The 55,615-nt window shown below is 66.5% G+C and carries 55 protein-coding genes and 3 pseudogenes; 40 read left to right on the top strand and 18 right to left on the bottom strand.

Going from position 1 to position 55,615, the window contains the following annotated elements:
- The 3 genes and pseudogenes from WS75_RS07760 to map form a co-directional block, all read right to left on the bottom strand.
- Positions 1-706: pseudogene (locus tag WS75_RS07760) on the bottom strand (pseudouridine synthase); the annotation flags it as partial.
- A 16-nt stretch (positions 707-722) separates the two neighbouring features.
- Positions 723-3,299: a [protein-PII] uridylyltransferase gene (locus WS75_RS07765; protein ID WP_059679978.1), complete on the bottom strand. Its 2,577-nt coding sequence runs from the start codon at positions 3,297-3,299 to the stop codon at positions 723-725.
- A gap of 60 nt (positions 3,300-3,359) precedes the next feature.
- Entirely contained in the window at positions 3,360-4,175 is an 816-nt protein-coding gene (gene map / locus WS75_RS07770; protein WP_059679979.1) for a type I methionyl aminopeptidase, read from the bottom strand.
- Between the two features lie 410 nt (positions 4,176-4,585).
- On the opposite strand from map, the gene rpsB reads away from it, so the two are divergent.
- The 16 genes from rpsB to WS75_RS07850 all read left to right on the top strand — a co-directional run bounded on the left by rpsB (position 4,586) and on the right by WS75_RS07850 (position 20,221).
- Positions 4,586-5,326: a 30S ribosomal protein S2 gene (rpsB, locus tag WS75_RS07775; RefSeq protein WP_006483818.1), complete on the top strand. Its 741-nt coding sequence runs from the start codon at positions 4,586-4,588 to the stop codon at positions 5,324-5,326.
- A gap of 162 nt (positions 5,327-5,488) precedes the next feature.
- Positions 5,489-6,370, top strand: a complete 882-nt coding sequence (gene tsf / locus WS75_RS07780) for a translation elongation factor Ts (RefSeq protein ID WP_059680139.1) — start codon at positions 5,489-5,491, stop codon at positions 6,368-6,370.
- 156 nt (positions 6,371-6,526) lie between these two features.
- Positions 6,527-7,240, top strand: coding sequence for a UMP kinase (pyrH, locus tag WS75_RS07785; protein ID WP_011885142.1), 714 nt, complete (start codon positions 6,527-6,529; stop codon positions 7,238-7,240).
- 102 nt (positions 7,241-7,342) lie between these two features.
- Positions 7,343-7,903, top strand: coding sequence for a ribosome recycling factor (gene frr, locus WS75_RS07790; protein ID WP_006483822.1), 561 nt, complete (start codon positions 7,343-7,345; stop codon positions 7,901-7,903).
- Between the two features lie 47 nt (positions 7,904-7,950).
- Positions 7,951-8,733, top strand: a complete 783-nt coding sequence (gene uppS, locus WS75_RS07795; RefSeq protein WP_006758563.1) for a polyprenyl diphosphate synthase — start codon at positions 7,951-7,953, stop codon at positions 8,731-8,733.
- On the top strand, positions 8,727-9,548 hold the full coding sequence (locus WS75_RS07800) for a phosphatidate cytidylyltransferase (RefSeq protein WP_059679980.1): 822 nt from the start codon (positions 8,727-8,729) through the stop codon (positions 9,546-9,548). Before uppS ends, WS75_RS07800 begins: the two co-directional genes overlap by 7 nt.
- A gap of 15 nt (positions 9,549-9,563) precedes the next feature.
- The gene (locus WS75_RS07805; protein WP_059679981.1) at positions 9,564-10,760 is read left to right on the top strand and encodes a 1-deoxy-D-xylulose-5-phosphate reductoisomerase; all 1,197 of its coding nucleotides are present in this window, start codon (positions 9,564-9,566) and stop codon (positions 10,758-10,760) included.
- Between the two features lie 11 nt (positions 10,761-10,771).
- Positions 10,772-12,145, top strand: coding sequence for an RIP metalloprotease RseP (rseP, locus tag WS75_RS07810; protein ID WP_059679982.1), 1,374 nt, complete (start codon positions 10,772-10,774; stop codon positions 12,143-12,145).
- Positions 12,146-12,209: 64 nt separating this feature from the next.
- Positions 12,210-14,516, top strand: a complete 2,307-nt coding sequence (bamA, locus tag WS75_RS07815; RefSeq protein WP_059679983.1) for an outer membrane protein assembly factor BamA — start codon at positions 12,210-12,212, stop codon at positions 14,514-14,516.
- A gap of 64 nt (positions 14,517-14,580) precedes the next feature.
- Positions 14,581-15,078, top strand: a complete 498-nt coding sequence (locus WS75_RS07820) for an OmpH family outer membrane protein (protein WP_040144479.1) — start codon at positions 14,581-14,583, stop codon at positions 15,076-15,078.
- A gap of 16 nt (positions 15,079-15,094) precedes the next feature.
- Complete coding sequence (gene lpxD / locus WS75_RS07825; protein WP_059679984.1) at positions 15,095-16,174, top strand: UDP-3-O-(3-hydroxymyristoyl)glucosamine N-acyltransferase; 1,080 nt, start codon at positions 15,095-15,097, stop codon at positions 16,172-16,174.
- Between the two features lie 130 nt (positions 16,175-16,304).
- Positions 16,305-16,772, top strand: coding sequence for a 3-hydroxyacyl-ACP dehydratase FabZ (gene fabZ, locus WS75_RS07830; protein WP_006495559.1), 468 nt, complete (start codon positions 16,305-16,307; stop codon positions 16,770-16,772).
- 67 nt (positions 16,773-16,839) lie between these two features.
- On the top strand, positions 16,840-17,628 hold the full coding sequence (lpxA, locus tag WS75_RS07835) for an acyl-ACP--UDP-N-acetylglucosamine O-acyltransferase (protein ID WP_059679985.1): 789 nt from the start codon (positions 16,840-16,842) through the stop codon (positions 17,626-17,628).
- A gap of 3 nt (positions 17,629-17,631) precedes the next feature.
- Positions 17,632-18,801, top strand: coding sequence for a lipid-A-disaccharide synthase (gene lpxB / locus WS75_RS07840; RefSeq protein ID WP_059679986.1), 1,170 nt, complete (start codon positions 17,632-17,634; stop codon positions 18,799-18,801).
- The gene (gene rnhB, locus WS75_RS07845) at positions 18,798-19,442 is read left to right on the top strand and encodes a ribonuclease HII (RefSeq protein WP_059679987.1); all 645 of its coding nucleotides are present in this window, start codon (positions 18,798-18,800) and stop codon (positions 19,440-19,442) included. Before lpxB ends, rnhB begins: the two co-directional genes overlap by 4 nt.
- Positions 19,439-20,221 carry a TrmH family RNA methyltransferase gene (locus WS75_RS07850; RefSeq protein ID WP_059679988.1) on the top strand — a complete coding sequence of 261 codons (783 nt, stop codon included), beginning with the start codon at positions 19,439-19,441 and terminating at the stop codon, positions 20,219-20,221. Before rnhB ends, WS75_RS07850 begins: the two co-directional genes overlap by 4 nt.
- Before the next feature lie 119 nt (positions 20,222-20,340).
- Here the strand turns inward: WS75_RS07850 and ppsR are convergent, their stop codons facing one another.
- On the bottom strand, positions 20,341-21,156 hold the full coding sequence (gene ppsR / locus WS75_RS07855; RefSeq protein ID WP_059450011.1) for a posphoenolpyruvate synthetase regulatory kinase/phosphorylase PpsR: 816 nt from the start codon (positions 21,154-21,156) through the stop codon (positions 20,341-20,343).
- Between the two features lie 376 nt (positions 21,157-21,532).
- Between ppsR and ppsA the strand changes: the two genes are divergently transcribed.
- The 3 genes from ppsA (at position 21,533) to WS75_RS07870 (ending at position 25,542) form a co-directional block, all read left to right on the top strand.
- Positions 21,533-23,932, top strand: a complete 2,400-nt coding sequence (gene ppsA / locus WS75_RS07860; protein WP_059679989.1) for a phosphoenolpyruvate synthase — start codon at positions 21,533-21,535, stop codon at positions 23,930-23,932.
- Positions 23,933-24,138: 206 nt separating this feature from the next.
- Positions 24,139-24,573: an NfeD family protein gene (locus WS75_RS07865; protein ID WP_059599935.1), complete on the top strand. Its 435-nt coding sequence runs from the start codon at positions 24,139-24,141 to the stop codon at positions 24,571-24,573.
- Between the two features lie 33 nt (positions 24,574-24,606).
- Entirely contained in the window at positions 24,607-25,542 is a 936-nt protein-coding gene (locus WS75_RS07870) for an SPFH domain-containing protein (RefSeq protein WP_059679990.1), read from the top strand.
- A gap of 225 nt (positions 25,543-25,767) precedes the next feature.
- Here the strand turns inward: WS75_RS07870 and smpB are convergent, their stop codons facing one another.
- Positions 25,768-26,214, bottom strand: coding sequence for an SsrA-binding protein SmpB (smpB, locus tag WS75_RS07875; RefSeq protein ID WP_059464267.1), 447 nt, complete (start codon positions 26,212-26,214; stop codon positions 25,768-25,770).
- Positions 26,215-26,311: 97 nt separating this feature from the next.
- Here smpB and WS75_RS07880 point away from each other — a divergent pair, with 97 nt between their 5' ends.
- Both WS75_RS07880 and WS75_RS07885 read left to right on the top strand, forming a co-directional pair.
- The gene (locus WS75_RS07880; protein WP_059529356.1) at positions 26,312-26,749 is read left to right on the top strand and encodes a type II toxin-antitoxin system RatA family toxin; all 438 of its coding nucleotides are present in this window, start codon (positions 26,312-26,314) and stop codon (positions 26,747-26,749) included.
- 4 nt (positions 26,750-26,753) lie between these two features.
- On the top strand, positions 26,754-27,077 hold the full coding sequence (locus tag WS75_RS07885) for an RnfH family protein (RefSeq protein WP_059679991.1): 324 nt from the start codon (positions 26,754-26,756) through the stop codon (positions 27,075-27,077).
- Between the two features lie 64 nt (positions 27,078-27,141).
- On the opposite strand, the gene WS75_RS07890 is transcribed toward WS75_RS07885, so the two are convergent.
- The 3 genes from WS75_RS07890 to WS75_RS07900 form a co-directional block, all read right to left on the bottom strand.
- Entirely contained in the window at positions 27,142-28,125 is a 984-nt protein-coding gene (locus tag WS75_RS07890) for a DMT family transporter (RefSeq protein WP_059679992.1), read from the bottom strand.
- Between the two features lie 181 nt (positions 28,126-28,306).
- Positions 28,307-28,990 (bottom strand): Vgb family protein, encoded by a 684-nt coding sequence (locus tag WS75_RS07895; protein WP_059679993.1) that lies wholly within the window; start codon positions 28,988-28,990, stop codon positions 28,307-28,309.
- Between the two features lie 30 nt (positions 28,991-29,020).
- Positions 29,021-30,241 (bottom strand): hypothetical protein, encoded by a 1,221-nt coding sequence (locus WS75_RS07900; RefSeq protein WP_059679994.1) that lies wholly within the window; start codon positions 30,239-30,241, stop codon positions 29,021-29,023.
- A gap of 113 nt (positions 30,242-30,354) precedes the next feature.
- On the opposite strand from WS75_RS07900, the gene WS75_RS07905 reads away from it, so the two are divergent.
- From WS75_RS07905 to guaA, 6 genes are all read left to right on the top strand, one after another.
- A complete protein-coding gene (locus tag WS75_RS07905) occupies positions 30,355-31,119 on the top strand; it encodes a DUF899 domain-containing protein (RefSeq protein ID WP_059679995.1) in 765 nt (254 codons plus the stop codon).
- 30 nt (positions 31,120-31,149) lie between these two features.
- Positions 31,150-31,977 (top strand): DUF2182 domain-containing protein, encoded by an 828-nt coding sequence (locus WS75_RS07910; protein ID WP_059679996.1) that lies wholly within the window; start codon positions 31,150-31,152, stop codon positions 31,975-31,977.
- Between the two features lie 79 nt (positions 31,978-32,056).
- Complete coding sequence (locus WS75_RS33405) at positions 32,057-32,212, top strand: hypothetical protein (RefSeq protein WP_156429736.1); 156 nt, start codon at positions 32,057-32,059, stop codon at positions 32,210-32,212.
- 51 nt (positions 32,213-32,263) lie between these two features.
- A complete protein-coding gene (gene guaB / locus WS75_RS07915; protein WP_059679997.1) occupies positions 32,264-33,724 on the top strand; it encodes an IMP dehydrogenase in 1,461 nt (486 codons plus the stop codon).
- Between the two features lie 6 nt (positions 33,725-33,730).
- Entirely contained in the window at positions 33,731-34,330 is a 600-nt protein-coding gene (locus tag WS75_RS07920; RefSeq protein ID WP_059679998.1) for a hypothetical protein, read from the top strand.
- 107 nt (positions 34,331-34,437) lie between these two features.
- Entirely contained in the window at positions 34,438-36,057 is a 1,620-nt protein-coding gene (gene guaA, locus WS75_RS07925) for a glutamine-hydrolyzing GMP synthase (protein ID WP_059679999.1), read from the top strand.
- Positions 36,058-36,248: 191 nt separating this feature from the next.
- Here guaA and WS75_RS07930 read toward each other — a convergent pair whose 3' ends face one another.
- From WS75_RS07930 to WS75_RS07950, 6 genes and pseudogenes are all read right to left on the bottom strand, one after another.
- Positions 36,249-36,608 (bottom strand): gamma-butyrobetaine hydroxylase-like domain-containing protein, encoded by a 360-nt coding sequence (locus WS75_RS07930; RefSeq protein WP_059680000.1) that lies wholly within the window; start codon positions 36,606-36,608, stop codon positions 36,249-36,251.
- Positions 36,605-37,600: a HEAT repeat domain-containing protein gene (locus WS75_RS07935; RefSeq protein WP_059680140.1), complete on the bottom strand. Its 996-nt coding sequence runs from the start codon at positions 37,598-37,600 to the stop codon at positions 36,605-36,607. The genes WS75_RS07930 and WS75_RS07935 overlap by 4 nt, the downstream gene beginning before the upstream one ends.
- A gap of 38 nt (positions 37,601-37,638) precedes the next feature.
- A pseudogene (locus WS75_RS33410) lies at positions 37,639-37,794 on the bottom strand (ABC transporter ATP-binding protein); the annotation flags it as partial.
- A gap of 10 nt (positions 37,795-37,804) precedes the next feature.
- Positions 37,805-38,050 carry a 4Fe-4S dicluster domain-containing protein gene (locus WS75_RS07940; RefSeq protein WP_006755644.1) on the bottom strand — a complete coding sequence of 82 codons (246 nt, stop codon included), beginning with the start codon at positions 38,048-38,050 and terminating at the stop codon, positions 37,805-37,807.
- 17 nt (positions 38,051-38,067) lie between these two features.
- The gene (locus WS75_RS07945) at positions 38,068-39,807 is read right to left on the bottom strand and encodes a fumarate reductase/succinate dehydrogenase flavoprotein subunit (RefSeq protein ID WP_059680001.1); all 1,740 of its coding nucleotides are present in this window, start codon (positions 39,805-39,807) and stop codon (positions 38,068-38,070) included.
- Positions 39,804-40,574 (bottom strand): GntR family transcriptional regulator, encoded by a 771-nt coding sequence (locus WS75_RS07950; RefSeq protein WP_059680002.1) that lies wholly within the window; start codon positions 40,572-40,574, stop codon positions 39,804-39,806. Before WS75_RS07950 ends, WS75_RS07945 begins: the two co-directional genes overlap by 4 nt.
- A gap of 100 nt (positions 40,575-40,674) precedes the next feature.
- Here WS75_RS07950 and WS75_RS31675 point away from each other — a divergent pair.
- From WS75_RS31675 to WS75_RS08005, 12 genes and pseudogenes are all read left to right on the top strand, one after another.
- Positions 40,675-40,863: pseudogene (locus WS75_RS31675) on the top strand (MFS transporter); the annotation flags it as partial.
- Positions 40,864-41,147: 284 nt separating this feature from the next.
- Complete coding sequence (locus tag WS75_RS07955) at positions 41,148-41,549, top strand: DnaJ family domain-containing protein (RefSeq protein WP_044843744.1); 402 nt, start codon at positions 41,148-41,150, stop codon at positions 41,547-41,549.
- On the top strand, positions 41,546-42,127 hold the full coding sequence (tadA, locus tag WS75_RS07960; RefSeq protein ID WP_059680003.1) for a tRNA adenosine(34) deaminase TadA: 582 nt from the start codon (positions 41,546-41,548) through the stop codon (positions 42,125-42,127). The genes WS75_RS07955 and tadA overlap by 4 nt, the downstream gene beginning before the upstream one ends.
- 113 nt (positions 42,128-42,240) lie before the next feature.
- Entirely contained in the window at positions 42,241-43,179 is a 939-nt protein-coding gene (ldcA, locus tag WS75_RS07965) for a muramoyltetrapeptide carboxypeptidase (RefSeq protein ID WP_059680004.1), read from the top strand.
- A gap of 307 nt (positions 43,180-43,486) precedes the next feature.
- On the top strand, positions 43,487-44,191 hold the full coding sequence (locus tag WS75_RS07970; protein WP_059680005.1) for a GntR family transcriptional regulator: 705 nt from the start codon (positions 43,487-43,489) through the stop codon (positions 44,189-44,191).
- A gap of 149 nt (positions 44,192-44,340) precedes the next feature.
- A complete protein-coding gene (locus tag WS75_RS07975; RefSeq protein ID WP_059680006.1) occupies positions 44,341-45,825 on the top strand; it encodes an NCS1 family nucleobase:cation symporter-1 in 1,485 nt (494 codons plus the stop codon).
- 10 nt (positions 45,826-45,835) lie between these two features.
- Positions 45,836-46,666: an aspartate/glutamate racemase family protein gene (locus WS75_RS07980; protein ID WP_059680007.1), complete on the top strand. Its 831-nt coding sequence runs from the start codon at positions 45,836-45,838 to the stop codon at positions 46,664-46,666.
- Positions 46,667-46,816: 150 nt separating this feature from the next.
- The gene (gene puuE, locus WS75_RS07985) at positions 46,817-47,770 is read left to right on the top strand and encodes an allantoinase PuuE (protein ID WP_059680008.1); all 954 of its coding nucleotides are present in this window, start codon (positions 46,817-46,819) and stop codon (positions 47,768-47,770) included.
- Positions 47,767-48,288 carry a 2-oxo-4-hydroxy-4-carboxy-5-ureidoimidazoline decarboxylase gene (uraD, locus tag WS75_RS07990; RefSeq protein ID WP_059680009.1) on the top strand — a complete coding sequence of 174 codons (522 nt, stop codon included), beginning with the start codon at positions 47,767-47,769 and terminating at the stop codon, positions 48,286-48,288. The genes puuE and uraD overlap by 4 nt, the downstream gene beginning before the upstream one ends.
- Positions 48,289-48,350: 62 nt before the next feature.
- Positions 48,351-49,364, top strand: coding sequence for an allantoicase (gene alc, locus WS75_RS07995; RefSeq protein WP_059680010.1), 1,014 nt, complete (start codon positions 48,351-48,353; stop codon positions 49,362-49,364).
- On the top strand, positions 49,361-49,873 hold the full coding sequence (locus tag WS75_RS08000) for an ureidoglycolate lyase (protein WP_059680011.1): 513 nt from the start codon (positions 49,361-49,363) through the stop codon (positions 49,871-49,873). Before alc ends, WS75_RS08000 begins: the two co-directional genes overlap by 4 nt.
- A gap of 175 nt (positions 49,874-50,048) precedes the next feature.
- Positions 50,049-50,459: an ACT domain-containing protein gene (locus tag WS75_RS08005; protein ID WP_059680012.1), complete on the top strand. Its 411-nt coding sequence runs from the start codon at positions 50,049-50,051 to the stop codon at positions 50,457-50,459.
- 98 nt (positions 50,460-50,557) lie between these two features.
- Here the strand turns inward: WS75_RS08005 and WS75_RS08010 are convergent, their stop codons facing one another.
- Together WS75_RS08010 and uraH are read right to left on the bottom strand one after the other, a co-directional pair.
- The gene (locus WS75_RS08010; RefSeq protein WP_059680013.1) at positions 50,558-51,751 is read right to left on the bottom strand and encodes a urate hydroxylase PuuD; all 1,194 of its coding nucleotides are present in this window, start codon (positions 51,749-51,751) and stop codon (positions 50,558-50,560) included.
- Between the two features lie 82 nt (positions 51,752-51,833).
- The gene (gene uraH / locus WS75_RS08015; protein WP_011657188.1) at positions 51,834-52,187 is read right to left on the bottom strand and encodes a hydroxyisourate hydrolase; all 354 of its coding nucleotides are present in this window, start codon (positions 52,185-52,187) and stop codon (positions 51,834-51,836) included.
- A 510-nt stretch (positions 52,188-52,697) separates the two neighbouring features.
- Between uraH and WS75_RS08020 the strand changes: the two genes are divergently transcribed.
- The gene (locus WS75_RS08020) at positions 52,698-54,110 is read left to right on the top strand and encodes an 8-oxoguanine deaminase (protein ID WP_059680014.1); all 1,413 of its coding nucleotides are present in this window, start codon (positions 52,698-52,700) and stop codon (positions 54,108-54,110) included.
- Positions 54,111-54,228: 118 nt separating this feature from the next.
- On the opposite strand, the gene WS75_RS08025 is transcribed toward WS75_RS08020, so the two are convergent.
- Together WS75_RS08025 and WS75_RS08030 are read right to left on the bottom strand one after the other, a co-directional pair.
- Entirely contained in the window at positions 54,229-55,158 is a 930-nt protein-coding gene (locus WS75_RS08025) for a LysR substrate-binding domain-containing protein (RefSeq protein WP_059599960.1), read from the bottom strand.
- Between the two features lie 221 nt (positions 55,159-55,379).
- The gene (locus WS75_RS08030) at positions 55,380-55,589 is read right to left on the bottom strand and encodes a dodecin (protein ID WP_006755984.1); all 210 of its coding nucleotides are present in this window, start codon (positions 55,587-55,589) and stop codon (positions 55,380-55,382) included.
- Positions 55,590-55,615 lie beyond the last annotated feature (26 nt).

The following is a 55,615-nucleotide window of genomic DNA, read 5'->3' on the forward strand; positions in this document are numbered from 1 at the left end:
CGCCTTCGGCGCCTGCGCGGCGCGGACGCGCATCGTCGTCGCTGCGACGCGCCGGGCGGTCGGACGACGTGCGGCGTTCGCCGAAGCTGCGCTTTTCGCCTGCGCCGGCTGCCTTGTCGCGATAGGGCGCACGTGCAGCGCCTTCGGCGCCTGCGCGGCGCGGACGCGCATCGTCGTCGCTGCGACGCGCCGGGCGGTCGGACGACGTACGGCGTTCGCCGAAGCTGCGCTTTTCGCCTGCGCCTGCTGCCTTGTCGCGATAGGGCGCACGTGCAGCGCCTTCGGCGCCTGCGCGGCGCGGGCGTGTATCGTCGTCGCTGCGACGCGCCGGGCGGTCGGACGACGTGCGGCGTTCGCCGAAGCTGCGCTTTTCGCCTGCGCCGGCTGCCTTGTCGCGGTAGGGCGCACGTTCGCCGCGCTCGGCGCGGCCGCCAGGCTTCGCATCGCTGCGATAGCCGCGCTCGGCGCCGCCGTCACGCGGCGCGCGCTTTGCCGGAGCGCGATCCGCACCCTCCGCGCCGCGCGGCTTGAACGCGCGTTCGCCGGCGGCGGCCGGTGCGGCGGCCTTCTTCGGACGCGGCGGCTTATCGGCCGCGGGCGGCGCGGCGGGGCGCACCGCCTTGCGGGCGACGAGGCTGCCGGAGCGGACGGGTGCGCGGGTCGGCGACGCCGGCCGCGGATTCTTGACGGTCAATTTGGTGCGCATAAACGCTGGGATTCATTCAGACTGCGATCGCGCGCAGCAATTCGGTTTCGAGCTGGATCTGCAAGCGGTTGTCGGACAGGCCGGCACCGTCGAGCAGGAAGATGTCTTCGACACGTTCGCCGAGCGTATTGATCCGCGCCGCGTGGACGCCGACCCGATGCTCGGCCAGGACGCGCGCGATCGAATAGAGAAGGCCCGGCCGGTCGTTGGCGGACACGGACAGGATGTAGTACTGGCCGCGCTCGTCAGCCCGGAGGTCGACGCGCGGCGTGATCGGAAACGTCCGGGACAGCCGCGACAGGCGGCCCTTGGACGGCTCAGGCAGCGACGCGGTTTCGGCAAGGCGCGTCGCGAGTTGCTGTTCGACGAGATTCGCGATGTCGCGATAGTGCACGTCGAGCTCGGTCTGCGTGACGATGAAGTTGTCGAGCGCATAGCCGTGCCGCGTCGTGCTGACGCGCGCATCGAGCACCGACAGCCCATTGCGGTCGAAGTACGCGCAAATGCCCGCGAACAGGTCGGGGCGGTCCTTCACGTACACGAGCACTTGCAGCGCATCGCCGATCGGCGACGGCCGCGCGCGGACGATCGCGGTTTCGGCGTTCACGTGCCGGTACAGCACGCGCGTCTGCCATGCGATGTCGGCCGCGTCGTGGCGCAGGAAAAAGCCGATGTCGAGCTGATCCCACAGCGCGCGGTGCGCGTCCTCGGGTACGGTCTCGAGGCGCAGCAGCGCGAGCGCCTGCTCCTGTCGCGACTTCAGTTCCGAATGCGCGTCGGGATTCGCGCCGCCGAGCACCGCCAGCGTGATCCGGTAGAGGTCCTCGAGGAGCTTGCCCTTCCACGTGTTCCACACCTTCGGGCTCGTGCCGCGGATATCGGCGACGGTCAGCAGGTAAAGCGCGGTGAGGTAGCGCTCGTTGCCGACGACCTCGGCGAAGCGCTTGATGACCTCGGGGTCGCTCGTGTCCTGCTTCTGCGCGACCTGGCTCATCGTCAGGTGATGCTGGACGAGCCACACGATCAGCGCCGCGTCGTCGCTGGCGATCCCGTGCTCGCGGCAGAAACGCCGCGCGTCGGCCATCCCGAGCGTCGAGTGGTCGCCGCCGCGGCCCTTCGCGATGTCGTGGAACAGCGCCGCGACATACAGCACCCACGGGCGCTCGAAATTGCCGATCAGCTGGCTGCAGAACGGGTACTCGTGCGCATGCTCGGCCACCGCGAAACGGCGAATGTTGCGCAACACCATCAGGATGTGCTGGTCGACCGTGTACACGTGGTACAGGTCGTGCTGCATCTGGCCGACGATGCGGCGGAAATTCAGCAGATAGCGGCCGAGCACGCTCGTCTGGTTCATCAGCCGGAACGCATGCGTGATGCCTTCGGGCTGCTGCAGGATCTGCATGAACGTGCTGCGGTTCTGCGGATCGCGCCGCCACGTGTTGTTCATGATCTCGCGCGAGTTGTACAGCGCGCGCAGCGTGCGGGCGGACAGGCCCTTCACGCCGCGGGTCGCCTCGTACAGCAGGAACGCTTCGAGGATCGCGTCCGGATGGCGTTCGAACACGCCGTCGTCGACGATCTCGAGCATGCCCTGCTTCTCGACGAAGCGATCGGGCGACAGCACGCGCGTGATGCCGCTCGTCGCGGGAAACAGCTGCGCCTCGATATTCTGGATCAGGATCGTCGCCAGCTGCGTGACCGCTTTCGCGGCCCAGTAGTAACGGCGCATCAGCTGCTCGCTCGCGCGTTTGGCCTGCGTCGGCTGGTAGCCGAAGCTCTCGGCGGCCTGCGTCTGAAGGTCGAACACGAGCATGTCCTGGCGGCGGCCGGCGATCACGTGCAGCCGCGCCCGCAACGTCTTCAGGAATCCTTCGTTGCGGCGCAGCTCGCGTGCCTCGCGATCGGTGATGAGGCCGCGCGTGTCGAGCTCGCGCCAGCTGCTGCCGAAGCCGGCCGCGCGTGCGATCCACAGGATCGTCTGCAGGTCGCGCAACCCGCCCGGGCTTTCCTTCACGTTCGGCTCGAGGCTGTACGGCGTGTCCTGGCACTTCGCGTGGCGCTGGCGCATCTCGAGCACCTTCGCGGTGAAGAACGCGCGCGCGTCGAGCGCCTCGTGGTACCGCACGGTGAAGCGCTCGAACAGCGCGGTGCTGCCGACGATGCGGCGCGCTTCCAGCAGCGAGGTCTGCACGGTGACGTCGTGCGACGCTTCCTCGATGCATTGGGCGACCGTGCGCACGCTGCTGCCGATCTCGAGGCCGAGATCCCATGCCATCCCGATGAAGCGCTCGATGCGCGCGTCGAGCGCCGGGTCGTGCGCATCGGGCAGCAGCACGAGGATGTCGACGTCGGAGTAGGGCGCGAGTTCGCCGCGCCCGTAGCCGCCGACGGCGACGAGTGCGAGCGTCGCGGGCAGCCCGCAGTCGTCCCACACGCGCTTGAGCACGTCGTCGGTGAGTTTCGATAGCGCGTGCATCAGCGACGCGACGTTCGCCGCGCTGCGAAAGCGCTCGAGCATGTCGGCCTTGGCGGCCTTGAATTCGGCGCGCCGCGACAGCGCTTCGGGCGAGGGGGCGGCGTGAGCGCTCATGGGCGGGCCGTTCAGGTCAGCAGGTCAGGGGGCGGGCGGGGCAGGCTGGCGCGGCGGCGCTCAAACCGCGGCGGCTGGTTGCGCGAACACCGGGCGCGCCGGCGTGCCGGCGGACACGGTCAGCACCTCGTAGCCCGTCTCGGTGACGAGCACCGTGTGCTCCCACTGCGCGGACAAGCTGCGGTCGCGCGTCTTGACCGTCCACTGGTCGGGCATCGTGCGGATGTCGCGCTTGCCGGCGTTGATCATCGGCTCGATCGTGAAGATCATCCCGGCCTTCAGCTCGATGCCGGTGCCCGGACGGCCGTAGTGTACGACCTGCGGATCCTCGTGGAACACCGTGCCGATGCCGTGGCCGCAGTATTCGCGCACGACGCTGTAGCCCTGCGCTTCCGCATGCTTCTGGATCGCATGGCCGATGTCGCCGAGGTGAGCGCCGGGCTTGACCTGGTCGATGCCGAGCCACATGCACTCATAGGTGGTCTGGACGAGGCGCTTCGCGAGGATCGAGCCCTCGCCGACGATGAACATCCGGCTGGTGTCGCCGAAGTAGCCGTTCTTGATCACGGTGATGTCGATGTTCAGCGCGTCGCCGTTCTTGATCACCTTCTCGCCCGGAATGCCGTGGCAGATGACGTCGTTGACCGAGATGCAGGTTGCCTTCGGGTACGGTGGATAGCCGGGCGGCTGATAATTCAGCGGCGCGGGGATCGTGCCCTGCTCGTTGAGCATGAATTCGTGACAAAGCCGGTCGAGTTCGGCGGTCGTGATGCCCGCGACGACGTGCGGCGTGATGAAGTCGAGCACTTCGCTCGCGAGACGGCAGGCGACGCGCATCTCGGCGATATCGTGTTCGTTTTTGAGCGTAATAGCCATCGAGGTATGCCTGGAATGCGGTGAATTGACGGATTATCGCACCTTATGGCGGGCCTCGCAGCCCCTGCCGGCGGTACCGGTGCGGGTTTTCGCGGATTGTCCGGCCGGCTGCCGCGCGGCAAGCGAAAGTGCCGGGCGACTTGAGAGCCGACAAATCGGCGTGCTATACTCTCTGGCTAAGTCGACATCCAAATGCCGAACATGCCCCATCATGGGGCAGTACAGGCGCCCAAGGCGGACGTACAGGGCGGCATGGAAATGAAAGGCTTGCGGCACGGGCATTTTCGCACGTGCCGAATCGCAAGCCGGCGCAACCAGGGTGCCGACGCGCGGAACGAGGCGTCCTTCGGGGCGCGTTCGCGCGGCGGTACGGCAGCCGGCTTAAGACCCAACCCTCGTGGAGAATTTACATGGCAGTCACGATGCGCCAAATGCTGGAAGCGGGTGTCCACTTCGGTCACCAGACCCGTTTCTGGAACCCGAAGATGGCTCCGTTCATTTTCGGTCACCGCAACAAGATTCACATCATCAACCTCGAAAAGACGCTGCCGATGTTCACGGACGCACAGAAGTACGTGCGCCAGCTGGCAGCGAACCGCGGCACGATCCTGTTCGTCGGCACGAAGCGTCAGTCGCGTGACACGATCGCTCAGGAAGCGCAGCGCGCGGGCATGCCGTACGTCAACGCACGCTGGCTCGGCGGCATGATGACCAACTTCAAGACGCTGAAGGTTTCGATCAAGCGTCTGAAGGACATGGAAGCGGCAGTCGAGGCAGGCGAGCTCGAGAAGATGAGCAAGAAGGAAGCGCTGCTGTTCGAACGCGAAATCGCCAAGCTGCAGAAGTCGATCGGTGGCGTGAAGGACATGGGCGGCATTCCGGACGCAATCTTCGTCGTCGACGTCGGCTACCACAAGATTGCCGTGACGGAAGCGAACAAGCTGGGCGTGCCGGTCATCGCCGTGGTCGATACGAACCACTCGCCGGAAGGTGTGGATTACGTGATCCCGGGTAACGACGACTCGAGCAAGGCAGTCGCGCTGTACGCTGAAGGCGTGGCCGACGCGATCCTGGAAGGCCGTGCGAACGCGGTCAACGAAGTGGTCCAGGCAGCGCGTGGCGACGACGAGTACGTCGAGGAAAACGCGTAACTGGCCCGGAGCCGGCGCAAAAAGGGGGCTCTCAACAGGCCCCCTTTTTTTAAGCTTGTGCGCCGGACCTGATCGCGCCGAATCGGCGCGGGTCCGGAAACGATTTTCGGCCGTTCGCGTCCAAGCGGGCGGCGTTGTGAATACAGACTCAAGGAGCGAATGATGGCGGCAATTACCGCAAGCATGGTGGCAGAACTGCGCGCAAAGACCGACGCACCGATGATGGAGTGCAAGAAGGCGCTGACGGAAGCCGACGGCGATCTGGCCAAGGCTGAAGAACTGCTGCGCGTGAAGCTCGGCAACAAGGCGAGCAAGGCGGCATCGCGCGTGACGGCCGAAGGCGTCGTCGCATCGTTCGTCGGCGGCAACGCGGGCGCGCTGGTCGAACTGAACTGCGAAACCGACTTCGTCGCGAAGAACGACGACTTCCTCGCATTCTCGAAGACGGTTGCAGAACTCGTCGCGACGCAAAACCCGGCCGACGTGGCAGCGCTGTCGGCACTGCCGCTCGACGGCTCGACGGTCGACGCAGTCCGTCTGGCCCTGATCGGCAAGATCGGCGAAAACGTGTCGATCCGCCGTTTCGTCCGTTTCGAAACCGCGAACAAGATCGCAACGTACCTGCACGGCGCGCGTATCGGCGTGATCGTCGAGTACACGGGTGCGGAAGAGCAGGTCGGCAAGGACGTCGCGATGCACATCGCCGCGATGAAGCCGGTCGCGCTGTCGTCGGCAGACGTGCCGGCGGAACTGATCGAGACGGAGCGCCGTGTCGCCGAGCAGAAGGCTGCCGAATCGGGCAAGCCGGCTGAAATCGTCGCGAAGATGGTCGACGGCAGCGTCCAGAAGTACCTGAAGGAAGTGTCGCTGCTGAACCAGACGTTCGTGAAGAACGACAAGCAGACGATCGAGCAGATGCTGAAGGCAGCGGATGCGGCAGTGCAGAAGTTCGCGCTGTTCGTCGTCGGCGAAGGCATCGAGAAGCGCCAGGACGACTTTGCCGCCGAAGTGGCCGCACAAGTCGCAGCAGCAAAGCAGCAGTAAGCAGTCAGGCAGTATCCGCGGCGGGCGTCCGCTCCGCCGCGGCCGGCGGCGCCGCCGGCCGGCCGGGAACCCCCGTCCGACCGTCGGCGCTTGCCCGAATCAGTATTTCGCCCCTACAGTTCGTGGTTGTCATCCTCTCGTCGCTCGGAAGCCCCTATGTCCAATGCCTATAAACGCGTCCTCCTCAAACTCTCCGGCGAAGCGCTGATGGGCGACGATGCCTTCGGCATCAATCGCGCGACGATCGAGCGGATGGTGGCGGATATCGCCGAAGTCGTGGGTCTCGGCACGCAGCTCGCGGTCGTGATCGGCGGCGGTAACATTTTCCGCGGTGTCGCGGGCGGTGCGGCCGGCATGGACCGCGCGACGGCCGACTACATGGGGATGCTGGCCACGATGATGAACGCACTGGCGCTGCAGGATGCGATGCGCCACGCCGGCATCGTCGCGCGCGTGCAGTCCGCGCTGCGCATGGACCAGGTCGTCGAGCCGTACATCCGGCCCCGTGCGATCCGCCAGCTCGAGGAAGGCAAGGTCGTGATCTTCGCGGCCGGCACGGGCAACCCGTTCTTCACGACGGACACGGCCGCCGCGCTGCGCGGCTCGGAAGTGGGCGCCGAGGTCGTACTGAAGGCGACCAAGGTCGATGGCGTATATTCTGCCGATCCGAAGAAGGATCCGTCGGCCACGCGCTACACGACGATCAGCTTCGACGAGGCGATCAGCCGCAATCTGCAGGTGATGGACGCGACGGCCTTCGCGCTGTGCCGCGACCAGAAGCTGCCGATTCGCGTGTTTTCGATCAACAAGCCGGGCGCGCTCAAGCGTATCGTGCTGGGCGAGGACGAAGGTACGCTCGTCCACGTGTAAACTCCCGCGGATGCGGGCAAGCGGCGTGGGTCGTCGGCCGCGGTGCGAGGCGCGCCGGGCGGGGCCCGCGTTCTTTGAAGGTTGGAAGGTTTGGAGGTTGAAATGAGTGTCGCTGATGTCAAGAAGGGCGTAGAGCAGAAGATGCAGCGCTCGATCGAAGCGTTCAAGAACGATCTGGCGAAGATCCGTACGGGCCGTGCGCACACCGGTCTGCTCGATCACGTGCAGGTCGACTACTACGGTTCGATGGTGCCGATCTCGCAGGTTGCGAACCTGACGCTCGTCGACGCACGCACGATCGGCGTGCAGCCGTGGGAAAAGAACATGGTCGCGAAGGTCGAGAAGGCCATCCGCGAAGCCGATCTCGGCCTGAACCCGGCGACGGCCGGCGACCTGATCCGCGTGCCGATGCCCGCGCTGACGGAAGAGCGCCGCCGCGAACTGACCAAGGTGGTCAAGAGCGAAGGCGAAACGGCCAAGGTCGCGATCCGCAACCTGCGCCGCGACGCGAACGAAGCGCTCAAGAAGCTCGTGAAGGACAAGGAAATCTCGGAAGACGACGAGCGCCGTGCGAGCGACGACGTGCAGAAGCTGACCGACAAGCACGTTGCCGAAGTCGACAAGCTCGTGCAGACCAAGGAAGCCGAGATCATGACGGTCTGACGACCGTCCTCGCGCGCCGCCTTCTTCCCGCAACTGTCTCAACGGCCATGACCTATACCAGCTCTACCGTTCGCGTGCCTGACGTCGGCGCCGTGCCGCGTCATATCGCGATCATCATGGACGGCAATGGCCGTTGGGCGACCGAACGCCGCTTGCCGCGCGTCGCGGGGCACACCCGCGGCGTGGATGCCGTGCGGGCGGTGGTCGAAGGCTGCGCGCGCGCCGGCGTCGAATACCTGACGCTGTTCGCGTTCAGTTCGGAAAACTGGCGCCGGCCGAACGACGAAGTGTCGTTCCTGATGCGGCTGTTCATCACCGCGCTCGAGCGCGAGATCGGCAAGCTGCATGCGAACGGGATCCGCCTGCGGGTGGTGGGCGATCTCGAGCGCTTCGAGCCGCGCATCCGCGAACTGATCCGCCGCGCCGAAACCAAGACGGCGCGCAACACCCGTCTCACCCTGACGATCGCCGCGAACTACGGCGGCCGCTGGGACATCCTGCAGGCGACGAAGAAGCTCGTCGAGCAGGCCGTGCGCGAGGGCCGCGAGGTCGACGTGACCGAAGACGCGTTCGCGCCGCACCTGGCGATGGCCTATGCGCCGGAGCCCGATCTCTTCATCCGCACCGGCGGCGAGCAGCGTGTCAGCAATTTCTTGCTGTGGCAGCTCGCGTACGCCGAATTCTATTTCACCGACAAATACTGGCCGGACTTCGATGGCGCGGCGCTGGCCGACGCGATCGCATCGTATACCGAGCGCGAGCGCCGTTTCGGGCGCACCAGCGCGCAGCTCGAACCACAATCGCAGAACGCCGATTCCCTTTCATGCTGAAGACCCGTGTGATCACGGCGGTCGTGATGCTGGCAGTGTTGCTGCCCGTGACGCTGTTCGCGCCGCTCACCGCGTTTGGCGCGCTGATCGGCGTCGTGCTCGTGTTCGCCGCCTGGGAGTGGGCGCGCCTGCTCAAGCTCGGCGCGACCGGTTCGATCGTCTACGCGATCGTCGCGGCGCTGGCGCTCGCGGCGACCGCGCCGCTCGGCGTCGAAGCCGCATCGTCCCGTCCCCTTTTTATGGCAGCCGGCGTCTTCTGGCTGCTGGTCGGCCCGTTCTCGCTGCGGCGCAAGCCGGCGCTCGCGGGCGGCGTGTGGCGGCCGTTCCTGCTCGCGGCCGGGCTCGCGGTGTTCGCGGCCTGCTGGCACGCGGTCGTCGCGGCGCGTGCGCAGGGCGTTTCGTTCGTGCTGTCGCTGCTTCTGGTCGTCTGGCTGGCCGATATCGGCGCATATTTCGCGGGCAAGGCCTTCGGAAAGCGTAAACTGGCCGTTACGATCAGTCCCGGCAAGAGCTGGGAAGGCGCGATCGGTGGCTGGCTCGCCGTGATGGTCGTCGCGGGTGTCGCGATGGCCGCGCACTGGTTCGAGCCGACCCTGTTTTCCGCACTCGCCGCGCGTTACGGGATGCCCGGCGCGTGGGCCGCGCTGACGCTGCTGGTCGTCTACAGCGTGATCGGCGACCTGTTCGAGTCGCTGCTCAAGCGTCAGGCGGGCGTGAAGGATTCGAGCGGCCTGCTGCCCGGTCACGGCGGCGTGCTCGACCGCGTCGACGCGCTGCTGCCGGTGCTGCCGCTCGCAATGCTGCTGCTTGGTTAAACCACTATTTCTGTTATGCAAAAACGTCTGACACTGCTCGGTTCCACGGGCTCGATCGGAGACAGCACGCTCGACGTGGTCGCCCGCCATCCCGAGCGTTTCTCGGTCTACGCGTTGACCGCGCACCGCAACGGCGACAAGCTCGTCGAGCAGTGCCTGCGCTTCTCGCCCGAAATCGCGGTGGTCGGCGATGCGAACACGGCGGCGCACGTCGAGGCGAAACTGCGCGCGGCGGGCAGCAAGACCACGGTGCTGTACGGGCCGCAGGCGCTCGTCGACGTGTCGAAGAGCGACGGCTGCGATACGGTCGTCGCCGCGATCGTCGGCGCGGCCGGCCTTGCACCGAGCCTCGCGGCCGCGCGCGCCGGCAAGCGCATCCTGCTCGCGAACAAGGAATCGCTCGTGATGTCGGGCGCGATCTTCATGGACGCCGTGCGCGATCATGGCGCGATCCTGCTGCCGGTCGACAGCGAACACAACGCGATCTTCCAGTGCATGCCGCGCGACGAGAACGAACACGGCGGGATCTCGAAGATCATCCTGACCGCATCGGGCGGCCCGTTCCGTACGCGCGAGCCGGCCACGCTCGTCGACGTGACGCCGGACGAAGCGTGCAAGCACCCGAACTGGGTGATGGGCCGCAAGATTTCCGTCGATTCCGCGACGATGATGAACAAGGGCCTCGAAGTGATCGAGGCGCACTGGATTTTCGGCTTGGCCGGCGACCGGATCGACGTGCTGATTCACCCGCAGAGCGTGATCCATTCGCTCGTGTCGTACCGCGACGGCTCGGTGCTCGCTCAGCTCGGCAACCCCGACATGCGCACGCCGATCGCGCACGCGCTCGCGTTCCCGGAGCGCGTCGACGCCGGTGTCGACCAGCTCGACCTCGCGCAGATCGCACAGCTGTCGTTCGAGAAGCCCGATTACACGCGCTTCCCGTGCCTCGCGCTCGCGCTGAAGGCGCTTGAGGAGGGCGGTATCGCGAGCGCCGCGTTGAACGCGGCGAACGAAATCGCGGTCGAAGCATTTCTCGAGCGCCGGATCGGCTTCATGGCGATCGCGGCGACGGTCGATGCGGTGCTCAACGCGCTGCCGAACCGTAACCCGAATGGGCTCGATGACGTCCTTGCGGCGGACGCCGAGGCACGCCGCCTCGCCGCCGAGATCATTGCAAAAGCGCCTGCGTCACGCGTGGAGCGCGCTGTCTGAATGAGGTGCTCATGAACGTGCTGGTCGAACTGATCGCGTTTGCGGTGGCGATCGGGGTGCTGGTCGTCGTGCATGAGTACGGACATTATCGCGTCGCGCGCTGGTGCGGCGTGAAGGTGCTGCGTTTCTCGATCGGTTTCGGCCAGCCCGTCGCGCGCTGGGTCAGCCGCAGGACGGGCACTGAATGGACGCTCTCCGCGTTGCCGCTCGGCGGTTACGTGAAGATGCTCGACGAGCGTGAGCCGGGGGCGAGCGTCAAGCCCGAGGAACTCGATCAGGCGTTCAACCGGCAATCGGTGTTCAAGCGCATCGCGATCGTCGCTGCCGGCCCGATCGCGAACTTTCTGTTGGCAATCGTCCTCTTTTCCGCTGTATTCGCGACCGGCGTGACCGAGCCGGCCGCGGTGCTCGCGCCGCCGGCTGCCGGCACGGTGGCGGCCCGCGCGGGCTTCGACGGCAGCGAGACGATCGTGTCGATCCGCGACGCCGACGGCGGCGAGGCCGCGCCGGTGCGCTCGTGGTCGGACCTGCGCTGGAAGCTGCTGTCCGCCGCGTTCGATCATCGCGAGGTCGTGCTCGGCGCGCGCGACGGCGGTTCGGCGACGTTCGACTTCCGCGTCGACCTGCGCAATGTTCCCGAAAGCCAGCTCGACGACGATTTCATGATGCACCTGGGCTTCGAGACCGGCGGCGGCACGCTGTCGGTCGCGTCGGTGCAGCCCGGCAGCGCGGCCGAGCAGGCGGGCCTGAAGGCCGGCGACAAGCTGCTGGCGCTCGACGGCAATCCGATCGGCGGCGCATCGCGCTTCATCGACGCGGTGAAGCACCATGCGGGTCAGGCGGTCGAGCTGCGGGTCGAGCGTGGCGGCGCGACGCAAACCGTGCAGATCGTGCCGCAGGCGCAGCGCGACGATGAAACGGGGCAGCAGATCGGCCGCATCGGCGCGTCGCTGTCGATGCACACGCCGTCGGTCGACGTGCGCTATGGACCGATCGAGAGTCTGCAGCTCGGTGCGCACCGCACGTGGGACATTGCGATTTACTCGCTGAAGATGTTCGGACGGATGATCACGGGCGATGCGTCGCTGAAGAACCTGTCCGGCCCGGTGACGATTGCCGACTACGCCGGCAAGAGCGCGCGGCTCGGTCCGTCGGCCTTCCTGTCGTTCCTCGCCCTTGTCAGCATTAGCCTCGGGGTGCTGAACTTGCTGCCGATTCCCGTTTTGGACGGGGGGCATCTGTTATATTATCTGGTTGAAGCCGCGACCGGGAAAGCCGTCTCGGAGCGTTGGCAGCTAATTCTGCAAAGAGCCGGGTTGATCTGCATCGTCGCGTTGTCGGCGATCGCGCTGTTCAACGACCTGGCTCGGTTAATCCATTTCTGAAGCGTCAGGCGGCGGCCAGTCGGCCGCCGCCTGATTTGATGCAGCTAAATATTGGGGATGCACGTTGTTCAAACCTCATCGCTTTGTACCTAAGACAGTTGCAGCGGCCGCGCTCGCCGCGCACGGCCTCGCGGCGCATGCAGCGGCACCGTTCGTGGTGCAAGACATCAAGATCGAGGGGTTGCAGCGCGTCGAAGCGGGTTCGGTGTTTGCCTACCTGCCGATCAAGCAGGGCGATACCTTCTCCGACGACAAGGCATCCGAAGCAATCCGCGCGCTGTACGCGACGGGCTTCTTCAACGACGTGCGCATCGCCACCCAGGGCAACGTCGTGATCGTGCAGGTGCAGGAGCGTCCGGCCATCGCGTCGATCGACTTCACCGGCACGAAGGAATTCGACAAGGACAACCTGACGAAGGCGCTGCGCGCGGTGGGTCTGGCCGACGGCCGCTACTACGACAAGGCGCTCGTCGACAAGGCGGAGCAGGAGCTCAAGCGTCAGTACCTGACGCGCGGCTTCTACGCGGCCGAGGTCAAGACGACGATCACGCCGGTCGACGCGAACCGCGTGTCGATCCTGTTCGCGGTCGCCGAAGGCCCGAGCGCGAAGATCCGCCAGATCAACTTCATCGGCAACAAGGCGTTCAGCACCAGCACGCTGCGCGACGAAATGCAGCTGTCGACGCCGAACTGGTTCTCCTGGTACACGAAGAACGACCTGTACTCGAAGGAAAAGCTGACGGGCGACCTCGAGGCCGTGCGCTCGTACTACCTGAACCGCGGCTACCTCGAGTTCAACATCGAATCGACCCAGGTGTCGATCTCGCCCGACAAGAAAGACATGTACCTGACGGTCACGCTGCATGAAGGCGAGCCGTACACGGTGTCGGGCATCAAGCTGTCGGGCAACCTGCTCGATCGCGAAGCCGAACTGAACAAGCTGATCAAGATCAAGCCGGGCGATCGTTTCTCGGCCGAAAAGCTGCAGCAAACGACCAAGTCGATCGTCGACAAGCTCGGCGAATACGGTTACGCATTCGCGACCGTCAACGCGCAGCCGGACATCGACCAGGCGAACCACAAGGTGAACCTGAACCTCGTCGTCGATCCGAGCCGCCGCGTGTACGTGCGCCGCATCAACGTGGTCGGCAACACGCGTACGCGCGACGAAGTCGTGCGCCGCGAAATGCGCCAGCTCGAAAGCTCGTGGTTCGATTCGAACCGCCTCGCGCTGTCGAAGGATCGCGTGAACCGTCTCGGCTACTTCACTAACGTCGACGTGACCACGGTGCCCGTCGAAGGCACGAACGACCAGGTCGACGTGAACGTGAAGGTCGATGAAAAGCCGACCGGCGCGATCACGCTGGGCGCCGGCTTCTCGTCGACGGACAAGGTGGTGCTGTCGGCCGGCGTGTCGCAGGACAACGTGTTCGGCTCGGGCACGAGCCTGTCGGTGAACGTCAATACCGCGAAGAGCTACCGCACGCTGACCGTCACACAGGTCGACCCGTACTTCACGGTCGACGGCATCAAGCGGATCACGGACGTCTACTACCGCACGTACCAGCCGCTCTACTATTCGACGAGCTCGAGCTTCCGGATCATCAGTGCAGGCGGCAACCTGAAGTTCGGCATTCCGTTCTCGGAAGTCGACACCGTCTACTTCGGCGCGGGCTTCGAGCAGAACCGTCTCGACGTCGACTCGAACACGCCGCAGAGCTACCAGGATTACGTGAACGAGTTCGGCCGCGTGTCGAACACGGTGCCGCTGACGGTGGCCTGGTCGCGCGACGCGCGTGACAGTGCGCTGATCCCGAGCCGCGGCTACTTCACGCAGGCGAACGTCGAATACGGCGTGCCGGTCGGCAAGATCCAGTACTACAAGGCCGACCTGCAGGCGCAGTACTACTATTCGTTCTCGCGTGGCTTCATCCTGGGCCTGAACCTGCAAGGCGGCTACGGTAACGGTATCGGCAACCCGTACCCGATCTTCAAGAACTACTACGCGGGCGGTATCGGCTCCGTGCGTGGCTACGAGCCGAGCTCGCTGGGTCCGCGCGATACGAAGACGAACGACCCGATCGGCGGTTCGAAGATGGTGGTCGGCAACATCGAGCTGACGTTCCCGCTGCCGGGCACCGGCTACGACCGCACGCTGCGCGTGTTCACGTTCCTCGACGGCGGTAACGTGTGGGGCAACGCGCCGGGCGGCACGAGTACCGGCGCGAACGGCCTGCGTTACGGCTACGGTGTGGGTCTCGCGTGGATCTCGCCGATCGGCCCGCTGAAGCTGAGCCTCGGCTTCCCGCTGCAGAAGCATGAAGGCGACCAGTACCAGAAATTCCAGTTCCAGATCGGGACGGCGTTCTGATCGAACGCATGACAACAGCAACGAGAGGGTAATTTTGCTAACCGGTAAGTTTTCGAAACGAGTGATGTGTGCGCTGACCGTTGCGCTGGCCTTGGGCGCGGCGACGGCACATGCTCAGGACGTCGCCCGCATCGCGGCGGTCAATTCGGATCGGATCCTGCGCGAGTCGGCGCCCGCCAAGGCGGCGCAGACGAAGCTCGAAGCCGAGTTCGCGAAGCGCGACAAGGATCTGCAGGACCTCGCGGCGCGTCTGAAGTCGATGTCCGACTCGCTGGACAAGAACGGCGCGTCGCTGTCGGCGGCCGATCGCGCACAGAAGCAGCGCGATCTCGCGCAGCTCGATACCGACTTCCAGCGCAAGCAGCGCGAGTTTCGCGAAGACCTGAACCAGCGCCGCAACGAGGAACTCGCGGCGGTGCTCGAGCGTGCGAACAAGGTCATCAAGCAGATCGCCGAGCAGCAGAATTACGACCTGATCGTGCAGGAAGCCGTGTACGTCAGCCCGCGCATCGACATCACCGACAAGGTGCTCAAGGCGCTCGCGTCCGGCTCGACGAACTGAACGGAGCAGACGACGAATGGCATTGACGCTTGAGGCACTCGTAAAGCGGTTCGGCGGCGAGATCGCCGGCGACGCCCAGTGCAAGGTGGGCGGCCTCGCGCCGCTCGACCAGGCAGGCCCTCAGCAACTCGCGTTTCTCGCGAATCCGAAGTACCTGTCGCAGGTCGAGACGACCCGCGCCGGCGCGGTGCTGATCGCGCCGAAGGATCTCGAAAAGCTGGGCGCGGCCGCTGATGGCCGCAATTTCATTGTGACGCCGAATCCGTACGCGTACTTCGCGCGCGTCGCGCAGATGTTCATCGATCTCGCCACGCCGCCGCGCGCGGCCGGCGTGCATCCGAGCGCGACGATCGATCCGGCCGCGCAGGTGGCCGCGAGCGCGGTGATCGGTCCGCACGTGACGGTCGAGGCCGGCGCGGTGATCGAGGACGGCGTGCAGCTCGACGCGAACGTGTTCGTCGGCCGCGGCACCACGATCGGCGCGGGTTCGCACCTGTACCCGAACGCTTCGGTGTACCACGGCTGCAAGATCGGTCCGCGCGCGATCATTCATTCGGGTGCCGTGATCGGTTCCGACGGGTTCGGCTTCGCACCGGATTTCGTCGGCGACGGCGATGCGCGCACCGGCAGCTGGGTCAAGATTCCGCAGGTCGGCGGCGTGTCGGTTGGCCCGGACGTCGAGATCGGTGCGAACACGACGATCGACCGCGGCGCGATGGCGGACACCGTCATCGAGGAATGCGTGAAGATCGACAACCAGGTTCAGATCGCCCACAACTGCCGGATCGGCGCCTACACGGTGATCGCCGGCAAGGCGGGCATCGCGGGCAGCACGACGATCGGCCGCCACTGCATGATCGGCGGCGCGGCCGGGATCGCCGGCCATGTGACGCTTGGCGACTATGTCATCATCACCGCGAATTCGGGCGTGTCGAAGTCGCTGCCGAAGGCAGGCATCTACACGAGCGCATTCCCGGCCGTCGACCACGGCGAATGGAACAAGAGCGCCGCACTCGTGCGCAACCTCGACAAGCTGCGCGACCGCATCAAGGCGCTCGAGACCGCGCTGGCCGCCCAGGGCGGCACGGACGCCTGACCGACACCATGCGAGACCACGAACCGGGCACGGCCAGCGCATTCGGCCCGGTTTGCCAGACTGGGCCGCGCGGCGGCCCGCTTCAGCTTTTGCATCACCACCGCGCAGCTTTTGCGTGAGACGAACCATCATGAGCACTGAAAAAATCAATCTCGACATCCACAAGATCCTCACGCTGCTGCCGCATCGCTACCCGATTCTGCTCGTCGATCGCGTGCTCGAACTCGAGCCGCACAAGGGAATCAAAGCGCTGAAGAACGTGTCGATCAACGAGCCGTTCTTTCAGGGGCACTTCCCGAAGCGGCCGGTGATGCCGGGTGTGCTGATCCTCGAGGCGCTCGCTCAGGCGGCCGCGCTGCTGACGTTCGCGGAAGAGCAGCCGAAGGATCCGGAAAACACGCTGTACTACTTCGTCGGCATCGACGGCGCGCGCTTCAAGCGTGTCGTCGAACCGGGCGATCAGCTGATTCTGAACGTGACGTTCGAACGCTACATCCGCGGCATCTGGAAGTTCAAGGCGGTGGCGGAAGTGGACGGCAAGGTGGCGGCGGAAGCCGAATTGATGTGCACGGTCAAGACGGCCGACGCGGCGCCCTGAGCGACGCAGCACGCATGGGTAACGTAACGCGAGCAACGCGACACATCACATCGAGAGGCAACGGCGCATGACCAGGATTCATCCTACCGCGATCGTCGAACCGGGCGCGCAGATCGACGAGTCCGTCGAGATCGGGCCGTACGCGATCGTCGGGCCGCACGTCACGATCGGCGCGCGTACGACGATCGGCTCGCACAGCGTGATCGAAGGTCACACGACGCTCGGCGAGGACAACCGCATCGGCCATTACGCGTCGGTCGGCGGCCGTCCGCAGGACATGAAGTACAAGGACGAGCCGACGAAGCTCGTGATCGGCAACCGCAACACGATCCGCGAATTCACGACGATCCACACCGGCACCGTGCAGGACGTGGGCGTGACGACGCTCGGCGACGACAACTGGATCATGGCCTACGTGCACATCGGTCATGACTGCCGCGTCGGCAACAACGTGATCCTGTCGAGCAACGCGCAGATGGCCGGTCACGTCGAGATCGGCGACTGGGCGATCGTCGGCGGGATGTCGGGCGTGCACCAGTTCGTGCGCATCGGTGCGCACGCGATGCTGGGTGGCGCCTCGGCGCTCGTGCAGGACGTGCCGCCGTTCGTGATCGCGGCCGGCAACAAGGCCGAACCGCACGGCATCAACGTCGAAGGCCTGCGTCGGCGCGGTTTCTCGCCCGACGCGATCTCGGCGCTGCGCAGCGCGTACCGCCTGCTGTATAAGAACGGCCTGTCGCTCGAGGAAGCGAAGGTGCAGTTGCGCGAGCTGGCGGCCGCGGGTGGCGAAGGCGACGCAGCGGTCACCGCGCTCGTCGCGTTCATCGACGCGTCCCAACGCGGCATCATCCGCTAAGCGATGTCGCTCCCGACCAATCAGCTCCGGCTCGCGATGGTGGCCGGCGAGCCGTCGGGCGATTTGCTCGCGGCGTCGCTGCTCGGCGGGCTTCAAGAGCGGCTGCCCGCGTCGACCCACTACTACGGGATCGGCGGGCAGCGGATGCTCGCGCACGGCTTCGACTCGCATTGGCAGATGGACAAGCTGACGGTGCGCGGCTACGTCGAGGCGCTGGGCCAGATTCCCGAAATCCTGCGGATTCGCGGCGAACTGAAGCGCCAGCTGCTTGCGGAGCGGCCCGACGCATTCATCGGCGTCGACGCACCCGACTTCAACTTCAACGTGGAGCAGGCCGCGCGCGACGCGGGCATCCCGTCGATCCACTTCGTGTGCCCGTCGATCTGGGCATGGCGCGGCGGGCGGATCAAGAAGATCGCGAAGTCCGTCGACCACATGCTGTGCCTGTTCCCGTTCGAGCCGGCGATTCTCGACAAGGCGGGCGTCGCATCGACGTATGTCGGCCACCCGCTGGCCGACGAGATTCCGCTCGAGCCCGACACGCACGGCGCGCGCATCGCGCTGGGCCTGCCCGTGGACGGCCCCGTGATCGCGGTGCTACCGGGCAGCCGGCGCTCGGAGATCGGGCTGATCGGCCCGACGTTCTTCGCGGCGATGGCGCTGATGCAGCAGCGCGAGCCCGGCGTGCGGTTCGTGATGCCGGCTGCGACGCCCGCGCTGCGCGAACTGCTGCAGCCGCTCGTCGACGCGCATCCGCAGCTGGCGCTGACGATCACCGACGGCCGCTCGCAGGTCGCGATGACGGCCGCCGACGCGATTCTCGTGAAGAGCGGCACCGTCACGCTCGAAGCGGCGTTGCTCAAGAAGCCGATGGTGATCTCGTACAAGGTGCCCTGGCTGACCGGACAGATCATGCGCCGGCAGGGCTATCTGCCGTACGTCGGCTTGCCGAACATCCTGGCGGGGCGCTTCGTCGTGCCCGAGCTGCTGCAGCATTTCGCGACGCCCGAGGCGCTCGCCGATGCGACGCTCACGCAGCTGCGCGACGACGCGAATCGTCGAACGCTGACCGAAGTATTTACCGAAATGCATCTCTCACTGCGGCAGAACACGGCCGCGAAGGCGGCCGAAGCGGTCGTGCGCGTGCTCGAACAACGCAAGGGGCACGCATGACGGCAATTCGTGCACCACGCCGCCGCGCGTCGAGTGACGTGCAGGGCGGCTTCGACTTCAGCCGGCCCGACGAGATCGTTTGTGGCGTCGACGAAGCTGGCCGCGGCCCGCTCGCGGGGCCGGTGGTGGCCGCTGCGGTGATCCTCGATCCGGCCCAGCCGATCGACGGGCTCGACGATTCGAAGGCGCTGTCCGCGAAGAAGCGCGATGCGCTGTACGACCTGATCGTCGCGCGTTCGCGCGCGTATTGCGTCGCGTCGGCAAGCGTCGACGAAATCGATACGCTGAACATCCTGCACGCGACGATGCTCGCGATGAAGCGTGCCGTCGAGGGGCTGTCGGTCCTGCCGACGCTCGCGCAGATCGACGGCAACCGCTGTCCGATGCTGACGGTGCGTGCCGAGGCGATCGTCAGCGGCGATGCGCTCGTACCGAGCATCTCGGCCGCGTCGATCCTCGCGAAGGTCACGCGCGACCGCATGCTCGTCGATCTGCACGAACGCTTCCCGGTGTACGGTTTCAACGTGCATGCGGGCTACGGCACAGCGAAACACCTTGCCGCGCTGCGCGAGCACGGCCCGTGCGAAGCGCACCGGCGCTCGTTCGCGCCCGTCCGCGCGGCACTCGACCTGATTCGATGAAAAGCATTACTTCCCGCGACAACCCGCTGTACAAGCGCCTGAAGGCGCTCGCGGGTTCGACGCCCCATCAGCGCCGCAGCGGCCAGGCACTGCTCGAGGGTTTCCACCTAGCCAGCGCGTATCTCGATACGGGCGCGACACCCGAGCTTTGCGTCGCGACCGAAGGCGCGCTCGCGCACGACGAAGCGCAGGCGATCATCGCGCGCATCGACGCGCAGCGGGTCGTCACGCTGCCCGACGCGTTGTTCGGGCAACTGTCGAACGTGGTCAGCGGTGTCGGTTTCCTGTTGCTCGTCGACCGGCCCGCGCAGCCGCTGCCGGAGCGCGTCACGCACACGTCAGTCGTGCTCGACGGCGTGCAGGACGCCGGCAACGTCGGCTCGATCCTGCGCAGCGCGGCGGCCGCCGGCGTGCGGCACGTATTCTGTGCGCCGGGCACCGCCTATGCGTGGTCGTCGAAGGTGCTGCGTTCCGGCATGGGCGCGCATTTCCTGCTGTCGATCCATGAGGACGTTGACGCTGCCGCGCTCGCCCAACGCCTCGACGTGCCGGTCGCGCTGACCGATTCGCACGGTGCGCAGGCAGTCTACGACTGCGATCTGGCCGGCCCCGTCGCATGGGTGTTCGGCAACGAGGGTGCCGGCGTGTCGGCATTCTGGCGCGACGCCGCCACGCATCGCGTGACGATTCCGCAGCCGGGCGGGATGGAGTCGCTGAATGTTGCCGCCGCGGCAGCGGTGTGCCTGTTCGAGCAGGTGCGGCAGCAGCGGCGCGCATGACACGACGACGTGACGCATGGCGTTGTCCGCGCGTCGGGTCACCGAAAAGCAAAAAGCCCCGTTTCGAGCGGGGCTTTTTGTTTCCGGCGGCGGCCAGGTGGCCGCAAGCGCGCATGCGCTCAGTATGACTGCCGGTCGAGGCGGATTTCCTGCAGGATCGTCGTCGCGATTTCCTCGATCGACTTGTGCGTCGACGACAGCCACTTGATCCCCTCGCGGCGCATCATCGCTTCGGCCTCGTTGATCTCGTAGCGGCAGTTCTCGGGTGCCGCGTACTTGCTGCCCGGCCGGCGCTCGTTGCGAATCTCCGACAGGCGCTGCGGGTCGATCGACAGCCCGAACAGCTTGTCGCGATGCGGTGACAGCGCCGACGGCAGCTTGCCGCGCTCGAAGTCTTCCGGAATCAGCGGATAGTTGGCTGCCTTCACGCCGTACTGCATCGCGAGATACAGGCTCGTCGGCGTCTTGCCGCTGCGCGACACGCCGACCAGGATCACGTCGGCCTCCGACAGGTTGCGGTTCGACTGGCCGTCGTCGTGCGCGAGCGAGAAGTTGATCGCCTCGATCCGCGTCTTGTATTCCTCGGTATCGGCGTTCTGGTGGCCGCGGCCCATCGCGTGGCTCGACTTCAGCTCCAGTTCCTGCTCGAGCGGCTCGACGAAGCGCTGGAACATGTCCAGCACGAGCGCGTTCGAGCGCTTGACGATGTCGTTCGACTCGCTGTCGACGAGCGTCGTGAACACGATCGCACGGCGGCCGTCGTGCACCGCGGCTTCGTTGATCTTCTCGACGGTCGCGAAGGCCTTGTCGAGCGAGTCGACGAACGGCAAGCGCACGAGGCGGAATTTCTGGTCGAACTGGGAGAGGATCGAGTGCGCGAAGGTTTCGGCAGTGATCCCGGTGCCGTCGGAGACGATGAAAACGGTAGGCAGCATGAATCTGGGCGTCGAACGTGAAGGGCGGTTGCGCGGGCAGCTGGAGGTTCGCCTCCAGACGCAGTGAGAAGGTCGCGCCACATCCGGCAGCCGGCACGGTAGAATAGCGGCAACCTGTTGGATAAGCAATTGCGGGGGCAGGGTGCGAACGGCACCTCGGGCTTGCCGTGATCGATCTGAAACTCCCGGCAAGTTCGGCGATTTGTCTGAATGTATCGCCTTTCTGCCGGGATTTTTGCAAATCGGGTCGGAAGATTTTCCGCCGCTGCGATTGTTTCTCCAACAGGTTGCGCAAGACGCGCCGCGCCTTTTTGCAAGCGCCCGCGTCCGAGCCCACTTGCGCAATCGAGCATTTTTTTCACACTTAGGGGCTTGTATGACTAACGCAGCAAACGTCGCAAAGGACCAGGCGTATGTAATCCCGTTCGAGCAGTTGCGGATGACCGATGTGGAGATCGTGGGCGGCAAGAATGCGTCGCTCGGCGAGATGATCAGCCAGCTTTCCGAAGCAGGCGTTCGCGTACCCACTGGTTTCGCCACGACCGCGCTCGCATTCCGCGATTTCCTCAAGCACAACGATCTGACCGATCGCATCGCCAAGCGTCTCGAGTCGCTCGACATCGACGACGTGAAGGCGCTCGCCGAAGCCGGTGCCGAAATCCGCAAGTGGATCGTCGATGCGCCGATGCAGGCACGTCTCGAGCAGGAAATCCGTGAGCAGTTCGAAATCCTGACGAAGAGCTCGCCGGGCGAGCTGTCGTTCGCCGTGCGTTCGTCCGCCACCGCGGAAGACCTGCCCGACGCATCGTTCGCCGGCCAGCAGGAGTCGTACCTGAACGTCGTCGGCATCGACGACGTGCTCGACCGCATGAAGCACGTGTTCGCGTCGCTGTACAACGACCGCGCGATCTCGTATCGCGTGCACAAGGGCTTCACGCACGCGGAAGTCGCACTGTCGGCCGGCGTGCAGCGCATGGTTCGCTCGGACGTTGGCGCGGCCGGCGTGATGTTCACGATCGACACCGAATCGGGCTTCAAGGACGCCGTGTTCATCACGTCGAGCTATGGCCTGGGTGAAACCGTCGTGCAGGGCGCAGTGAACCCGGACGAGTTCTATGTGTTCAAGACGACGCTGGCACAGGACAAGTACCCGATCATCCGCCGCTCGATCGGCTCGAAGCTGATCAAGATGGAATTCACGCAGCCGGGCGAGCCGGGCCGCGTGAAGACGGTCGACGTGCCGCACGAGCAGCGCAACCGCTACTCGATCACCGACGAAGACGTGATCGAGCTGGCGAAGTACGCGGTCATCATCGAAAAGCACTACCAGCGTCCGATGGACATCGAGTGGGGCAAGGACGGCCGCGACGGCAAGATCTTCATCCTGCAGGCGCGTCCGGAAACGGTGAAGAGCCAGGCGACCGGCAAGGCCGAGCAGCGCTTCAAGCTGAAGGGCCAGTCGCAGGTGCTGGCGACGGGCCGCGCGATCGGCCAGAAGATCGGCGCAGGCCCCGTGCGCGTGATCCAGGATCCGTCGGAAATGGAACGCGTGCAGCCGGGCGACGTGCTGGTGGCGGACATGACCGACCCGAACTGGGAGCCGGTGATGAAGCGTGCGGCGGCGATCGTCACGAACCGTGGCGGCCGGACCTGCCACGCGGCGATCATCGCGCGTGAGCTCGGCGTGCCGGCAGTCGTCGGCTGCGGCGACGCGACCGACGTGCTGAAGGACGGTGCGCTCGTCACGGTGTCGTGCGCGGAAGGCGACGAAGGCAAGATCTACGACGGGCTGCTCGAGACGGAAGTCACGGAAGTGCAGCGCGGCGAACTGCCGGAAATCCCGGTCAAGATCATGATGAACGTCGGCAACCCGCAGCTCGCGTTCGACTTCTCGCAGTTGCCGAACGCCGGCGTGGGCCTCGCGCGTCTCGAGTTCATCATCAACAACAACATCGGTGTGCACCCGAAGGCGATCCTCGAGTACCCGAACATCGACCAGGATCTGAAGAAGGCCGTCGAGAGCGTCGCGCGCGGTCACGCGTCGCCGCGCCAGTTCTACGTCGACAAGCTGACGGAAGGCGTCGCGACGATCGCCGCGGCGTTCTATCCGAAGCCCGTGATCGTGCGTCTGTCCGACTTCAAGTCGAACGAGTACAAGAAGCTGATCGGCGGTTCGCGTTACGAGCCGGATGAGGAAAACCCGATGCTGGGCTTCCGCGGCGCGTCGCGCTACATCGCCGAAGACTTCGCGCAGGCGTTCGAGATGGAGTGCCGTGCACTGAAGCGCGTGCGCGACGAGATGGGCCTGACCAACGTCGAGATCATGGTGCCGTTCGTGCGGACCGTGAAGCAGGCGGCGCGCGTCGTCGGCCTGCTCGAGAAGTTCGGCCTGAAGCGCGGCGAGAACGGCCTGCGCCTCGTGATGATGTGTGAAGTCCCGACCAACGCGATCCTCGCCGAAGAGTTCCTCGAGCACTTCGACGGTTTCTCGATCGGTTCGAACGACCTCACGCAGCTCACGCTCGGCCTCGACCGCGACTCGGGCATGGAACTGCTGGCCGTCGACTTCGACGAACGCGACCCGGCCGTCAAGTTCCTGCTCAAGCGGGCGATCGATACCTGCCGCAAGATGGGCAAGTACGTTGGCATCTGCGGCCAGGGCCCGTCCGATCACCCGGACTTCGCGCAATGGCTGACCGACGAAGGCATCGTGTCGATCTCGCTGAACCCGGACACGATCATCGATACGTGGCAGGCACTCGCCAACCGGAAGTAACGGTCAATGCCCGTTCGGCGCAAGCGCGGGTCCGCCGTGCTTGTGTTGAAGGCAAAATGCAAGGTTCGTGTTATAAACACCCCGGTAAGCACCGGGGTGTTTTTGTTTGTCGGTACATAACGGAGCGACCTGGGTGTGCCGCTTGCGTGCGCTTGCGGCGGCGAAGAATATAGTGAACGTACGGGGCCGTTTTTCTGGAGACCACAATGATGTCGGGGCATCTGTTCTGGTGGGGCGCGGTGGGCGTGCTGGTCGTGGCCGAGTTGCTCTCGGGCACGTTCTACCTGCTGATGATTGCGCTCGGCTTTCTCGCGGGCGGATTGCTGCAACTGGCCGGTTTCGCGCCGCACGTGCAGTTCGGCGTGGCCGGCGCGGTCGCGATCATCGCAATGATCGTGCTGCGCCGCTCGGGGCTCGGGCGCAAGCAGAAGCGCGACACGTCGACGAATCCCGACGTCAATCTCGATATCGGCTCGACCGTCACGGTCGACGCGTGGCATGACGGCCGCGCGCGCGTTCAATATCGCGGCGCCGACTGGGACGTCGAACTCGCGCACGGCGAACGCGACGATGTGCACGTGTATCAGGTGCGCGCCGTGCGCGGCAACTGTCTCGTGGTCGTAGCGAAACCCGCGGGCTGATCGTCCGCTGATACAACAAGGAGGGAATATTTCATGGATTCGCTGATCATCTGGGTCGTCCTGCTCGTCATCGCCATCGTGATCGTGTCGAAGACGGTGAAGATCGTGCCGCAGCAGCATGCGTGGGTGCTCGAACGCTTCGGGCGCTATCACGCGACGCTGTCGCCCGGTCTCAATATCGTGCTGCCGTTCGTCGACCGGATCGCCTACCGGCACGTGCTGAAGGAGATTCCGCTCGACGTGCCGAGCCAGGTTTGCATCACGCGCGACAACACGCAACTGCAGGTCGACGGCGTGCTGTACTTCCAGGTGACCGATCCGATGAAGGCCTCTTACGGATCGAGCAACTTCGTGCTCGCGATCACGCAACTCGCGCAGACGACGCTCCGGTCGGTGGTCGGCAAGCTCGAACTCGACAAGACCTTCGAGGAACGCGACTTCATCAACCACAACATCGTGTCGGCGCTCGATCAGGCTGCCGCGAACTGGGGCGTGAAAGTGCTGCGTTACGAAATCAAGGACCTGACGCCGCCGAAGGAGATCCTCCACGCGATGCAGGCGCAGATCACCGCCGAGCGGGAAAAGCGCGCGCTGATCGCCGCATCGGAAGGCCGCAAGCAGGAGCAGATCAACCTCGCGTCGGGCGCACGCGAGGCGGCGATCCAGAAGTCCGAAGGCGAGCGGCAGGCCGCGATCAACCAGGCGCAGGGCGAGGCGGCCGCGATTCTCGCGGTGGCCGAGGCGAACGCGCAGGCCATCCAGAAGATCGCGAACGCGATCCAGTCGCAGGGCGGGATGGACGCCGTGAACCTGAAGGTTGCCGAGCAGTACGTCGGCGCATTCTCGAACCTCGCGAAACAGGGCAACACGCTGATCGTGCCGGCGAACCTGTCGGATCTCGGCACCGCAATCGCGTCGGCGCTGACGATCGTCAAGAACGCGGCGCCAGCCGCGGGCGGAAGGGGCTGAGCGCAGGCGCGGCTCGGTGAGCTGTCCGGCCGCTGCGTGCGGCCGACGTGCGGCGAATCGTCGCGCCATGGAATCGCGATCCTGCTCGCATGACGATGGGCGGCGCAGGGTTTCATCAGGGACCATGAGCGGCTGATCGATCGGCGCACATACGCATCACGGCTCACAAAAGCACACGGCCCGCTTCGAGCGGGCCGTGTCGTTTGCGATGCGGGACGTCGCGCGTCAGGCGCCGGCGCGCATGATGCGGGCCTTTTCGCGCTCCCAGTCGCGTTTCTTCTCGGTTTCGCGCTTGTCGTGCAGTTTCTTGCCTTTCGCGAGCGCGATGTCGCATTTCACGCGACCGCCCTTGTAGTGGAAGTTCAGCGGCACGAGCGTATAGCCGCGCTGCTCGACCTTGCCGATCAGTTTCTTGATTTCGTCACGGTGCAGCAGCAGCTTGCGCGTGCGGACCGGATCGGGCTTGATGTGCGTCGAGGCTTCGGGCAGCGGGCTGATGTGGGTGCCGATCAGGAAGATCTCGGCGTTCTTGACCACGACGTAGCCTTCCTTGATCTGGCCGCGCCCGGCGCGCAGCGCCTTGACTTCCCAGCCCTCAAGCACGAGCCCCGCCTCGTAGCGTTCCTCGATGTGATAATCGAAGTGCGCTTTCCTGTTGTCGATGATGCTCATGAAAGGATCGGGCCAACTCGTTTAAAATCACGATTTTAGCAAAGCGGGGCGGTAATCGCCCGGCTTGCGTTCTTACTTGAGCGATGCCGCGCGATTTATGGCAGATGTCCAGAAAACCGTATTGATCCGCCATTCGGCGGAACAGATGTTCGACCTCGTCACCGACGTGGCCGATTACCCCAATTTCCTGCCCTGGTGCGGCGGCGTCGAGATTCGCCGTCAGGACGACAGCGGGATGGAAGCGCGCATCGACATCAACTTCAAAGGCATCAAGCAGCATTTCGCGACGCGCAACACGCAGCAGCGCCCGACACGCATCGACATGGAGTTCGCGGACGGCCCGTTCCGGAAGTTCACGGGTTCGTGGCGCTTCATCCCGCTGCGCTCCGACGCATGCAAGATCGAATTTGCGCTGCACTACGAGTTCTCGAGCATCCTGCTCGAGAAGATCATCGGGCCGGTGTTCAGCCATATCGCGAACACGTTCGTCGATTCGTTCGTCAAGCGTGCTGACCAGCGCTACGGGAAGGGGTGACGCGATGCTGTCGATCGAAGTCTGTTACGCGCTGCCGGATCGCCAGACGCTGATTGCGGTGTCGCTGCCCGAAGGCGCGACCGCGCGCGCGGCGATCGACGCGAGCGGCGTGCTCGCGCTGCACCCGGAAATCAACCTCGCGCAGGCAAAAACCGGTGTGTTCGGCAAGCTCGCGCCGCTCGACGCGCCGCTCGCCGATCATGACCGGGTCGAGATCTACCGCCCGTTGATCGTCGATCCGAAGCTCGCGCGCCAGCGGCGCGTCGACAAGACCCGCCGCGAGGGCTCCATCGAGGGCCGCAAGTGGATGCACAAGGACGCGCGCTGACGCGTCGCGCCAGCATCGCTCCATTTCCTTCCGTCCCGATTCGTCAGACCAGGCGCGCACGCGCTCAGTGGGCCGTGATGTTCGCGTTCGCTGGCGCATGGCCGGGCGTGTCGCCGCTCGCGTGCGTGTCGCCGTGCCGGCGCACCGACCCGTAGACGCCCGCCAGCAGCAGCGCGAGCGCCGCGATCTCGAGCACGCGCGGCATCCGGTGGTCGTAGACGAATGCGTAGAGCATCGCGAATACGGTTTCGAACACGATCAGCTGGCCGGACAGCGTGAGCGGCAGCCGCTTCGATGCCGCGTTCCACAATCCATTGCCGAGCCACGACGCGCCGATCGCGAGCACGAGGTTCAGCAGCCAGAACAGTTGCCAGCGTGATCCCGGGACGGCCGCCTGGACCGTGCCGGCCGGCAGCGCGAGGATCGCGAGCCAGCAGAGGCCGCCGATCAGGCCCGTCACGACACCCCACAGCACCGACCACTCGTTGCCGCCGAAATGATGGTGGCGCTGCAGGTAGCGCGTGTTCGCGACCGCGTACCAGGTCCAGCTCGCGAGCGCGCCGGTTGCGCATGCGATGCCGGCGAGCTTCTGGCCAAGCGTCGTCGCATGCGCGGCTTCCGATGTGAAGAGGTCGACGTTGATGCAGACGATGCCGGCGATCACCAGCGCGAGCGGGGCGACGAGGCGCCGCAGCGGCATTGCGCCGTGGTCGCCGAGGCCGGCGAGCGTGACGGTCACGGGGAGCACGCCGACGATCAGCGAGCTGGGCGCGATGCCGATCAGGTGCACGGCGCCGGACAGCAGCATGTAGTACGCGACGTTGCCGATCAGCGCGAGCTTCGCGAGCGCGACGAGATCCTCGCGGGTCAGCCGCGCGAGCAGCGAACGGGCGGCCGGCAGTGCCGCGGCCAGCGACACGAGGCCGTACATCGCGTAGCGGCCCGCGCTGAGCAGCAGCGGCGAGAAGTCGGTCATCAGCCGCGGCACGAGAAAGACCATCCCCCACAACGCGCCCGCGAGGACGCCATACACCACACCGCGCTGCATCGACTGCTCCGAACGAATGACTGACGAGCGAGCATCTTAATGATGGCGGCGCGACAGCGTCTTGTTCGTTCCTGCACTCGGGAGCGGGCGCGGTTCAGGATCGGCTTCGAGGGCCATCGCGATGCGGTCCGGTGCTGACCGGGGATCGCGGCGGGCCGGGTGGCGCGTCGATGATCGGCGATCAGCGCTCGACCGGCTCGGATGCCGCCGCACTGTCGCCCTCCGCGCGTACTCGCGCAGGGCGGCGCACGGCGCGCAGCTTGCCGCTGTTGCCGCCGCCGCAGTAGAAGAGGTCGCGGCCGTCGGATTCCAGCCCCGACACGCCGACACCGGGCGGCATGTCGACCTGTTCGAGCACCTGCCCGGTGCGCGGATCGATCCGCCGCAGCTCGCTCTCGTCCCCTTCCCAGGTGCCGTGCCACAGCTCGCCGTCGACCCACGTCACGCCGGTGACGAAGCGGTTCGATTCGATCGTGCGCAGCACGGCGCCCGATTGCGGATCCACCTGATGAATCTTGCGTTCGCGATACTGGCCGACCCACAGCGTGCCTTCGGCCCACGCGAGTCCCGAATCCGCGCCGCCGCCGGGCGCGGGGATCGTCGCGAGCACGCGGCCCGAATCGGGATCGATCTTCTCGATGCGGTCCTCGACGATCTGGAACAGATAGCGCCCGTCGAACGCGGTGCCTGCGTGCGCGGCGACGGGTAGTGCGCGCACGGTCGTGCCGCGTTCCGGGTCGAGCGCGTTCAGCTTGTCGCCGGACGCGAACCACACGCGCTGGCCGTCGAACGTGACGCCGTGCACGCCGTCGACGCCCGGAAACGGGCCGTATTCGCGGAAGATGTCTGCGGTGGAGCGTTTCATGTCCGTCACCTCGTCGTTGGTGTGCCCATCCTAGTCGCCAGGCAGCGGTGCGGGGAGTAACAAGGTCGTCGCGAATCCGGGCAGCGGCGGCGTCATCCAGCGGCGCGCGCGACCGCGGCCGAGCGCCTGCACCTTGTCCGCTTCGGCGAGCGCGTCGAGCGCGCGCTGCACGGTGCGCTGGCTCGTGCCGAGCGCGAGCGCCAGCGCGGAGCTCGACCACGCCTCGCCGTCCGCGAGCAGCGCGAGCACGGCCGCGTGGCGATCGTCGACCGGACGCGCGAGAACGACAGTCTCGCGTGGGCCGAGCGGCTCGAGCGCGAAGCCGCGTGGCGTCGCGGTGACGTTCGCGAGTGGGCGCAGCATCGCGCGCAAGCGGCCGATCTCGACGCGCAGGCGTGCGCGATGCGATTCGTCCGCGTGTCTCGCGCGAAACGCCGCGGCGACGAGCGCGTTTCTCGACACGTCGCCGGGCCACGCTTCGCCCAGCGCGCGGGCGAGCACGAACAGCACGGGGCGGCGCGCGAGCGACACGGTCGTGCGTGCGTCTCGTACCGCGTGGCGGCATGCGTCGACGACCAGCGCGTTCGATTTCAGCAGCGCCTCGACCTCGTCGAGCAGCACGAGCCGCGACGCACCGCGCGCGATGAGTCGCGCGGCGGGTGTATCGAGCATGCGTGCGGCCGTCTCGACTTCGGCCGTCAGCGCGGCGATGCCGGCGTCCTGTGCGGCCGCCCGGGCACGGGCGAGTGCCGTGCGCGCGAAGTGCGGGCGGATGCGGCGCATCGCGATGCCGGCCGCGATCAGTTCGTGGGCTGCGCGCGATGCGGCCGGCAGTGGCGCGGGATCGAGCTTCGCGAGCTGCCGTTCGGCATCGTCGACGTGCCCGATCAGCAGCAGCCGGCGCACACCGAGATAGCGCGCGTGCGCGGCATTCGCGCGGTCGCCGTGTGCGTCGAGCGTCGCACAGGCGGCTTCGAGGGCGCGCGACGGCCAGCCGAGGTCGCGAGACGCCAGCGCGATTTCGGCTTCCGCGACGACGCAGCGCGCCCGCGCGACGGCTTCCTTCGTGCCGAACGCGCGCGCCGCGCCGCGCACGAGCGCCCGCGCACGCTCGAAATCGCCGAGCTGCGCCATCGCGATCCCGCGCAACGCGAGCGCCGGCGCGTCGTCGCGCAGTGCGACGCGGTTCAGCGCGCCGAGCGGGTCGCCCGCCGCGAGCGCCCGCGCTGCGGCCGTGATCAGCGAATCCATCCGAATCCCGACACAGTTGTCACTCCCTCCGGTCCGATGCCCGGCCCTAATCTAGCACCACGCACACGGCAGATGCGCCGTGCCCGGATATCCATTGAAAGGAGGAACCCGCAATGACGAACCATCTCACCGGAACGCGCGCCGAATGGCTGACTGCGCGCCGCGCGCTGCTCGATGCGGAAAAGGCGTTGACGCGGCAGGGCGACGAACTCGCGCAGCGGCGCCAGGCGCTGCCGTGGGTGCGCGTCGACAAGGTCTACCGGTTCGACACCGAGGACGGCCCGGCGACGCTCGACGACCTGTTCGGCGGCCGTTCGCAACTGCTCGTCTATCACTTCATGTTCGGCCCCGACTACAAGGCCGGCTGCCCGTCGTGCTCGGCGCTCGCCGACGGTTTCGACGGTTTTGCGGTCCACCTCGCGAACCACGACGTGACGCTCGCGGCGGTGTCGCGCGCGCCACTCGCGAAGCTGCTCGCGTATCGGCAGCGGATGGGCTGGCACTTTCCGTGGGCGTCATCGGACGGCGGCGAGTTCAATTTCGACTTCAACGTGTCGTTTACCGAAACGCAGCAACGTACCGGCGACGTCGAATACAACTATGTGCGGGCCGGTCACGCGATGGACATGGACCCGCCGCCGGCGGCCGTCGCCCAGTTCGCGGCGACCTGCGGCACCGACGTCGCCACGTACACACGTGACCGGCCGGGGATGAGCGCGTTCGTACGCGAGGATGGCGTCGTCTATCACACGTATTCGACATACGCACGCGGGCTCGACGGACTGTGGGGGATGTACCAGTGGCTCGATCGTGCGCCGCGCGGGCGCAACGAGACGGGCGTGTGGTGGCGCCGCCATGACGAGTACGTGCGCGGTTGAATGCGGGCCGGCGAGCCGCGGGAGCGGGCGATGAGCGACGCGACGAAACCGGCTGCGACCGGCGCTGCGGGCGGCGGCTGGCGGCCATACGGCGCCGCGCTCGTCGTGGTATTCGGCGCCGCCATCTGGGCGACGCTCGCGCAGCACGCATCGATGGACGCGATGGGCGGCATGCCGATGGCGGGCGGCTGGACGCTGTCGGCCGCATGGCTCAGGCCGTGCGGATGGCGGGCAGGGCGCGCGTTCGCCGCGTTCGCAGGCATGTGGGGCGCGATGACGACGACGATGATGCTGCCGGTACTGGCGCCGGTGCTCTGGCGATACCGGCAGAGCCTCGGCCCGTTGGGCGACGCGCGCGCGGCATGGTTGGTCGTGGTCGCGGGCGCCGGGTATTTCTCCGTGTGGATGGCGCTCGGTGCGATGGTGTTTCCTGGCGGCACCGCATTGGCGGCGGTCGCCGCGCGGCTGCCCGCGCTCGCCGCCGCGATGCCGTTCGCGGTCGGCGCGGTCGTGCTCGGCGCGGGCGTGCTGCAGTTGTCAGACTGTAAGGCGCGCCGGCTCGCTTGTTGCCGGCGTGCACCGGACGACGCTTGTGCGCGGCGGGCGGGAGCCGCGGCCGCGGTTGCGTGGCAGTACGGCGTGCGAGCCGCGCTACGTTGCGGCGCCTGCTGCGGGAACCTGATGGCCGTTGCGCTGGCAGCCGGCATGATGGATCCGCGCGTGATGGCCGTCGTGACCGTGGCGATCGCCGCCGAGCGGCTGGCGCCGAACGGCGAACGCGTCGCGCGGATCGTCGGCGGCGTCGCGATCGGCGCCGGTGCGGCGATGATTGCGTGCGCCGCGGCCGGGCTAGTCTAGCGGCGGTCAGCGGCGGTCGTGGCCGCCTGGATGCGCCGAGCGGGGCTGGCCGAGGCCCCGCCGGCAGGCTCGGCATCGCGTGGCCACGATGCGCGATCGGCCCGATTCCGGCCGGCTGCGCGAATGGGGCGATGCGGGGGTGAAACGAAAGGCGATCGAAAACGAACCGAACGGCGATCCGAACGATTCGGCCCCCGAACGCTTGGAAACGCCTAACCCGTTGTTCGTGTTGTGAAAATTCGCAGCGCTTCGCGTATAATTCGCTTTTGCGCCCATAGGATTTGCCATGCGTCTGATCCAAAAAGCACTCACTTTCGATGATGTGCTCCTCGTTCCCGCCTTTTCCGACGTTCTCCCGCGCGACACCAGCCTGAAGACCAAGCTGACCCGCAACATCTCCCTGAACATGCCGCTCGTGTCCGCCGCGATGGACACGGTCACCGAAGGTCGCCTCGCGATCGCGATGGCGCAGCAGGGTGGTGTGGGTATCATCCACAAGAACCTGACGCCGGCCGAGCAGGCTCGCGAGGTCGCGAAGGTCAAGCGTTTCGAATCCGGCGTCGTGCGCGACCCGATCACGGTCCCGCCGCAGATGAAGGTGCGCGACGTGATCGCGCTGTCGCGCCAGCATGGCATCTCGGGTTTCCCGGTCGTGGAAGGCCCGCAGCTCGTCGGCATCGTCACGAACCGCGACCTGCGTTTCGAAACGCGCCTCGACGAGCCGGTGAAGTCGATCATGACGCCGCGCGAGCGCCTCGTCACGGTCAAGGAAGGCACGCCGCTCGCCGAAGCGAAGGCGCTGATGCACAGCCACCGCCTCGAGCGCGTGCTGGTCGTCAACGACGCGTTCGAACTGCGCGGCCTGATGACCGTCAAGGACATCACGAAGCAGACCGAGCACCCGGACGCGTGCAAGGACGAACACGGCAAGCTGCGCGCTGGCGCGGCGGTCGGCGTCGGCCCGGACAACGAAGAGCGCGTCGAGCTGCTGGTGCAGGCCGGCGTCGACGTGATCGTCGTCGATACCGCGCACGGCCACAGCAAGGGCGTGCTCGAGCGCGTGCGCTGGGTCAAGCAGAACTTCCCGCACGTCGAGGTGATCGGCGGCAACATCGCGACGGCTGCCGCCGCGAAGGCGCTCGTCGAATACGGCGCGGACGCGGTCAAGGTCGGCATCGGCCCGGGCTCGATCTGCACGACGCGGATCGTCGCGGGCGTCGGCGTGCCGCAGATCAGCGCGATCGCGAACGTCGCGGAAGCGCTGAAGGGCTCCGGCGTGCCGTGCATCGCCGACGGCGGCGTGCGCTTCTCGGGCGACGTGTCGAAGGCCCTCGCGGCCGGCGCGAACGCGGTGATGATGGGCAGCATGTTCGCGGGCACCGAAGAGGCGCCGGGCGACGTGTTCCTGTACCAGGGCCGCCAGTACAAGTCGTATCGCGGCATGGGTTCGGTCGGTGCGATGAAGGACGGCGCGGCAGACCGCTACTTCCAGGACAACTCGGCGAACATCGACAAGCTCGTGCCGGAAGGCATCGAAGGCCGCGTCGCGTACAAGGGTTCGGTCAACGCGATCCTGTTCCAGCTGGTCGGCGGCGTGCGCGCCAGCATGGGCTACTGCGGCTGCCGCACGATCGACGACCTGCACGAGAAGGCCGAATTCGTCCAGATCACTGCGGCGGGCATGCGCGAGTCGCACGTGCACGACGTGCAGATCACGAAGGAAGCGCCGAACTACCACGTGGACTGATCGCCGATGAAACCGCTGCTGCGAGCCGTGCTGATCGTCGATGCCGTGCTGCTGCTGGCGTTCGGCGTGCTGTTCGTGCTGACGCCCTGGCAGGCGCTGTTCAACGCGCTGCAGCTGGCGAACATCCAGCCGGCGATGCTCGGCCAGGCGTTCGGCATCGCGCTGCTCGGCCTCGCGTGGCTCGCGTTCCATGCGGCGGTCAACGGCGATCTCACGGCGCCCGTCGCACGGGCGGTCGGCCACGTGAACTGGCTGATCGGCGTGCTGGCGGTGGTGTGGTCGTTCGGCACCGGCAACGGTCCGGCGCTCGCGGCCGCCGGCCGCGTGCTGTCGGCGATGGCCGGTGTCGCGCTGATCGTGCTCGGCGTCGGCGGCGTACGCCTCGCCTCGGCCGTGCGGCGGCGCGAGAAGGCGCAGGCGCTCGAGGGCCGGGACGTGAAGCGTCCGGTCGAACCGGCGCCGGTCTCCACACAGCAGCCGCGGGTCGAGCCGGCAGTCAGCCGTCCGGTGGCGCCGTCGGCACCGGCTGCGGCGACTTCATCGGCCGCATCCGACCGCGCGTCAGGCAGCGTCGCATTCGACGCGCGCCCGCCGTCGCAGGACTGACCGGCGATGCGTCGCGCGTGCCGCTTGCCGCCCGACGCCGCTGTCCATGCATTTGACGCAGCGCTTCATGCGCTGCTTTTCTTATTCTCTTCATCCTGTCCGCAGCCATGCACGACAAAATTCTGATTCTCGACTTCGGTTCGCAAGTCACCCAACTGATCGCGCGCCGCGTGCGCGAAGCGCACGTCTACTGCGAAATCCACCCGAACGACGTGTCCGACGACTTCGTCCGCGAGTTCGCGCCGAAGGCGGTGATCCTGTCGGGCAGCCACGCCAGCACGTACGAAGACCACCAGCTGCGCGCGCCGCAGGCCGTGTGGGATCTCGGCGTGCCGGTGCTCGGCATCTGCTACGGCATGCAGACGATGGCCGTGCAGCTCGGCGGCAAGGTCGAGTGGAGCGATCATCGCGAATTCGGCTACGCGGAAATGCGTGCGCACGGCCATACGCGCCTGCTCGACGGCATCGAGGATTTCACGATGGCCGAAGGCCACGGGATGCTGAAGGTCTGGATGAGCCACGGCGACAAGGTGGCCGAATTGCCGCCGGGCTTCGCGCTGATGGCGTCGACGCCGAGCTGCCCGATCGCCGGCATGGCCGACGAGGCGCGCGGCTACTACGCGGTGCAGTTCCATCCGGAAGTCACGCACACGGTGAAGGGCCGCGAGATCATCGAACGCTTCGTGCTGCAGATCGCCGGCGCGAAGCCCGACTGGATCATGAAGAACCACATCGACGAAGCCGTCGCGAAGATTCGCGAGCAGGTCGGTGACGAGGAAGTGATTCTCGGCCTGTCGGGCGGGGTGGATTCGAGCGTCGCGGCCGCGCTGATTCATCGCGCGATCGGCGATCAGCTCACCTGTGTGTTCGTCGACCACGGCCTGCTGCGCCTGAACGAAGGCAAGATGGTGCTCGACATGTTCGAGGGCCGCCTGCATGCGAAGGTCGTGCACGTGGACGCGTCCGAGCAGTTCCTCGGCCATCTGGCCGGCGTGACCGATCCGGAAGCGAAGCGCAAGATCATCGGCCGCGAGTTCGTCGAAGTGTTCCAGGCGGAAGCGAAGAAGCTGTCGAAGGCGAAGTGGCTCGCACAGGGCACGATCTATCCGGACGTGGTCGAGTCGGGCGGCACGAAGACGAAGAAGGCGACGACGATCAAGAGCCACCACAACGTCGGCGGCCTGCCCGAAACGCTCGGCCTGAAGCTGCTCGAGCCGCTGCGCGACCTGTTCAAGGACGAAGTGCGCGAACTGGGCGTCGCGCTCGGTCTGCCGCCGGAGATGGTGTACCGCCATCCGTTCCCGGGCCCGGGCCTCGGCGTGCGGATTCTCGGCGAAGTGAAGCGCGAATACGCGGACCTGCTGCGTCGCGCGGATGCGATCTTCATCGAGGAACTGCGCGGCACGACCGCCACCGCGCAGGACGCGGCAGCGGGCCTGTGCGGCGAGGCCGACGTCGGCAAGACCTGGTACGACCTGACGAGCCAGGCGTTCGCGGTGTTCCTGCCGGTGAAGTCGGTTGGCGTGATGGGCGACGGCCGCACGTACGATTACGTGACGTCGCTGCGCGCGGTGCAGACCACCGACTTCATGACCGCGCACTGGGCGCACCTGCCGTACGCGCTGCTCGGCCGCGCGTCGAACCGGATCATCAACGAGGTGCGCGGGATCAACCGCGTGGTGTACGACATCTCGGGCAAGCCGCCGGCGACGATCGAGTGGGAATGATTCGGCGCCGGGGCATGCCTCGGTAGCGGACCACGGCATCTGACGATGCGAACGCCCGGCAGGGATGACCTGCCGGGCGTTGTCGTTTGCGCGAACGGCGATCGTGACTGGATTGACGCTGGCGGCGCGTGTCTTCCTTGCCCTCTTGCCGCCCCGTGCACCGCTGCGCGAACGGCCGGACAGCGAGCGGATCAAGGCACCCGCGGTGCGCGGTGAATGGCTGGCCGCTGTGCCAGCACATCACGTGATGCGCTGCCCGCATCCGTCTCGTCTCTGCCAAGTTCCGCCAGATATGGCCACGGATAGATGCCGCGCGCGTGACCATCGCCGAACAGCAGGCGGATGCCGTACCCGGCCGGTTCCACGCCGTTCAGCGTCAGCTCGAGCGGCGCGTCGAATTGCCTGCCATCCAGCCGGATCTTCCGGCACGCGGCGCACGGACAATCGCTGCGCAAGCGCGCATAGCCGATATGCTGCGTGCTGCCGTCCGGCCAACACAGCGTCAACGCACGAGTCGCATGATCGAGACGAATCTCTGTTGGCGGCGTCATCGCGCATCTCCTCCAATCTGCGCGATGGCGATGCGCACGGCCTTGCGTACTTCGGGATCGCGATCCTCCAATGCCTCATGCAGCGCGGGCAGCGTCGCAGGATCGCGCAGTTCGCCGAGCGCGAGCGCCGCCTCCTTGCGCAGGTTGCTGATCGCATGCGACAGCAGCGCGGCGACGGCCGGCGCCGCGGCGGCGTCGCGCAATTGCCCGAGCGCGCGCACCGCGCGCAAGCGCACCTGCCAGTAATCGTCATCGAGCGCGGCGACGAGCGGCGCGCGTGCGACCGCGACACGCAGCTTGCCGAGCGTCGCGACCGCTTCCTCGCGTACCTGCCATTCGGCGTCGCGCAGCGCCGCAAGCAACGCGGTGACGACGGCCGTGTCGCCGGACGCCGCGAATCCGACCGCGCCGACCGCGATGCGCCGCACGTCCGCATGCGTGTCGGTCATGGCGATGCGTGCGAGCGGCGACAACGCATGCACGTCCTTGAGCCAGCCGAGCACGGCGGCGGCCTCGGCGCGCACGGCCGCCGCCGGCGCGTCGAGCGCGTGCAGCGCCGGCGTGAACGCGTCGGGGTCGCGCAGTTCGCGCAGCGCGCGCAGCGCGGCGCCGCGCACGAACGGCTCGGCGTGTTCGGCCCAGCGGCACAGCACGGCGCCGGACGCGACATCCTTCAGTTCGGACAGGCTGTGTGCCGCGGTCGCGCGCACGTCGTCGTCCGGATCGAGCAGCGCGTGACACAGCGTGTCGACGACGACGGGCTGCTCCCAGGCGGCGAGCACACGTGCCGCTTCGCCGCGCACGACGGCGGCCGGATCGTCGCGCAATGCCGCAACGAAGATCGACACGAGATCGGGATCCTCGAGATCGGCGAGTTCGAGCAGCGCGATGCGGCGCACGGATGCATCGGGTGCCGCAATACGTGCGACGAGCGCGGCATGGTCGGAGGCGTGCGCGCCATGCAGCGGGAAAGAAGGGGAGGAAGCGGTCATGGGCAAAATCAGGATCATTAACGAAGCGTGTGAGGCATGACGAACAGCGCGGTCGCACCGATCCGCGATTCGATGTCGAGTAGCAGCGTCTGCATCATTCGGCGCGTCTGTGCGTCGAGCACGCCGAACGATTCATCCGTCAGCAGGATGCGCGGCCGGAAGATCAGCACACCTGCGATCTCGACGCGCCGGCGGCCCGTCGGGTCAGCGCAGCAGGTACGGGATGTCGACCTTGACGGCGCCAGTCGGGCAGTCGCGTTCGCACGGCATGCAGTACCAGCATTCGTCGAACTGCATGTAGGCCTTGCCTTTGGTCACGTCGATGGCGAGCAGGTCGAGCGGGCACACGTCGACGCAGACGGTGCAGCCCTTGTCGGCGATGCAGCGGTCCTCGTCGATCGTCACGGGCGCGCTGCTGCGCAGGAAGATGTCGTGCGGGGTATGGGGCACGGTAAGGCTCCTCGGAGTCAGAGGGCGGCCGCGAGGGCGGCCGGTTCGCGGATGCGCAGGTGCGCGTAGGCGCTGCGTTCGTCGTCGGCAAGCGGCACGACGTAGGGCTCGACCGGCCGCTTCTCGCTGCGCATCGTGCCGTCGGCATCTTTGCGCAACCATGTGTGGCAGAACCATTCAGCGTCGTTGCGATGCGGAAAATCGACGCGATGGTGGTATAGCCCCCAGCGGCTCTCGGTACGGAACAGCGACGCACGCGCAGCCATTTCGGCGCAGTCGCGAATCGCGCGCACTTCGGCGGCGCGCATCAGTTCATGCGGATGGACCGCCTTGAGTTCTTCGATATCCTCAATAATGTCGTCAAAGCGTTGCAGTCCGATTTCCATCTTGCGCGTCACCTTCGGCGGTTGCAGGTAATCGTTCACCATGCGGCGCAGCTTGTATTCGACCTGCGCCGGCGCGAGGCCACGCTCGCGTGTGAGGGGCGCGAGCACGCGGGTGCGTTCGGCCGCGACCTGTTCGTCGTCCACCGGCGCGTGATCGCGGCCAGCCACGTAGTCGGCCGCGTTCTGCCCGGCGAACCAGCCGTAGGTGAACGCGCCGAGCATGTAGTTGTGCGGGACGGCCGCCATGTCGCCGGCCGCGTAGAGCCCGGCAACGGTCGTTTCCGCGCGGGCGTTCACGTATACGCCGGACGCGCTATGGCCGCTGCAGAAGCCGATCTCGGAGATGTGCATCTCGACCATCTGGCGCCGGTAGTCGGTGCCGCGCCCTGCGTGGAAGCGACCGCGGCTCGGCCGCTCGTTCGTGTGCAGGATCTGCTCGATGGTCTGGATCGTTTCCTCGGCGAGGTGGTCGAGCTTCAGGAACACCGGGCCGTTGCCGCCTTGCAGTTCCTGGTAGAACTCCCACATCATCTGGCCGCTCCAGTAGTCGCACTCGATGAAGCGTTCGCCCTTGCCGTTCGCGGTGAAACCGCCGAGCGGGCCCGTCACGTACGCGCACGCCGGGCCGTTGTAATCCTTGATCAGCGGATTGATCTGGAAGCATTCGAGGTTCGCGAGCGCCGCGCCGGCGTGGTACGCCATCGCGTAGCCGTCGCCCGCGTTGGTCGGGTTTTCGTACGTGCCCATCAGGTATCCGGATGCCGGCAGCCCGAGACGGCCGGCCGCGCCGCAGCACAGGATCACGGCCTTTGCGCGGATCACGTGGAAATCGGCCGTGCGGCAGTCGAAGCCGAGCACGCCGCTCGCGCGGCCGTGCGCGTCGGTCAGCACGCGCGTCGCGACGATCCGGTTCGTGATTGCGATGCGCGCACGCTTCAGCTGCCGGTACAGTACCTTCTTGATGTCGTGACCTTCCGGCATCGGCAGCACGTACGAACCCATGTGGTGGACCTTCTTCACCGCGTAGTCGCCGGTGCCGTCCTTTTCGAACTTCACGCCCCAGCGGTCGAGCTGCTCGATCGTCGCGAAGCTGTGCGTTGCGTATGCGTAGACGGCTTGCTGGTCGACGATCCCGTCATTGGCGATCGTGATTTCGCGCGTGTACTGCTCGGGCGTCGCGTGGCCGGGAATCACCGCGTTGTTCAGGCCGTCCATCCCCATCGAGATCGCGCCGCTGCGCTTCACGTTGGCCTTCTCCAGCAGTAGCACGCGCAGCGACGGGTCGCGCTCCTTCGCCTTGATCGCCGCCATCGGACCGGCCGTGCCGCCGCCGACCACGACGATGTCGTATTCGAGTACATGGGTGTTCATTGCGGGTTCCTTAAGGGTTGGGGCGTCTTCTGCCGGTCGATGCGCAGCCGGTACTGGAACGCGTCGCCGCGGAAGTACAGGTGTTCGTAGTCGATCGGCGCGCCGGACGCGTCGTGCGTCAGGCGCTCGATCCGCAGCACGGGGCTGCTTTCCTCGACGCGCAGGGCATCGACGATTTCATCGTCGGCGAGGATCGCGTCGATCGACACGTCGGCGTGGCCGAGCGGCACGCCGCAGTCGTTTTCGAGAATCAGGAAGATGTCGCGGGTTGCGAGATCGGCGCCCGCGAGCCGCTTGCCGAGGGCCTCGGGCACCCACGTCTGCTCGAGCGACACGGGCTCGCGGTTCAGCAGCCGCACGCGGTGGATCTCCACGAGCGGCGCGCCTTCCGGCACGTTCAGCTTCGCTGCGAGATGGCGGTCGGCCTTCACGGTGCGAAAGCTGCGCAACTGGTTGACGATTTCGTAGCCCATTGACGACATCGCCTCGGCGAAGCCCTGCAGCGACGTCACGTTCTGGAACGCCTTCGGCTTCGACACGAACGTGCCCTTGCCGTGCAGCCTGAACAGCAGGCCTTCCTTCTGCAGGTCGCCGAGCGCCTGGCGCACCGTGATGCGGCTCACGTCGAACATCGCGCAGAGTTCGTGCTCGGACGGCATCCTGCTGTGCGGCGCATAAGTGCCGTCGAGGATACGCGTGCGCAGCGTGTCCTTGATCTGCACGTAGAGCGGGGCCGCCGACAGCGGCACGACATTGGAGCGGGTCATCGGTCAACTTGTCATGACAAGAGGATTCGAGTGTAGTGGCCGCGCTCGCGCGCCCAAACCAACCATTTCTGATTTCAACTTTCCGATTCCGGAAAAGCGGGGCGGCTGCGCGATGGCCGGCAGCCTTGGGATGGCGGCGGGGCCGGTCGCGGGCGGCCTGATCGTCGATGCGCTGGGCAGCTACGGTTGGCTGTACCTCGGGTCGTTCGCGATCGGCATCGGCGCGTTTCTCGTCGCGATGATGTTCCGCCCGTTTCCGAAAGCTCTGTCGCAAGTGGTCACCGCATGATCCGGCAGTCGCGAAACGGCGATTCCGGCGGGACGGCGAACGCCGATCGACCCGGAAGAAAATAAAAAACAGGGCCGGACATCGCCCGCGCAAACAGAGCGAAATCGGCGTGAAATCGGCGCGGAGCCTGCTGCGGCGCAGCACAGCGGCAAGTCGTGGCGATCGGCGCCCATGCGCGCCGATTCGGCCCTTAAAAAACACAATATCGAGCATACCTTCGAAGGGCCTGTCATACGCACGTCACCCTGCTAGAATTCGGCTGCCGCATTTGTTCCGATTGACTGATGAGATTGCTTGACGCACTGGTCGAACAACGCATTGCCGCCGCTGCCGCGCGGGGCGAGTTCGACGATTTGCCGGGTACCGGCGCGCCGCAGGCGCTGGATGACGACCTGCTCGTACCCGAGGAGGTGCGGGTGGCCAACCGTATCCTGAAGAATGCGGGCTTCGTGCCGCCGGCCGTCGAGCAACTGCGCGCGCTGCGCAATCTGCAGGACGAACTGCAGGCGGTCAGCGATCGCGCCGCGCGCTGCCGGCTGCAGGCGAAGATCCTCGCCCTCGACATGGCGCTCGAATCGCTGCGCGGCGGTCCGATGGTGATGCCGCGCGATTATTGCCGGCGCATCGCGGAACGTCTGTGCGAGCGCGGGCTCGACGACGCGCCCGCCGAAGCGGGGCCGATGTGAGCGCCGACGCGCTGCACGACGCGGCAGCCGGGTCGGTTGCTGCTTCCGATTCTCCCGTTCCCGAAGCCACACCCGTGTCGGCGCGCGACCTGCATTTCATGCGGCTCGCGCAGGCCGCCGCCGAAGAGGCGCGCGCGGCCGGCGAAGTGCCGGTCGGCGCGGTGCTCGTGCGCGGCGATGAGGTGATCGCACGCGGCTTCAACCATCCGATCGGCGGGCACGATCCGTCGGCCCATGCGGAAATGGCCGCGCTGCGCATGGCCGCGCAGCATCTGCAGAATTACCGGATGCCCGGCTGCGAACTGTACGTGACGCTCGAGCCGTGCCTGATGTGCGCGGGCGCGATCATGCACGCACGCATCGCGCGAGTCGTCTACGGCGCCGCCGATCCGAAGACGGGCGCGTGCGGCAGCGTGATCGACGCGTTCGCGAATCCGCAACTCAACCACCATACCGACGTAACCGGTGGCGTGCTCGCCGACGAGTGCGGGGCCGCGCTGAAGTCGTTCTTCGCGGAGCGCCGTCGAGCGCTGCGCGAAGCACGGCTCGCACGCGACGCCGAATCCGGCGCGCCGTAACCCCCTGCCGCGCCGGTCGCCCGTCGTCGGGAGCGGGGCGGGCAGCACGGTTCCGTGAACCGGAGACGGTTCGGACCCTCTAAGCAGGTTTGACGACCTCGATACCTTTCGCCATGTCCCTCCAGCCCGCTGCGTCCTACACCATCCGCCTGCTGGCGCCGTCCGGCTATCCGCACGACCCCGATGCGATCAACCGCGCGCTCGAGCGCCTGAGCGGCTCGCAACATCGCATCGAGAACATCGAGGCGACGCAGCGCCGCTTCCAGCGCTTCGGCGGCACCGACGGCGAGCGGGCCGGCGACCTGAACCGCCTCGCGGATCCGGAGCGCGCGCTGCCGGACATCGCGCTCGCGGTGCGCGGCGGCTACGGCGCCGCACGCATCCTGCACGGGCTCGACTATCGCGGGCTCGAGCGCCGGCTGCGCGACCAGCCGATCGCGCTCGTCGGCCACAGCGACTTCACCGCGATCCAGCTCGCGCTGTACGCGAAGGCGCGCATCAAGTCTTTCGGCGGCCCGATGCTGTCGGCCGACTTCGGCGCGGAAACGACGAGCGACTTCACGATGCAGCACTTCTGGCAGACGCTGACGCAGCCGAGCACGACGATCATCGCCGAGGCGCCGCAGGTGCAGAACGTGAACGTGACGGGCACGCTGTGGGGCGGCAACCTGGCGATCCTCACCTCGCTCATCGGCACGCCGTACATGCCCGACATCGAGGGCGGCATCCTGTTCGTCGAGGATGTCAACGAACAGCCGTTCCGGATCGAGCGGATGATCTATCAACTGCATCTGTCAGGGCTGCTCGCGCGCCAGCAGGCGCTCGTGCTCGGCCAGTTCACCGGCGCGCGACCGTTCGAGTACGACAACGGCTACGACATGCAGGCGATGATCGACCAGGTGCGTGAGGTGGTCGGCATTCCGGTCGTCACCGGTCTGCAGTTCGGCCACGTGCCCGACCTGCTGACGCTGCCGTTCGGCGCGCAGGCGCAACTGGTCGCGAATGCGCACGGGTTCCGGCTCACGTTGTCGGACTATCCGCACCTCGGCTGACGCGGACGTGGTCGATGGAAAGGCGGGCTTCCCGCCTTTTTCTTTATGTAAGCGCGCAACTAACGGTCAATAATCGCGGCGAACGTCGACAGCATCGTCGCCGGTTTTTGCACCAAAATTGTCAACAAAATAACCCGAAGGGTATACGACAAGAACGGCCTCAGTCATGGCACCCAGGCCTGGTGTGCATGGATTTTGCGCACCCCGCACCGATTGAGGTCGCGCCCATGCACGCCGATTGTGCGAAATTCCGGAAAAGAATTGTTGACAATTTTTATGTCCATCCTAGGATGAGGACCATCACGCGATGCAGAACATGACCGATTCCGATACCCATCCGTCCGGCGCCGCCGGTCCCGAAGCGATCGCCGAGCGGATCCGCACGGCGATCCTCGAGCATCGGCTCGCGCCCGGCGCGAAGCTGACGGAGGCGCAGCTCTGCGACGTGTTCGGCGTGAAGCGCGGAACGATCCGGCAGGCGCTCTCGCAGCTCGCGGCCGACAAGCTGGTCGATCTCGAGCCGAACCGCGGTGCGTTCGTCGCGAGTCCGACACTGCAGGACGTGCACGAGGTGTTCGAGATGCGCAGGATCATCGAGCTGGCCGTCGTCGAGCGGCTCGCGACGGGGCCGGGGGCGAAGCGGCTCAAGGGCGTCGCCGCGCTGATCGACAAGGAACGCAAGGCGTTCGAGCGGCAAGACTTCGCGGCGTGGATCCGCCTGTCGGGCGAATTCCACACGGCGCTCGCGGCGCTGACGGGCAATGCGACGCTCTGCGAGTGCCTCGACGGGCTCGTCGCACGCTCGACGTTGATGTCGGCGCTGTACGAATCGCACGGGCGCAGCCCGTGCTCGTGCGACGACCATGACGAGATACTGACCGCGCTGGAAGCGGGCGATTCGAAGCGGGCGGTGACGCTGATGGCGCACCACCTGCAGCATGTCGAACTGAAGATGCTGGACCGGCCCGCGCAAGGGCAGGTCGATTTGCGCGAAGTGTTCGGCGGCGCCTGAGCGGCGACGCGAATCCGGCCGCGCGCCACACGACGAGAGCAATGCAGGCCGGCGGTTCGCGCCGCCGGCCGCCAGTCCGACTCCGGGCAACGATCCGGAGCGATATCGATGACGATGGAGCGGCTGTTCGGCCGCGTCAAGGAGAAGTCATGGCTCAGTTCAGTGTGGCGCACGACAGTGCGTATCCGGCGGAAGAAGGCGGCGAGGGCGGCGGCCCCGCGTTGCCGGACGGTTACAGTCAACGTTTGTACAACGAAGATTTGGCACCCCTTAAGAATCAGACGTGGGGCGCTTACAACATCTTCGCATTCTGGATGTCGGACGTGCACAGCGTTGGCGGCTACGTGTTCGCGGGCAGCCTCTTCGCGCTCGGGTTGACGAGCTGGCAGGTGCTGATCGCGCTGATCGTCGGCATCACGATCGTGAACCGGCTGTGCAACCTGATCGCGCGGCCGAGCCAGCAGATCGGCGTACCGTATCCGGTCGCGTGCCGCGCGACGTTCGGCGTGCTCGGCGCGAACGTGCCGGCCGTGATCCGCGGGCTGATCGCGATCGCGTGGTATGGCATCCAGACCTATCTCGCGTCCAGCGCGCTCGTGATCGTGGTGCTGAAGTTCTTTCCGCAATGGCTGCCGTACGCGGACGTCCATCGCTACGGCTTCCTTGGGCTGTCGGCGGTCGGCTGGGCCGGCTTCATGCTGCTGTGGGTGCTGCAGGCGCTCGTGTTCTGGAACGGGATGGAGACGATCAAGAAGTTCATCGACTTCGCGGGCCCGGCCGTCTACGTCGTGATGTTCATCCTGGCCGGCTACATGGTATGGCGCGCGGGATGGCGCAACATCGGCATCAACCTCGGCGGCGTGAAGTATCACGGCGCGGAAGTGATCCCGGTGATGATCACGGCCGTGTCGCTCGTCGTGTCGTACTTCTCCGGGCCGATGCTCAATTTCGGCGACTTCTCGCGCTACTGCCGCTCGTTCGGCGACGTGAAGCGCGGCAACTTCTGGGGACTGCCGGTCAACTTCCTCGCGTTCTCACTCGTCACCGTGATCACCACCGCCGCGACGCTTCCGGTGTTCGGTGAACTCATCACCGATCCCGTCGAGACGGTCGGCCGCATCGACCATCCGACCGCCGTGATCCTCGGCGCGCTGACCTTCACGATCGCGACGATCGGCATCAACATCGTCGCGAACTTCGTGTCGCCCGCGTTCGACTTCTCGAACGTCGCGCCGCGGCTGATCAGCTGGCGCGCGGGCGGGATGCTCGCGGCCGTCGCGTCGATCTTCATCACGCCGTGGAACCTGTTCAACAATCCGGCCGTGATCCACTACACGCTCGACGTGCTCGGCGCGTTCATCGGTCCGCTGTACGGCGTGCTGATTGCCGACTTTTACCTCGTCAAGCGCGGCCGGCTCGTGCGCGACGACCTGTACACGATGTCGGAGCGCGGCACCTACTGGTACACGGGTGGCGTGAACCGCCGCGCGCTCGCGGCGCTGCTGCCGGCCGCGGTGATCGCCGTCATCTGCGTGATGGTGCCGGGCTGGCAGGCCGCTGCGAACTTCTCATGGTTCATCGGCGCGGGGCTCGGCTTCGTGTTCTACCGGCTGCTCGTGAGCACGAAGGCCTGAGGAGCGCGCGATGAAGATCAAGCTGATCAATCCGAACACGACGCAGCGGATGACCGATGCGATGGGCCGCTGCGCGCGTGAAATCGCGGCGGCAGGCACCGAGATCGTCGCGGTGAGCCCGCCCATGGGGCCGCCGTCGATCGAAGGCTATTACGACGAGGCGCTCGCGACGCCCGGGCTTCTGGCCGAGATCGCGCAGGGCGAACGCGATGGCTGCGACGCGTACGTGATCGCGTGTTTCGGCGACCCTGGCCTGTATGCGGCGCGCGAACTCGCGCGCGGGCCGGTGATCGGGATCGCCGAGGCGGCAATGCATGCGGCGAGCGTGCTCGCGCCGGGCTTCTCGGTCGTCACGACCCTCGCGCGCACCTGCGGGATGGCGTGGCATCTCGCCGAGCGCTACGGGATGAAGCGGTTCTGCCGCAATGTGCGGGCGACCGACGTCGCGGTGCTCGAGCTCGACCGGCCCGGTTCGGCCGCGCGGCGGATCATCGTCGACGAATGCCGGCGCGCGCTCGACGAGGACGGCGCCGACGCGATCATCCTCGGCTGCGCCGGGATGGCCGAATTTGCGCACGAGATCGAGCAGCAGATCGGCGCGCCGGTCGTTGAGGGCGTCACGGCGGCCGTCAAGTGGGCCGAGGCGCTCGTCGCGCTGCGCCTCGCGACCGCGAAGCGCGGCGACTATGCGCGGCCGCTGCCGAAGCGCTACGACGGCGAATTCGCGCGTTTCAGCCCGCCGGAGGACGCGCCCGCGCCGGCCGCCGCCACGGCGCGAAGCGGGAGCGCCGCGTCGGAACCGGTCCCGAATTTGCCGCAACCGCACATACACGCCGTCTGACATGCACTATCTGCGCCGCTGTATGGGCGCGTATGAACGTTTTCGCTACACTGGGCCGTCATCGCATCGGCCCGTGCGGCCGGCCTCCGGCACCCGCGCGGTTCGATGCGAACCTATTACTTCAGCAAGCTTTCGCCGCACTTCGAACCCATGTCACTCGATCCCAACTATCCTCGCGACCTGATCGGCTACGGCCGCCATCCCGTGCAGGCGAACTGGCCCGGGCGTGCCCGCGTCGCCGTGCAATTCGTCCTGAACTACGAGGAGGGGGGCGAGAACTGCGTGCTGCACGGCGATCCGGGTTCCGAGCAGTTCCTGTCCGAAATCGTCGGCGCGGCCGCGTATCCGGACCGCCACATGAGCATGGAATCGATCTACGAATACGGTTCGCGTGCCGGCGTGTGGCGCATCCTGCGCGAATTCGAGAAGCGCGGGCTGCCGCTGACGGTGTTCGGCGTGGGCATGGCGATCGAGCGTCATCCGGAACTCGCGCGCGCATTCGTCGAGCTCGGCCACGAGATCGCGTGTCATGGCTGGCGCTGGATCCACTACCAGAGCATGTCGCCCGAGCTCGAGGCCGAGCACATGCGCCTCGGGATGGAAGCGATCGAGCGCGTGACGGGTGAGCGCCCGCTCGGCTGGTACACCGGCCGCGACAGCCCGAACACGCACCGTCTCGTCGCGGAATACGGCGGCTTCCTGTACGACTCCGACAACTACGGCGACGACCTGCCGTTCTGGATGGACGTCGAGGTGTCGGGCGGCACGAAGTTGCCGCAACTGATCGTGCCGTACACGCTCGACACGAACGACATGCGCTTCGCGACGCCGCAGGGCTTCAACACCGGCGACCACTTCTTCGACTACCTGCGCGACGCATTCGACGTGCTGTACGCGGAGGGCGACGAAGCGCCGAAGATGCTGTCGATCGGCATGCACTGCCGACTGCTCGGCCGGCCGGGACGTTTCCGCGGGCTGCAGCGTTTCCTGGATCACATCGAGAAGCACGATCGCGTATGGGTGACGCGCCGTGTCGATATCGCGCGTCATTGGCGTGAACATCATCCGTATCAGCCCAATCATCGAAACGAAGGGAAAGCATGAAGGCGATGCGTTACACGTTGGAGCAACTGAACACGATGGCGCCGAGCGCATTCGTCGCGGCGCTGTCGGGGATCTTCGAACATTCGCCGTGGGTGGCCGAGGTCGCCGCGGGCGAGCGGCCGTTCGCGAGCATCGACGCGCTGCACGAGACGATGTCGAACGCGGTGGAGACAAGCGGCGAAGCGCGCCAGCTCGCGCTGATCAATGCTCACCCGGAGTTGGCCGGCAAGGCCGCCGTGCGCGGCGAGCTGACGGCCGAGTCGACGCGCGAGCAGAGCGGCGCGGGTCTCGACCAGTGCACGCAGGAAGAGTTCGACAAGCTGCTGACGCTGAACCGCACGTATCGCGAGAAGTTCGGCTTCCCGTTCATCCTCGCGGTGCGCGGCTACGACCGGCACGGCATCATCGCGAACTTCGAGTCGCGCGTGAATCATTCGCGCGCCGAGGAACTGCGCGCGAGCCTCGACCAGATCTACCGGATCGCGCGCTTTCGCCTCGACGACCTGGTCGACGCCTGACACCTCACGACGGCCTGCTGCGTCGCGGCGGCCCGATCGCATCACTGAAACAAGGAAACATCATGGCTGTTCCGCTTCTCGATCCCGACGCCCCCGACTTCACGCGGCGCTACGTGAACCTCGCCGACCCGCGCCTCGGTGCGCAGGCGCTCGAGGCCAGCGACGACTTCTTCGCGCCCAAGGACCGGATGCTGAACCCCGAGCCGGCGGTGTTCATCCCCGGCAAGTACGACGACCACGGCAAGTGGATGGACGGCTGGGAGACTCGCCGCAAGCGCACGACGGGCTATGACTGGTGCATCGTCAAGCTCGCGCGGCCGGGCGTGATCAAGGGCTTCGACATCGACACGAGCCACTTCACCGGCAACTTCCCGCCGGCCGCGTCGATCGAGGCGGCATACGTGGCCGAGGGCGCCCCGACGCATGCGACGGAATGGGTCGAGATCGTGCCGTCGACGACGCTGCAGGGCAACAGCCATCACTATGTCGAAGCGAGCGACGCGCGTGCGTTCACGCACCTGCGCGTGAACATCTATCCGGACGGCGGCATCGCGCGCCTGCGCGTGTATGGCCAGCCGCAGCTCGACTGGGCCGGCGCGAGCGCGACCGAGCAGTTCGACCTCGCGGCGATGGAAAACGGCGGCTACGTGGTAGCTGCGAACAACCAGCATTTCGGCGTCGCATCGAACCTGCTGCTGCCGGGCCGCGGCGTGAACATGGGTGACGGCTGGGAAACCCGCCGCCGTCGCGAGCCGGGCAACGACTGGGCGATCATCGCGCTCGCGCAGCCGGGCGTGATCCGCAAGATCGAAGTCGATACCGCGTTCTTCAAGGGCAACTACCCGGACCGCTGCTCGATCCAGGCCGCGTACGTGTCGGGCGGCACCGACAGCTCGCTGATCACGCAGTCGATGTTCTGGCCGGTGCTGCTCGGCGAACAGAAGCTGCAGATGGACAAGCAGCATTACTTCGAGCACGAGATCGCATCGCTGGGCCCCGTGACCCACGTGCGCCTGAACATCATTCCGGACGGCGGTGTGTCGCGCCTGCGTCTGTGGGGGACGCTCGACAAATGAAGACACTCGCAATCGAACCGCTGACCAAGGACGCGTTCGCGCCGTTCGGCGATGTGATCGAAACGGAAGGCGCGAAGCAGATTCCGATCAACCTCGGCACGACGATCCGCTTTCACGATCTCGCGAAGGTCGACGTGACCGACGAAGACGGCCGCACGCTCATCAACCTGTTCCGCGGCCAGCCCCGCACGTTGCCGTTCGAGGTGAAGATGCTCGAGCGCCATCCGCTCGGCAGCCAGGCGTTCGTGCCGCTGAACGACCAGCCGTATCTCGTCGTCGTCGCGCCGGCGGCCGATCTCGATCCGTCGAAGATCCGCGCGTTCGTGACGAGCGGGTGGCAGGGCGTGAACTATGCGAAGGGCGTGTGGCATCACCCGCTGATCGCGCTCGGCGGCGTCAGCGACTTCATCGTCGTCGATCGCGGCGGCGATGGATTGAACCTGAACGAGCAGGACCTGCCGGAATCGCTGTGGCTCACTGAAGACGCACTGGATGCACTGACGGCCTGAGCAGCATTTCGCCAGTACCGTTTCATCGAAGAGACCCGCGCGACCTGCGCGGGTTTTTTTATGGTCTCGGCGCACGCATCACGGCATGACGCCGCCGCTACGTCGAAGACGTCGATCGCGTGCTATCGTGCCCGCATCGCCACCGCACGGCGCCCGGTTCCCGGGCCGTACCACGATGAACCAGCCTGAAAACGACCTCGCGATCCTGTTGCGCACGATGCAGCCGGAACTGCATCGCGGCGCGTTCGCTTTCGTCGCACTGCCGGCCGATGCCGACATATCGTTATCCGAAGCGATTGCGACGTTCCGTGAAACGGAAGGCATGACGGTTGTCGTCGACGAGGCTACGGCCGCACGTCGCGGCTGGCCCGTGCTGTTCCGCGCCGCGTGGATCACGCTGACGGTGCATTCGGACCTCGCGGCGGTCGGCCTGACGGCCGCGTTCGCGAGCGCCCTCGGCGCGGCAGGCATCAGCTGCAACGTGATGGCCGCTGCGTATCACGATCACATCTTCGTTCCGTTCGACGACGGCCCGCGCGCGCTCGATGCGCTCGTCGCGCTGCAGCGCGACGCGATGCGGGGCTAGCGGGGGACACGTTCCGGACGGGCAAAAAAAACGGGCCCGTTTCCGGGCCCGCGAACGGAGAGGATTGCGCCGGCAATCGACGGCCGGCGCACGGCGGCTTACTTGACCGCGCCACCCTCGAACCATGCGGCGAGCTTCACGCGCTCGTCGTCGGTCATGTGCGTGACGTTGCCGATCGGCATCGCCTTCAGGCGCACGGCCTGTTCGTAGATGCGTTGCGCGTTCTTCGACACTTCGTCCGGCGTGTCGAACATCACGCCGGCGGGCGCGCTGCCCATCAGCGTCGGCTTCGCCGAGTGGCACTCGACGCAGCGCTGCTGCAGGATCGGCATGATGTCGTTGATCACGATCTTCGGTGCGTTGGCCGCTTGCGCTTCCGGCGCGACCGGCTTCGGCATCGTCCACACCAGTGCGCCCGACAGCAGCGCGACACCGCCGATCGGCAGGTACCACAGCTGTTTGCCGCGGTGACGCATCACGAAGAACTGACGGATCAGCGCGCCGGCCAGCATGATCAGCACGAGCACGACCCAGTTGAACTTGTTCGTGTACGTCATCGCATAGTGGTTCGACAGCATCGCAAACACGACCGGCAGCGTGAAATACGTGTTGTGCACCGAACGCTGCTTGCCGCGCTTGCCGTAGATCGGGTTCGGTTCTTCGCCCTTGAGCATCTTGTCGACCATCTTGCGCTGGCCCGGGATGATCACGAAGAACACGTTCGCCGACATGATCGTCGCGAGCATCGCGCCGACGATCAGGTACGCCGCACGGCCCGAGAAGATGTGGCACGCGAGGTACGCGGCGGCGACGACATAGACGCCGACGCAGATGCCCAGCACGCGATCGTTGGTGCCGAGGATTCGGCACAGCGAGTCGTAGACGATCCAACCGGCCGCGAGGAAGCCGAGGGCGGATGCGACGGCGACCACCGGGCCCATGTCGAGCACGCTCTTGTCGATCAGGTACGTGTTCGGTGCGAGCAGGTACAGCACGAAGAACAGCGAGAAGCCCGACAGCCAGGTCGTGTACGACGGCCACTTCGACCAGTGCAGGTCATCCGGCATTTCCGGCGGGGCGACCGTGTACTTCTGCATGTTGTAGAAACCACCACCGTGGACGTGCCACAGTTCGCCGAACACGCCGCGCTTGCGCTGGTTCGCGTCGGTCGGCGGTTTCAGGCTGTTGTCGAGCGCGACGAAATAGAAGGACTCGCCGATCCACGCAATGGCGACGATGACGTGCAGCCATCGCAGCGCGAGGTTCAGCCAGTCGGTGATGAAGCCTTCCATGAAACTCCTCCAGACTCAGATCGTTGTCTTTGATGCGGGCGCCGATGCGTCGGGCGCCGGTGCGTCGGGCGCCGATGCGCTGTCAGCTGCCGCGATAGGTGCTGTACGACCACGGCGACACGAGCAGCGGCACGTGGTAGTGCGATGCGGTGTCGGCGATGCCGAAGCGCAGGACGACGCGGTCGACGAAGCGGGGTTCGGGCACCTTCACGCCGAGCGACGCGAAGTAGTCGCCAGCATGGAACACGAGTTCGTATTCGCCGGCGGCGAGCGCGGCACCTTCGAGCAGGGGTTCGTCGCAGCGGCCGTCGCTATTGGTCAGCACGGTCTTGATTGCGCGGCGCGATTCGCCGTCCAGCGCGTAGAGGTCCACCTTGATGGCAGCGCCGGGGCGACCGTGTGCCGTATCGAGTACGTGGGTAGTGAGCTTTCCCATTCGCAATTGTCCTTGTGTGAGTGCGATGTTCGGCGGCGACTCGATCCATTGACTGTGCGGCGGATCGAGGCTCCACGTCACGTGGCTACATACCCGTCGGCGAGATTGAAGCGAGCGCCGTGCAGGCATTGTAAAAAGGTTCCCCGCGCAAATACGGGCGCGATATCAAAGATAATGCGCCGCGCATGAGCGGCTGTCGACGGCACGCCGGATACGGCTTCCGGCGGCCGTTTCGGGCGCTTGGCCGAGCGTTGCGCGGCGTACCATATCGAATCCGTGAAACGCGGTATTCGGGATCCCGCATTGTGTGCGGCGCGCGCTTGGGCGATCCTCCCGCCGTGCGCGTCGGCCTGTGGCCCGCGCGTACCCCGAAGACGGCGAGCACGCCGGGTAACCGGGCCAGGGCGTTCGAACGGACGCAGGCACCGGAGCGTGCCGCGATTGAGCGTTCGAACGGCTGTGTGATCGTCCCCAGGGTCCGCCCCGGGGGCAGAACGACGCGGAGAACGCATGAACCTCGAGCAGCACGCCGGCGCACGCGCGCCGAACTCTTCCTCATCCCGCCCGAAAACCTTGCTGGTCAAGCACGCCGACGTGCTCGTGACCATGGACGACACGCGCCGCGAGCTGCGCGACGCGGGGCTCTATATCGAAGACAACCGGATCGTCGCGGTCGGCCCGAGCGCCGAGTTGCCCGAGACCGCGGACGAAGTGCTCGACCTGCGCGGCCACCTCGTGATCCCGGGGCTCGTGAACACGCATCACCACATGTACCAGAGCCTCACACGCGCGGTGCCGGCCGCGCAGAACGCCGAACTGTTCGGCTGGCTGACGAACCTGTACCGGATCTGGGCGCACCTGACGCCCGAGATGATCGAGGTGTCGACGCTGACCGCGATGGCCGAGCTGCTGCAGTCGGGCTGTACGACGTCGAGCGACCATCTGTACATCTATCCGAACGGCAGCCGGCTCGACGACAGCATCGGCGCCGCGCAGCGAATCGGCATGCGCTTTCATGCGAGCCGCGGCGCGATGAGCGTCGGCCAGCGCGATGGCGGCCTGCCGCCCGATTCGGTCGTCGAGCGCGAGCCCGACATCCTGCGCGACGCGCAGCGCCTGATCGAGACCTATCACGACGAAGGCCGCTACGCGATGCTGCGGGTGGTGGTCGCGCCGTGCTCGCCGTTCTCGGTGAGCCGCGGCCTGATGCGCGACGCGGCCGTGCTGGCGCGCGACTACGGCGTGTCGCTGCACACGCACCTGGCCGAGAACGTCAACGACATCGCGTACAGCCGCGAGAAGTTCGGGATGACGCCCGCCGAATACGCGGAAGATCTCGGCTGGGTCGGCCACGACGTATGGCACGCGCACTGCGTGCAGCTCGACGATGCGGGCATCGGCCTGTTCGCGCGCACCGGCACCGGCGTCGCGCACTGCCCATGTTCGAACATGCGGCTCGCGTCGGGCATCGCGCCCGTGAAGAAGATGCGTCTCGCGGGTGTGCCGGTCGGGCTCGGCGTCGACGGTTCCGCGTCGAACGACGGCGCGCAGATGGTTGCGGAAGTGCGGCAGGCGCTGCTGCTGCAGCGGGTCGGTTTCGGGCCCGACGCGATGACCGCGCGCGAGGCGCTCGAGATCGCGACGCTGGGCGGTGCGAAGGTGCTGAACCGTGACGACATCGGCGCGTTGAAGCCCGGCATGGCCGCGGACTTCGCCGCGTTCGACCTGCGCCAGCCGCTGTTCGCGGGCGCGCTGCACGATCCGGTCGCGGCGCTCGTGTTCTGCGCGCCGTCGCAGACGGCGTACACGGTGGTGAACGGGAAGGTGGTGGTGCGGGAAGGGCGGCTTGCGACGCTCGACCTGCCGCCGGTCATCGAGCGTCACAACGCGCTGGCGCAAGCACTCGTGGAGGCGTCGCGCTGACGCATCGACGTGAAGGTCGCGCTGCGGATCGGGCGCGTGGCCGCGGCCGTGGCCGCCCCGGCCACGATCGCACGGGGCCGCACCGCGACGGCATGGCCGCCGCGCGCGCCGTGCGCGATTACGTCTCGATCAGCGTGCGGGTTGCTTCGGCGACGAGGCTGCGCAGCCAGCGCACTTCGTCGGAGTAGTGGCAGCGTTCGTGCCACAGCTGGTAGTACTGCATCGGCGGGAAGTCGAGCGGCGCCGGCACGACCGACAGCGGCAGGAACTTCGCGTAGTGATCGGCGAACAGGCGCGTCGTCGTGAAGATCAGGTCGGACTTCACCAGCACGTACGGTGCGAGGTTGAAGTACGGCAGCGTGACGACCACGTGACGCTTGAGCCGTTCGCGCGCGAGATGTACGTCGATCGCGCCGCGCTGGCCGACCGAGTACGGCGTCGGCGCGAGATGCGGCGCGTTCAGGTACTGGTCGAGCGTGAGTCCGCCGCGCTTCGCGAACGGATGCGTGTTGCTCATCAGGCAGACGATTTCGTCGACGAACAGGTTCGACAGGTGCAGCTGCTCGGGCGGCTCGGGCCAGTTGCCGACGACGATGTCGAGCTTGCCGTCTTCCAGCGCGAGCTCGTAGTCGAACGCGGGGCCGAGCGAGTGGAACTCGAGCGTCGCGTTCGGCGCCGCCTGGCGGAAGCGTTCGACGACGGTCGGCACGAACAGCACGTTCAGGTAGTCGGGGCAGCCGATCCGGTAGCAGCGGATCGACGTGGCCGGGTCGAAATTGTGCTGCTGGAACTTGATGCGCTCGATTTCGCGCAGTGCGTTCTGCACCGGCTCGAGCAGGCGCAATCCATATTCGGTCGGGACCATGCCGGACTTGCCGCGCACGAGCAGCGGGTCGCCTGTGATGTCGCGCAGGCGCCGCAGTGCGGCGCTGATCGCCGGTTGCGATTGGTTCAGTTTGACGGCCGCGCGCGTGACGCTGCGCTCCATCAACAAGGTGTGCAAGACGCGCAAGAGGTACGTGTCGATCGCCTCGCGTTGCTGACTCATGATTTCTCCGGTTTATATGTCTGGGCTGATCGAGAGGTGAGGTGGGTATATGGTTTTTAATATGAACGAAAGTCAGCGTCAAGAGATGGATACCCGCAGACGCGCGCCGGCCGGGCCTCGCGAAGGGGGCCGAACGGGGCGTGATGCGGGTGGGCGCGGCGCCGCGCGGATGCGCATTGCACGCATCCGGTGGCCAGGGCACCGCGCGTGACGCGCGTACGTCAGTCGTCGATACGCATGCCGACTTTCAGCGTGACCTGCCAGTGGATGACCTGGTCGCCTTCGATGTGGCCGCGCGTTTCGGTGACCTGGAACCAGTGCAGGTTGTGCAGCGTCTTGCCGGCTTTCGAGATCGCGTTGCGGATGGCGTCGTCGCACGATTGCCGCGACGAACCGGTCAGTTCAATCAGCTTGTAGACGTGGTCGCTCATGATGCGCTCCCTGGGATGTCGGTGTG

Origin of the sequence: Burkholderia sp. FL-7-2-10-S1-D7 (assembly GCF_001524185.1) — a bacterium.
Taxonomy (GTDB): Bacteria; Pseudomonadota; Gammaproteobacteria; order Burkholderiales; family Burkholderiaceae; genus Burkholderia; species Burkholderia diffusa.

Excerpts from the sequence above, each read along its gene's own strand:
- WS75_RS07765 (WP_059679978.1), bottom strand. The coding sequence starts at position 3,299 with ATGAGCGCTCACGCCGCCCCCTCGCCCGAAGCGCTGTCGCGGCGCGCC.
- map (WP_059679979.1), bottom strand. The coding sequence starts at position 4,175 with ATGGCTATTACGCTCAAAAACGAACACGATATCGCCGAGATGCGCGTC.
- rpsB (WP_006483818.1), top strand. The coding sequence starts at position 4,586 with ATGGCAGTCACGATGCGCCAAATGCTGGAAGCGGGTGTCCACTTCGGT.
- tsf (WP_059680139.1), top strand. The coding sequence starts at position 5,489 with ATGGCGGCAATTACCGCAAGCATGGTGGCAGAACTGCGCGCAAAGACC.
- pyrH (WP_011885142.1), top strand. The coding sequence starts at position 6,527 with ATGTCCAATGCCTATAAACGCGTCCTCCTCAAACTCTCCGGCGAAGCG.
- frr (WP_006483822.1), top strand. The coding sequence starts at position 7,343 with ATGAGTGTCGCTGATGTCAAGAAGGGCGTAGAGCAGAAGATGCAGCGC.
- uppS (WP_006758563.1), top strand. The coding sequence starts at position 7,951 with ATGACCTATACCAGCTCTACCGTTCGCGTGCCTGACGTCGGCGCCGTG.
- WS75_RS07800 (WP_059679980.1), top strand. The coding sequence starts at position 8,727 with ATGCTGAAGACCCGTGTGATCACGGCGGTCGTGATGCTGGCAGTGTTG.
- WS75_RS07805 (WP_059679981.1), top strand. The coding sequence starts at position 9,564 with ATGCAAAAACGTCTGACACTGCTCGGTTCCACGGGCTCGATCGGAGAC.
- rseP (WP_059679982.1), top strand. The coding sequence starts at position 10,772 with ATGAACGTGCTGGTCGAACTGATCGCGTTTGCGGTGGCGATCGGGGTG.
- WS75_RS07820 (WP_040144479.1), top strand. The coding sequence starts at position 14,581 with ATGTGTGCGCTGACCGTTGCGCTGGCCTTGGGCGCGGCGACGGCACAT.
- lpxD (WP_059679984.1), top strand. The coding sequence starts at position 15,095 with ATGGCATTGACGCTTGAGGCACTCGTAAAGCGGTTCGGCGGCGAGATC.
- fabZ (WP_006495559.1), top strand. The coding sequence starts at position 16,305 with ATGAGCACTGAAAAAATCAATCTCGACATCCACAAGATCCTCACGCTG.
- lpxA (WP_059679985.1), top strand. The coding sequence starts at position 16,840 with ATGACCAGGATTCATCCTACCGCGATCGTCGAACCGGGCGCGCAGATC.
- lpxB (WP_059679986.1), top strand. The coding sequence starts at position 17,632 with ATGTCGCTCCCGACCAATCAGCTCCGGCTCGCGATGGTGGCCGGCGAG.
- rnhB (WP_059679987.1), top strand. The coding sequence starts at position 18,798 with ATGACGGCAATTCGTGCACCACGCCGCCGCGCGTCGAGTGACGTGCAG.
- WS75_RS07850 (WP_059679988.1), top strand. The coding sequence starts at position 19,439 with ATGAAAAGCATTACTTCCCGCGACAACCCGCTGTACAAGCGCCTGAAG.
- ppsR (WP_059450011.1), bottom strand. The coding sequence starts at position 21,156 with ATGCTGCCTACCGTTTTCATCGTCTCCGACGGCACCGGGATCACTGCC.
- ppsA (WP_059679989.1), top strand. The coding sequence starts at position 21,533 with ATGACTAACGCAGCAAACGTCGCAAAGGACCAGGCGTATGTAATCCCG.
- WS75_RS07865 (WP_059599935.1), top strand. The coding sequence starts at position 24,139 with ATGATGTCGGGGCATCTGTTCTGGTGGGGCGCGGTGGGCGTGCTGGTC.
- WS75_RS07870 (WP_059679990.1), top strand. The coding sequence starts at position 24,607 with ATGGATTCGCTGATCATCTGGGTCGTCCTGCTCGTCATCGCCATCGTG.
- smpB (WP_059464267.1), bottom strand. The coding sequence starts at position 26,214 with ATGAGCATCATCGACAACAGGAAAGCGCACTTCGATTATCACATCGAG.
- WS75_RS07880 (WP_059529356.1), top strand. The coding sequence starts at position 26,312 with ATGGCAGATGTCCAGAAAACCGTATTGATCCGCCATTCGGCGGAACAG.
- WS75_RS07885 (WP_059679991.1), top strand. The coding sequence starts at position 26,754 with ATGCTGTCGATCGAAGTCTGTTACGCGCTGCCGGATCGCCAGACGCTG.
- WS75_RS07890 (WP_059679992.1), bottom strand. The coding sequence starts at position 28,125 with ATGCAGCGCGGTGTGGTGTATGGCGTCCTCGCGGGCGCGTTGTGGGGG.
- WS75_RS07895 (WP_059679993.1), bottom strand. The coding sequence starts at position 28,990 with ATGAAACGCTCCACCGCAGACATCTTCCGCGAATACGGCCCGTTTCCG.
- WS75_RS07900 (WP_059679994.1), bottom strand. The coding sequence starts at position 30,241 with ATGGATTCGCTGATCACGGCCGCAGCGCGGGCGCTCGCGGCGGGCGAC.
- WS75_RS07905 (WP_059679995.1), top strand. The coding sequence starts at position 30,355 with ATGACGAACCATCTCACCGGAACGCGCGCCGAATGGCTGACTGCGCGC.
- WS75_RS07910 (WP_059679996.1), top strand. The coding sequence starts at position 31,150 with ATGAGCGACGCGACGAAACCGGCTGCGACCGGCGCTGCGGGCGGCGGC.
- guaB (WP_059679997.1), top strand. The coding sequence starts at position 32,264 with ATGCGTCTGATCCAAAAAGCACTCACTTTCGATGATGTGCTCCTCGTT.
- WS75_RS07920 (WP_059679998.1), top strand. The coding sequence starts at position 33,731 with ATGAAACCGCTGCTGCGAGCCGTGCTGATCGTCGATGCCGTGCTGCTG.
- guaA (WP_059679999.1), top strand. The coding sequence starts at position 34,438 with ATGCACGACAAAATTCTGATTCTCGACTTCGGTTCGCAAGTCACCCAA.
- WS75_RS07930 (WP_059680000.1), bottom strand. The coding sequence starts at position 36,608 with ATGACGCCGCCAACAGAGATTCGTCTCGATCATGCGACTCGTGCGTTG.
- WS75_RS07935 (WP_059680140.1), bottom strand. The coding sequence starts at position 37,600 with ATGACCGCTTCCTCCCCTTCTTTCCCGCTGCATGGCGCGCACGCCTCC.
- WS75_RS07945 (WP_059680001.1), bottom strand. The coding sequence starts at position 39,807 with ATGAACACCCATGTACTCGAATACGACATCGTCGTGGTCGGCGGCGGC.
- WS75_RS07950 (WP_059680002.1), bottom strand. The coding sequence starts at position 40,574 with ATGACCCGCTCCAATGTCGTGCCGCTGTCGGCGGCCCCGCTCTACGTG.
- WS75_RS07955 (WP_044843744.1), top strand. The coding sequence starts at position 41,148 with ATGAGATTGCTTGACGCACTGGTCGAACAACGCATTGCCGCCGCTGCC.
- ldcA (WP_059680004.1), top strand. The coding sequence starts at position 42,241 with ATGTCCCTCCAGCCCGCTGCGTCCTACACCATCCGCCTGCTGGCGCCG.
- WS75_RS07970 (WP_059680005.1), top strand. The coding sequence starts at position 43,487 with ATGCAGAACATGACCGATTCCGATACCCATCCGTCCGGCGCCGCCGGT.
- WS75_RS07975 (WP_059680006.1), top strand. The coding sequence starts at position 44,341 with ATGGCTCAGTTCAGTGTGGCGCACGACAGTGCGTATCCGGCGGAAGAA.
- WS75_RS07980 (WP_059680007.1), top strand. The coding sequence starts at position 45,836 with ATGAAGATCAAGCTGATCAATCCGAACACGACGCAGCGGATGACCGAT.
- puuE (WP_059680008.1), top strand. The coding sequence starts at position 46,817 with ATGTCACTCGATCCCAACTATCCTCGCGACCTGATCGGCTACGGCCGC.
- uraD (WP_059680009.1), top strand. The coding sequence starts at position 47,767 with ATGAAGGCGATGCGTTACACGTTGGAGCAACTGAACACGATGGCGCCG.
- alc (WP_059680010.1), top strand. The coding sequence starts at position 48,351 with ATGGCTGTTCCGCTTCTCGATCCCGACGCCCCCGACTTCACGCGGCGC.
- WS75_RS08000 (WP_059680011.1), top strand. The coding sequence starts at position 49,361 with ATGAAGACACTCGCAATCGAACCGCTGACCAAGGACGCGTTCGCGCCG.
- WS75_RS08005 (WP_059680012.1), top strand. The coding sequence starts at position 50,049 with ATGAACCAGCCTGAAAACGACCTCGCGATCCTGTTGCGCACGATGCAG.
- WS75_RS08010 (WP_059680013.1), bottom strand. The coding sequence starts at position 51,751 with ATGGAAGGCTTCATCACCGACTGGCTGAACCTCGCGCTGCGATGGCTG.
- uraH (WP_011657188.1), bottom strand. The coding sequence starts at position 52,187 with ATGGGAAAGCTCACTACCCACGTACTCGATACGGCACACGGTCGCCCC.
- WS75_RS08020 (WP_059680014.1), top strand. The coding sequence starts at position 52,698 with ATGAACCTCGAGCAGCACGCCGGCGCACGCGCGCCGAACTCTTCCTCA.
- WS75_RS08025 (WP_059599960.1), bottom strand. The coding sequence starts at position 55,158 with ATGAGTCAGCAACGCGAGGCGATCGACACGTACCTCTTGCGCGTCTTG.
- WS75_RS08030 (WP_006755984.1), bottom strand. The coding sequence starts at position 55,589 with ATGAGCGACCACGTCTACAAGCTGATTGAACTGACCGGTTCGTCGCGG.